This window comes from Nocardioides potassii (assembly GCF_021648885.1).
GTDB classification, from domain to species: domain Bacteria; phylum Actinomycetota; class Actinomycetes; order Propionibacteriales; family Nocardioidaceae; genus Nocardioides; species Nocardioides potassii.
The window spans coordinates 111874-165918 of the sequence record NZ_JAKJHZ010000012.1; the positions used below are offsets into that span (position 1 = coordinate 111874).

Here is a 54045-nt window from a genome sequence, read left to right on the forward strand (position 1 = left end):
CCGATCCTGCAGGCCTGGTCGGACGTCTTCCCCGGCACGGTCAAGCCCAAGTCGGACATCCCGGACTCGCTGCTCGACCACCTGCGCTACCCCGAGGACCTCTTCAAGGCGCAGCGCTACCAGTACCAGCGCTACCACGTCACCGACGCCCAGTCGTGGCTCGAGGGCTCCGAGCGGTGGGAGGCCCCGAAGGACCCGCAGGCGACCAACACGCTGCAGCCGCCCTACCGGCTCTTCACCGACGACGGCGGCTCACAGACCTGGTCGCTCACGTCGGTCTACGTGTGGCCCAAGCGCGACAAGCTCGCGGCCTTCATGGAGGTCGACAGCGACGCCACGTCCGACACCTACGGGCAGATCTCGGTCAAGGAGCTGCCCGACGAGGGCACCGACGGCCCGCGCCTGATCGCCAACCAGCTCAGCACCAACGACGAGGTCCGCGACCGGCTGCTGCCCTACACCAACGGCGACGCGGACATCATCAACGGCAACCTGTTGACGCTGCCGGTGGGCGACGACTTCATGTACGTCCAGCCGCTCTACACGCGACGCAAGAACGAGTCGGCGTTCCCGGTCCTCACCTTCGTGCTCGTCTCCTACAAGGGCAACGTCGGGATCGGTACGACGCTCAGCGTGGCGATCGAGGACTCGCTCGACGGCTCCTCGTCGCCGAGCGACCCGACGGAGACGCCCACGGAGTCCCCGACCGAGTCGCCCACGACCTCGCCGACGGAGACCCCGAGCGAGTCGCCGTCGACCAACGTCCCGGGCGGCACGCAGGCGCAGATCCGCGACCTGCTGCAGCAGGCCGAGGACAAGTTCACCCAGGCCGACGCGGCGCAGCGCGAGGGCAACAGCGTGAAGTGGGCCCGCCTGATGGAGGAGGGGCGCGCCCTGATCGAGGAGGCCGTCAAGCTCGCCGGCTGAGGCGCCCCGAGGCCCCCGATTTGAGTGCGGCCGAACCACCCCTGTAATGTTCTGTTCACCGACGCGGGGTGGAGCAGCTCGGTAGCTCGCTGGGCTCATAACCCAGAGGTCGCAGGTTCAAATCCTGCCCCCGCTACAAAGAACAGGGCCTGACCTGCGGAAACGCCGGTCAGGCCCTGTTGCTGTGTGCCCGGACCCCCAACGTCGTTTCGTCTTTCCGCCATCGGTCGTCGTTTCCGCCGAGAACGCCTCCCAAGCGGTGACGCCGGTCACAAGCTTCCGAACGATGCTCCCGGAACGCGTGCTCGGACCGCGTGGTCGTTCCGGAGGTCGCGGCTGGCGCGACCCTGCACCAGGGAGGCACCACCATGAAGCTCAGCCCATCCGTCATCAGCGGTGTCGCGACACTCACCCTCGCGGCCACCCTGGCCGGTTGCTCGGGAGGCATCGGCGGGGAGGAGTCCAGCGGCGACGAGGCCACGCTCAAGATCGGCTTCGTATCGACGACCACCGGTTCGCTGGCTCCGTTCGGCCAGGCGAACTCGTTCGTCGTGGACCAGATGAAGGCATACTTCGCCGACAACCCGCTCGAGGTCGATGGCACCGACTACCAGGTGGAGATCGTCGTCAAGGACGCGCAGAGCGACTCGACCCGGGCGGCCGAGGTCGCCACCGAGCTCATCAACAGCGACGGCGTCGACGTGCTGATCTCCTCCGGCACACCGGACATCGTGGACCCGGTGTCCGAGCAGTGCGAGGCGAACTCCATCCCGTGCATCACCACGGTCGCCCCCTGGCAGCCGTTCGCGATCCGCGACGGCGACAAGCCCGCCGACCTCTCGTACAGCTACCACTTCTTCTGGGGACTCGAGGACGTCGCGGCCGTCTACTCCGACATCTGGACCCAGGTCTCGACGAACAAGAAGGCGGGAGGCCTGTTCCCCAACGACCCCGACGGGCAGGCGTGGAGCGCGAACTTCCCCGGTCTGACCGAGTCCAGCGGTGTCACGATCGACAACCCCGGCCTCTACACCAACGGGACCAAGGACTTCTCCGCCCAGATCTCCCAGTTCAAGGGCTCGGACATCCTGCTCGGCGTCCCGATCCCGCCCGACTTCACCACCTTCTGGAAGCAGGCCAAGCAGCAGGGCTACTCCCCGAAGGTCGCCACGATCGGCAAGGCGCTGCTGTTCCCGTCCTCGGTCGAGGCGCTCGGTGACATCGCCGACGGCCTGGCCACCGAGGTGTGGTGGACCCCCACGGCGCCGTACGAGAGCTCGCTGACCGGCCAGAGCGCGCAGGAGCTCGCCGACTCGTTCGAGTCCGAGACGGGGGAGCAGTGGACCCAGCCCCTGGGCTTCGCCCACGCCCTGTTCGAGGTCACCGCCGCGGCAGTGCAGAAGGCCGGGTCCACCGACGCCGACGACATCGTCGCCGCGCTGTCGGACCTGGACGTCAGCACGGTGGTCGGCGACGTCGCGTGGGGCGCGGACCCCGACGTGCCGCCGTACGTCGCCAAGACGCCGGTGACCGGCGGCCAGTGGCGGGCCACGGACGGCGGTGACCACCCGTTCGACCTCGTCGTCGTGTCCAACCAGCTCGCCCCGGAGGTGCCCCTCGCCGGCAAGGTCGAGCCGCTCTCGTGACAGCGCTGCTGGAGGTGAGCGGCATCGCCAAGCGGTTCGGCCGCGTGGTGACAGCCACCGACGTGTCCTTCCACGTGGGAGCCGGCGAGGTGCTCGGGGTCGTCGGGCCCAACGGCGCCGGGAAGTCCACGATGCTGGACATCGTCAACGGCACCCAGCGTCCCGACGCGGGACGCGTGCTCCTCGACGGCGACGACGTCACCTCCCTGGGAGCCGCCGGACGCGGCCGCCGCGGGATCGGTCGGACGTACCAGGTCCCGCGGCCGTTCGGCGGGCTGACGGTGTTCGAGAACGTGCTCGTCGGCGCGACCTTCGCCGGAGGAGCGCGGGGGCGGCAGGCGCACCGTGCCGCGCTCGACGCGATCGAGACCGCCGGCCTCACCCACGTGGTCAACACCGACGCAGCCTCCCTGCGCCTCCTGGACCGCAAGCGCCTGGAGCTGGCGCGGGCGCTGGCGACGGAGCCGCGACTGATCCTGCTCGACGAGATCGCCGGAGGCCTGACCGAGGCCGAGCTGCCCGAGCTGGTCGCGCTGATCGCCCGCCTGCGCGACGCCGGCCTCGGGGTGGTCTGGATCGAGCACATCGTCCACGCCCTCCTGCAGGTCGTCGACCGGCTGATGTGCCTGGCCATGGGTGAGGTGGTGGCGACGGGTGACCCGCACGCGGTCATGGCCAGTCCCGCCGTCATGGAGGTCTATCTCGGGTCGGTCGCCGAGGGCGGTGCGTGATGCCGCTCCTCGAGCTGGACGGCGTGGACGCCGCCTACGGCGAGCTCCGGGCCCTCTGGGGACTGGACCTGCGCGTCGAGGAGGGCGAGACGCTCGCCGTCGTCGGGGCCAACGGTGCAGGGAAGTCGACCCTGTTGAAGACCATCGCCGGCGTGATGCACCCCACCGCAGGTCGGGTCAGGTTCGACGGCCGCGACGTGGCGGACGTGGCGGACCACCGCCGCGTCGCCCTCGGCATCTCGCTGGTCCCCGAAGGACGACGCATCTTCAGGTCCCTCACCGTCCAGGAGAACCTGCAGGTGGGCGCGTACAGCAGACGGCCCGGGCCCTGGGACCTCGCAGCCGTCTTCGACGCCTTCCCCCTGCTCGCCGACCGGCGCAACCGCATCGGCGCACACCTCTCCGGCGGTGAGCAGCAGGCCACGGCCATCGGCCGCGCCCTCATGGCCAACCCGCGGCTGCTGCTGCTCGACGAGGTCTCCCTCGGCCTCGCGCCCGTCGTGGTGGGCGACATCTACCGCGCGCTGCCCACGATCGCCGCCAAGGGCACCACGGTGCTCGTCGTCGAGCAGGACCTGGGCCAGGCGCTGTCCGTCGCTGACCGGTTGCAGTGCCTCCTCGAAGGCCGCACGGTCCTCGAGGCGCCCGCGGTCGAGCTCACCCGCGAGCAGGTCGCCGCTGCCTACTTCGGACTGGAGGAAGCACCATGACGTGGGTCAACGCCGTCGTCCAGGGACTGCTCCTGGGCGGGCAGTACGCGCTGCTGGCCTGCGGGCTGTCGCTCGTGTTCGGGGTGATGCGCATCGTGAACCTCGCCCACGGCGCGCTCGCGGTCACCGCCGCCTACCTGACGCTCTGGCTCTCGCAGCGGACCTCGCTTCCGCTGGTGGTGTGCCTCGTCGCCTCGGTGCTGGTGTTCGCCGGCGTCGGATATCTGCTCCAGCGGGGCCTGCTCAACCGGGCGCTCCGCGGTGGCGAGCTCGCTCCGCTCCTGGTCACCTTCGGGCTCGCCGTCATCGTGGTGAACCTCCTGCAGGAGATCGCGACCGCGAACTCGCGCAGCATCTCGATCGGCGGCCTCGCCACCTCCAGCACCCGGATCGTCGACGGCCTCTCGATCGGTGTGTTCTCCCTCCTCACGCTGGTCGTCGCGGTGGCGCTCATCGGCCTCATCCAGCTGTTCCTGTCCCGCACCGCCGTCGGTCGGGCCATGCGCGCCACCAGCGACGACCCAGGGGCCGCGCGACTCATGGGGATCGACGACCGGCACATGTACGGCCTCGCCACCGCGATCGCAGTAGGCTCCGTCGCCGCGGCCGGTGCCTTCCTCGGCATGAGCACGCAGTTCACGCCCGGGTACGGCGACCTCGTCCTCATCTTCGCCTTCGAGGCCGTCATCATCGGCGGTCTCGGGTCGCTGTGGGGCACCCTGCTGGGCGGCCTCGTGCTGGGTGTCGCCCAGACCGTCGGCGCCCAGGTCGAACCGGCCTACGGGATCCTCTTCGGTCACGTCGTCTTCCTCGCGGTCCTCGCGCTCAAGCCCAGCGGCCTGATGCCCCGGACGGTGACCGCGTGAGCGCCGCGAAGGAAGCTCCTCACGCCGTCGTACGGCGCGGCGGCCGCAGCTCCGTCGCCGGCGCTGCCGTGATGGTCGCAGCCGTGGTCGTGCTGGCCGTGTGGGTGCCCTACAACGTCTCCCTCGGCGGGCTGACCCAGCTCGTCGGCCTGTTCTCGCTGATCATCCTGGCGACCACCTGGAACCTGCTGGCGGGATACGGCGGCCTGGTCTCGATCGGGCAGCAGGCGTTCATCGGCGCCGGCGGCTACGGCGTCATCTACCTGGCTGACGCCGTCGGCCTTCCGCTGGTGATCGCCCTCCTCCTCGCTGCCGTCGTGGCCGGGCTCCTCGCGTTCGTCACCTCGTTCCTGGTGTTCCGGCTGGTGGGGGGCTACTTCGCCATCGGTACCTGGGTGCTGGCCGAGGGCTTCAAGCTCCTCACCACCCAGGTGGACGCGCTCGGCGGCGGGTCGGGGTTGTCCCTCCAGGCCTTCAGCGGGACCGACAGGGTCACGCGCATCGCGACCGTGTACTGGCTCGGCCTCGCGCTCGCGGTCATCGTCGTGGTGGCCACCTACGTCCTCATGCGCTCGCCGGTCGGCCTCGGTCTCACCGCCATCCGCGACGACGTGAAGGCCGCGTCCAGCCTCGGCGTCCACGTGCGCCGCTGGCAGCGGTTCGTGTACGTCGCCGCGTCCGCTGGCGCAGGCCTGGCGGGGGCACTCATCGCCGTCAACGCGCTCCGGGTCAGCCCCGACTCCATCTACTCGGTCAACTACAGCGCGTTCATGATCTTCATCGTCGTGATCGGGGGGCTCGGCACCATCGAGGGGCCGATCATCGGAGCCGTCGTCTTCTTCGTCCTGCAGCAGCAGCTCTCGAGCTACGGCACCTGGTACCTCGTCGCCCTCGGCGCACTCGCCGTCGTCGTGGTGCTCTTCGCGCCCACAGGCGTGTGGGGGCTGCTGACCCGCGGCCGCCTCGAGATGTTCCCGCTCGGCCACCGTGTCGAGGTCGACCGGCCTGCGGCGGCGGGGGGCGGGCGGGCCGGCCGCAGGAGCGCGACCCGGGCATGAGCTCCGTGGGAAACCTGTGTCCGACGTCACAGGCGAGGTATCGTCCCCCCATGACGGAGGGATCAGCGCCTCCCGCGCAGGCTCCGGGCGTGGTGGCCTTCTCCACCCAGGACCTCCCCCTGGAGCAGCGGATCGAGCTCTGGGAGAGCCACAACGAGGACGCGCTGATCGGCCTGCGCTGCCGGACGCTGACGTCCGCGGTCCTCGACGCCACCGAGATCAACCTCCAGGTGAGCCGGGTGCACCTGGCCCGGGTGCGTGGGAACTCCCACGTCGTCGAGCGCGACACCCGGATGATCCAGCGCCGCCCGTCGGAGTCGGTCGCCCTGTTCTTCAGCCTGGTGGGTGAGGCGTTCTTCTACCACGACGACGGTGTCCGGACGCTGCAGCCGGGCCAGATGCTGATGTGTGACGCCGACCGGCCCTTCATGCGGGGGTTCTCGCACGGTCTCGAGGAGCTCGTCCTCAAGATCCCCCGCTCGCTCTTCACCGAGGCGACCGGCATCGACCGGGTCGACCAGCCCCGCGTCGTGAGCTTCGCGGCCGGCACCCACGCCGTCGCTCACACCCTCGCCACCACCGTCGGTCGCGCCGCCCGCGACGCCGACCCGGAACCGGTCGAGGAGGACACGCTGCTCGACCTGCTCGCGGCGCTGACCGGGAACCGCGAACGGGACACCTCGGCGGCGCACCGCGCGGCTGCACATACCTACATCGAGCAGCACCTCACCGACCCCAACCTGTCGGCCGAGAACGTCGCCGCCGCGGTGGGCCTCAGCACCCGTCACCTCTCGCGGGTCTTCGCCACCGCGGGCACCGGTTTCCCCCGCTACGTGCTGGGGCGACGCCTGGACTACGCGCGCCGGCTGCTGGAGAAGCCCGAGGCGACCACGCTCACCGTCGCCGAGGTCGCCCACCACTGCGGGTTCGCCTCGTCCGCGCACTTCTCGAGCGCGTTCCGGACCCGCTTCGGTGAGACGGCGAGCGACGTACGACGCCGGGCCGCTTCGGCGCGCTCGATCCGCCTGGACGTCTGACCCGCACTGTCGCGGCTGCCCGGCGTGGAGCGCGGCGTGCCCAGATCGGCCATCGGTGCGCAAACGCGCCGAGATGGTCGTCACACCATCGACAGGCCACCGGCCGGTGCCGAGACTTGCGGGACCGCCGGCGCACGGCCGGCCAGAAGGAGGATGACACGTGCCTGCGTTCGATGATGGCCAGAAGGACACCGAGCTGCCGACGTCCTCCGTGGTCGAGACCGACGTCCTCGTCGTCGGCTCGGGTCCGGCCGGCGCCGCCTCCGCGCTGCTGCTCTCCAGCCTGGGCGTGCCCAACATCATGATCACCAAGTACCGGTGGACCGCCAACACGCCGCGGGCGCACATCACCAACCAGCGGGCGATGGAGATCTTCCGCGACGTGGGCATCGAGGACCAGGTCCTCGCCGACGCCACCCCGCACCACCTGGTGGGGGACACCGTGTTCTGCACCTCCATCGCCGGCGAGGAGATCGGGCGCATCCACACCTGGGGCACCAGCGCTGCCCGCGAGGCGGACTACCAGCTCGCCTCCCCGAGCCTCATCGTCGACATCCCGCAGACCTACCTGGAGCCGATCCTGGTCCGCAACGCCACGTCCCGCGGGACCCAGTCCCGGTTCTCCACCGAGTACCTCTCGCACACGCAGGACGAGGACGGGGTCGACGTGCAGGTCCTCGACCGGATGACCGGCACCGAGTACACGATCCGTGCCAAGTACCTCATCGGCGCCGACGGTGCGCGGTCGAAGGTCGCCGCCGACATCGACCTGCCCTTCGAGGGTGCGATGGACATCGCCGGCTCCATGAACATCACGTTCAAGGCCGACATCAGCGCCTACTGCGACCACCGCCCGTCGGTGCTCTACTGGGTCATCCAGCCCGGCTCCAACGTCGGCGGCATCGGGGCCGGCCTGGTCCGGATGATCCGACCGTGGAACGAGTGGCTGATCGTCTGGGGCTACGACATCAACGAGGAGCCGCCCGTCGTCGACGATGCCGCGGCCACCGAGATCGTGCGGAACCTGCTCGGCATGCCCGACCTCGAGGTCGAGATCACCGGGACCTCGCTGTGGGGCAACAACGAGATGTACGCGACGCACCTGCAGTCGGGCCGCGTCTTCTGCGCGGGCGACGCCGTCCACCGCCACCCGCCGAGCAACGGACTGGGGTCGAACACCTCCGTCCAGGACGCCTACAACCTCGCGTGGAAGCTCGCGGCGGTCCTGCGTGGCCAGGCCAATGCATCCCTGCTGGAGACCTACTCCACCGAACGGGCCCCGGTGGCCGAGCGGATCGTGAAGCGCGCCAACAGGTCGAGCCGCGAGTTCGTGGACCTGTTCGTGGCACTCGGCGTCACCGACGCCGAGACCGAGGAGGAGATGGTTGCGGCGATCGAGGAGCGCAAGGCCAACACCCCCGAGGGCGCCGCGAAGCGCGCCGCGCTCGTGAAGGCCATGGAGCTGAAGAACTACGAGTTCAACGCCCACGGCGTGGAGCTGGGCCAGTTCTACACCTCGGCGGCGATCGTCCCCGACGGCACCGCCCGGCCGGAGCCCACCCGCGACCCCGATCTCTACTACGAGGCCTCGACGGTCCCCGGGTCCCACCTGCCGCACGCCTGGGTCGGGGACAACAAGGCCAAGCACGCGATGATGGACCTCGCGCCCTACGACCGGTTCACCCTCATCTCCGGCATCGCCGGCGAGGCGTGGGAGGACGCGGCCAGGCAGGTGTCGGACGAGCTCGGCGTGCCCATGGAAGCGGTGATCATCGGCCCTGGTCGGCCGGTGACCGACCTGTACTACGACTGGTCGAAGCTCCGTGAGGTGGAGGAGAGCGGCGCCCTGCTCGTGCGCCCCGACAAGCACATCGCGTGGCGCGCGCACAGCCTTCCCGCCGATCCCCGGTCCGAGCTGCGTACGGCACTGAGCCAGGTGCTTGGCCGCGGGAGCGTCCGGTGACGCTCGCCTTCACGCACGACACCCTCGCCCAGCGCATCCGCTTCGGCTCCGGTGAGGCGGCGGCATCCCTGTCCGCCGAGGTGGCGGAGCAGGGTTGGACGCGCGCCATGGTCATCGCAGCCCCAGCAGAGTCGGAGCTCGCGGGAGCGGTCACCGACGGCCTGCCGGTGGCGCACGTCCACGACGACGTCGTCATGCACGTCCCCGTCGCTGTCGCCGAGCGGGCGCGGCGGGCCGCGGCCGAGCACCGGGCCGACGTCCTCATCAGCATCGGGGGAGGCTCGACGACCGGACTGGCGAAGGCCGTGGCGCTGACCACCGGCCTGCCGATCGTGGCGGTCCCGACGACCTACGCCGGCTCGGAGGCCACGAACGTGTGGGGGCTGACGGAGGAGTCCACGAAGACCACCGGCGTCGACGCGAAGGTCCTGCCGCGAACGGTCGTCTACGACGCCTCGCTCATGTTGTCCCTGCCCGTCGACCTCAGCGTCGCGTCCGGACTCAACGCCCTGGCGCACTGTGTCGACTCCATGTGGTCGCCCCGGACCGACCCGATCGACCAGGCGCTCGCCGCGGAGGGCATCCGCGCGCTCGACGCCGGCCTGCCCCGGATCGTGGCCGACCCGTCGGACCTCAAGGGCCGGGAGCAGGCCCTGTACGGCGCCTACCTCGCGGCCGTCGCCTTCGCGTCCGCCGGCTCCGGCCTGCACCACAAGATCTGCCACGTGCTCGGCGGCCGCTACGACCTCCCGCACGCCCCGACGCACGCCGTGGTGCTGCCTCACGTCCTCGCGCTCAACGGGCCTGCCGCGCCCGAGGCTGACGATCGCATCGCTCGCGCGTTCGGTTCCGTCGACGGCCTCACCGGTCTCCAGGACCTGCGAAGGCGGCTCGACGCCCCGCGAGCGCTGCGCGACTACGGCTTCGAGGAGTCCCAGGTCCCGGATGCCGCCCGCGCCGTCCTCCCCGCAGTGCCCCCCGACAACCCGGCCACCGTCACCCCGGACGTGCTCGAAGACCTCCTGCACCGCGCCTGGGAAGGAGCAGAACCCCGATGAGCGACGCCACCTCCACGACCCACCACGACCTCTCACCCGAGCAGCAGGCTCGCGAGGCCGAGCTGGTCCACACCGTCCTCGACTCGTTCGGGAGCACCACCAGCCCCCGGCTCAGGGAGCTGGTGCAGGGCGTCGTCACCCACCTGCACGCGTTCCTGCGGGACGTGCGGCTCACCGAGGAGGAGTGGAAGCAGGGCATCGACTTCCTCACCGCCGTCGGCCACATCACCGACGAGCGCCGCCAGGAGTTCATCCTGCTCTCCGACACCCTCGGAGCGTCGATGCAGACCATCGCCATCAACAACGAGGCCTACGCCGACGCCACCGAGGCCACCGTCTTCGGGCCCTTCTTCGTCGAGGACGCGCCCCGCATCGACCTCGGCGGCGACATCGCCGGAGCCGCCAGCGGGCAGCCGTGCTGGGTCGAGGGGACCGTCACCGACACCGACGGCAACGCCGTTCCCGGCGCGCGCATCGAGGTGTGGGAAGCCGACGAGGACGGCTTCTACGACGTGCAGTACGACGACGACCGCATCGCCGGTCGCGCCCACCTCTTCAGCGACGACGAAGGCCGCTACCACTTCTGGGCCATCACCCCGACGCCGTACCCCATCCCGCACGACGGCCCGGTCGGCCGCATGCTCGCCGCCACTGGTCGGTCCCCTATGCGCGCGTCCCACCTGCACTTCATGGTCACAGCCGAGGGCAGGCGCACGCTGGTCACGCACATCTTCGTGCGCGGCGACGAGCTGCTCGACAAGGACAGCGTGTTCGGGGTCAAGGAGTCCCTCGTCATGGACTTCGTGGAGCAGCCCGCCGGCACGCCGACCCCGGACGGTCGCGACCTCGCCGACACCGCGTGGTCCCGCGTCCGGTTCGACATCGTGCTCGCCCCTGACGGCGTCTGATCGCCGGCCGTCACAATGGGTGAGATGAACGACTGCTACCTGCACGCGGCCGTCAGGACCCCGTTCGGACGCCTCGGCGGCGCGCTGTCCGGCGTTCGACCCGACGACCTGTCCGCGCACGTGCTCACCGCCCTGCTCGCGACGACTCCTGCTCTCGAGCCGGGGCAGGTCGACGAGGTCGTGTGGGGGTGCGCCAACCAGGCGGGCGAGGACAACCGCAACGTGGGACGGATGGGCGTCCTGCTCGCCGGGTGGCCCACCTCGGTCCCCGCCACCACGGTGAACCGGCTGTGCGGCTCGTCCCTCGACGCCGCGATGATCGCCTCTCGTGCCGTCGAGACCGGCGACGCGGCCGTGGTGGTCGTCGGCGGGGTGGAGTCGATGACGCGCGCCCCGTGGGTGCTGCCAAAACCGGCCCGGGCCTTTCCCGCCGGCAACGCCGAGCTGGCCTCCACCACGTTGGGGTGGCGACTGGTGAACCCGGCCATGCCGGCGGAGTGGACCATCTCGCTGGGCGAGTGCAACGAGCTCCTCGCCGAGAAGTTCGCGGTGGGCCGCGACCGCCAGGACGACTTCGCGACCCGCTCGCACCAGGCCGCGGCCGCGGCGTGGGACGCCGGGTTCTACGACCCGCTCGTCACCCCCGTCGAGACCCCGGACGGCACGGTCACGCGCGACGAGGGCATCCGGCCCGACTCGACACCGGCGACACTGGCGAGGCTGACGCCGTCGTTCCGGACCGCCGAGGACGGAGGGACGATCACCGCCGGCAACGCCTCACCGCTCAACGACGGCGCGTCCGCCGTACTGCTCGCCGCCGACGGTGCGGACGTCGGTACAGACCCCCTGGCGCGCGTCGCCGGCCGCGGCGCCCATGCGCTGGACCCCCGTGACTTCGGCTACGCCCCCGTCGAGGCTGCCCACCGTGCGCTCGCCCGAGCCGGCATCGCGTGGGACCAGGTGGGTGCGGTCGAGCTCAACGAGGCCTTCGCCGTGCAGTCGATCGTGTGCGTGGACGAGTGGCTGGCGGCCGGGCTGCGGGACCGTGACCTGGTGAACGCCAGGGGTGGTGCGATCGCGATCGGCCACCCGCTCGGCGCATCGGGTGGGCGCGTGCTCGGCACCCTGGCGGCGCGCCTGCGGGAGAGCGGCGAGCGCTACGGCGTGGCCGCGATCTGCATCGGCGTCGGGCAGGGGCTGGCCGTGGTGCTGGAGAACACCGTCACGGAGCCGCGATGAGCGCCGTCCTGTGTGACGACGTCGACGAGGCCGTCGCCGGCATCCAGGACGGCTCGACCGTCCTGGTGAGCGGCTTCGGGATGGCCGGGATGCCGGTCGACCTGATCGACGCCCTCATCCGCCAGGGCGCGCGCGACCTGACCGTGGTGTCCAACAACGCCGGCAATGGTGACACCGGCCTGGCCGCACTCCTCGCCGAGGGCCGGGTGCGGAAGGTGATCTGCTCCTTCCCCCGCCAGTCCGACTCGTGGGTGTTCGACCGGCTGTACCGCGAGGGTCGTGTCGAGCTGGAGGTCGTCCCGCAGGGCACCCTCGCGGAACGCATGCGTGCCGCCGGCGCCGGCATCGGCGCCTTCTACTGCCCGACCGGCGTCGGCACCCCGCTGGCCGAGGGCAAGGAGACGCGCGAGATCGACGGTCGGACCTACGTCCTGGAGCTCCCGCTGGCCGGCGACGTCGCCCTCATCGGTGCCCACCGCGCGGACCGCATCGGCAATCTCGTCTACCGCAGGACCGCGCGCAACTTCGGCCCGGTGATGGCCACCGCCGCCACCACGGTGGTCGTCCAGGTCCGCGAGGTCGTCGAGGTCGGGGCCCTGGACCCCGAAGCGGTCGTGACGCCGTCCATCTACGTCGACCGGGTGGTGGTGGCATGAGCCTGAGCAAGGACGAGCTCGCCGCCCGCGTCGCCGCCGACATCGCACCCGGCTCCTACGTCAATCTCGGCATCGGCCAGCCCACCGCGGTCGCCGACCACCTCACCCGCGAGCAGGGCGTGGTGCTGCACACCGAGAACGGCATGCTGGGCATGGGACCGCTCGCTCACGGAGCCGAGATCGACCCCGACCTCACCAACGCCGGCAAGCAGCCTGTCACCGAGCTGCCCGGGGCCGCCTACTTCCACCACGCGGACTCCTTCGCCATGATGCGCGGCGGCCACCTCGACGTGTGCGTGCTGGGCGCCTTCCAGGTCTCCGTCCGCGGCGACCTGGCGAACTGGCACACCGGCGCGCCCGACGCCATCCCCGCCGTCGGGGGCGCCATGGACCTGGCCATCGGAGCCAAGCAGGTGTTCGTGATGATGACGCTCCTCGCGAAGGACGGCACGCCCAAGCTCGTCCGCGAGTGCACCTACCCCCTCACCGGCCTCGGGTGCGTCACCCGCGTCTACTCCGACCTCGCCGTCATCGACGTGGGTCCCGGCGGAGCGTCGGTGGTCGAGGCGTTCGGTGTGGACAGCGAGGAGCTCGGAGCCCTGCTCCACCTCGATTTGTGAAAGTTTTCACAAAGCGTGGTGAACTGAACCCGGTCGGGGCACCGTGGAGGTGTGCTGAGTCCGGAGCTCGTCCACACCGTCCAGACCGTCATCGCCGCTGCAGCAGAACCGGCGGGCCTGATGCCGGCCCGCAACCAGATGGCGCTCTCGCTCGGGTGGCACATCATCCTGGCCTGCTTCGGGGTCGCCTTCCCGGCGATCATCTTCGTGATGCACCTGCGGGGGATCCGCCGTGACGACCCGGTGGCCCTCGAGCTCGCCCGCCGGTGGGCGAAGGTGTCGGCGGTGCTGTTCGCGATCGGCGCGGTGTCCGGCACGGTGCTCAGCTTCGAGATGGGCCTGCTCTGGCCGGGGCTGATGGGCACGTACGGCGACGTGCTCGGCCTCCCGTTCGCCTTCGAGGGGCTCGCGTTCTTCGTCGAGGCGATCTTCCTCGGCATCTACCTCTACGGCTGGGGCCGGATGCCGGCCCGTCAGCACGTGCTGATGGTCCTGCCGATGGCGGTCACCGGGATCATCGGCGCCTACTGCGTCGTCGCCGTCAACGCGTGGATGAACGTCCCGACCGGCTTCCGCCTCGTCGACGGCGAGGTCACCGACGTACAGCCGTGGTCGGTGCTGTTCAACCAGCACGCGTTCCTCCAGTTCGCCCACATGTGGGTCGGCGCCTACATGGTCGTCGGGTTCAGCATCGCCGGGGTGTACGCCGTCGGCATGCTGCGTGGGCGCCGCGACCGCCACCACCGGCTGGGGTTCATCGTGCCGTTCGTCTTCGCGTCCGTCGCTGCGCTCACGCAGCCGTTCGTCGGGCACGTGCTCGGCTTCGGCCTCGACGACCGCCAGCCGGCCAAGCTCGCCGCCTTCGAGCTGGCCGAGACGACCGAGAGCCCGTCGCCGCTGCGCCTCGGCGGCGTGCTCGTCGACGGTGAGGTGCGGGGCTCGATCGACATCCCGGTGCTCGGGTCGCTGATCGCGATGAACTCGCCGACCGCTCCCGTCCCAGGGCTCGACACGATCCCCGAGGACGAGCACCCGCCCGTCAACATCACCCACCTCGCCTTCCAGACCATGGTCGGGATCGGCACGCTGCTCGCCGCCGGCGCCGCGTGGTTCTGGGTCCAGCGACGTCGCGGGCGCGACCTCCTCGAGCGGCGGTGGTTCCTGCGCGCGGCCACCGTCGCCGGGCCGCTCGCCGCGATCGCCCTCGAGTCCGGATGGGTGGCGACGGAGGTCGGCAGGCAGCCGTGGATCGTCCATGGCGTGATGCGCACCCCGGAGGCGGTCGGCGACTACACCTCCGCGCTGTGGTGGCTGCTGGCGATCTCGACCGTGATCTACGCGGGGATGACGGTCGGGGCCGTGGTCGTGCTGCGGTCGATGGCCCGGCGCTGGCGTGCGGGGGAGACCGACCTGCCGAGCCCGTACGCGCCGGAGGTCCCCGAGTCCCCTGAGATCGAGGAGGCGCGGCGATGAGCCTCGAGCTCGCGGTCGCCGCCGCGATGTTCCTCGGCGTCGTGGTGTACGCCGTCCTCGGCGGGGCGGACTTCGGCTCCGGGTTCTTCGACCTGACGGCCGGCGGCAGCCGCCGTGGTGCGGAGCTGCGGACCCTGGTCGACCACAGCATCGGGCCGGTCTGGGAGGCCAACCACGTCTGGCTGATCTACGTGCTCGTGATCTGGTGGACCGGCTTCCCCGAGTCGTTCGCCGCCGCGATGTCCACGCTCGTGCTGCCGCTGCTGCTGGCCCTGCTCGGCATCGTCCTGCGCGGTGCCAGCTTCGCCTTCCGCAAGTACTCCGAGACCCTCGGCCAGGCCCGTCTGCTCGGCGTGACCTTCGCGGTGTCCTCGATCCTGACCCCCTTCTTCCTCGGCACGGTCGCCGGCGCCATCGCGTCGGGCCGGGTGCCGGTGGAGGGGGTGGGGGACCGGTGGTCCTCGTGGGTCAACCCGACCTCGCTGTTCGGCGGCGTGATCGCCGTCGGCACCTGCGCGTTCCTCGCCGGCGTGTTCCTGACCGCCGACGCCGAGCGCAGCGGGCGTGGGAGGCTGGCCGGGGAGCTCCGCACGAGGACGCTCGTGGTCGGGCTGGCGACCGGTGCCGTCGTGTTCGCCGCGCTCGTCCCCATCCTGCACGACGCCCCCGTCCTCGGTGACGGGCTCCTCGGCCGGGCAGCGCCGCTCGTCGTGCTGTCCGCGGTCGCCGGGACGACCACCCTCCTGCTGCTCGTACGTCGCCGCTACCGGCCCGCGCGCTGGGCGGCGGCGCTCGCCGTGGCGTCGGTCGTCTCCGGCTGGGGCGTCGCGCAGTACCCGTGGCTGCTGGTCGACCAGGTCACGATCGTCGACGCAGCGGGTGCCTCGGCGACCCTCTGGGGGCTGCTGGTCGCCGTCGGGCTCGCCGCCGTGGTCGTGGTCCCGCCCCTCGCCTACCTGCTCCGCCTGACCCAGACCGAGGCGTGGACCCGGCACTGACCTGCGGATAATTCGAGGGTCGGGTTGATAGAAGTAGTACCCAGCAGTGACAGTCCCCGCCTACCAGCGCCGATCGTGCGTCGTCTGGGCGCAGCTCGAAAGGTGTGCCCGTGTCCCGGTTCCCGATCCTGGCGCTCGTCTCCTCCCTGGCGCTCGGCGCCGCGCTGGCCGGCGGTCCGACCGCGTCGGCGGTGCAGGGGGCGCCGAGCGCGGCGACGCAGCAGGTGTCACTGACGACGGTGGCGGAGAAGCCGGCCGCGAAGAAGCAGGCGCCGAAGCCGCCGAAGGGGTGGCGGAAGTGGGAAGCCCCTCGCGGCCCGTTCTTCAACGACCCCCACCTGCCCAAGGGGCACTTCAACATCGAGAAGAAGGTCGTCCAGACGATCAACCACACGCCGAAGGGCTCCTACATCCGGATCGCGGTCTACTCCTTCGACCGCGTCAACGTCGCCCGGGCGATCATCGCCGCCCACCGGCGCGGGGTGAAGGTGCAGATGCTGCTCAACGACCACTGGGACACCCCGGCGATGAAGATGATCCGCAACGAGATCGGCACCAACCGCAAGGCGAAGAGCTTCATCTACAAGTGCAAGGCGAGCTGCCGCAGCGCCGCCAACGAGTTCAACAACCTGCACTCCAAGCTCTACCTCTTCAGCCAGGCCGGCACGTCCACGGACGTCGTCGCCACCGGCTCGGCCAACATGACGCGCAACGCCGACATCCACCAGTGGAACGACCTCTACTTCATGTCGGGTGACCACGAGCTCTTCCGGCAGTTCGTCGCACTCTTCAACGACATGAAGGTCGACTACAACACCCGGCAGGACCCGCTGTTCTTCTGCGGGGTCCCGCGAGGCGCGGTGTGCGACGACTCGGTCGACAAGCACACGGTCTGGGCGTTCCCCCGGGTCAGCGGGCCCAAGAACGACCTCGTGCTCGACACGCTCGCCAAGGTCCAGTGCCTCACCCCCGACGCGGAGGGCAACGTCGTACGCACCAAGCTGGCGCTGTCGATGCACACCATGCGCGGCAACCGGGGCAACTACCTCGCCGAGGCGATCCGCAAGAAGTGGGCCCAGGGCTGCGACGTACGGGTGATGTTCGGCCTCATCGGCTACCACACCAAGGGCGTCATCGCCGCGCCCACCGCCCGCGGCCGCATCCCGCTGCGGTCGACGGGGATGGACTACAACACCGAGGACAACTTCGACCTCAACAACGACGGCGAGGACGACCTCATCCTCGACTACTACAGCCACCAGAAGTACCTGGTCGTCCAGGGCACCTACAACGGGGTCCAGGGCACCAACATGGTGATCACCGGCTCGTCCAACTGGGCCAGCCTGAGCACGGCCAACGACGAGATCTGGTTCACCATCCAGGGCGCGAAGGTGGCGAAGAAGTACGTCAACAACTTCGACTACCAGTGGAACAACAAGCGCAACTCGCGCGACGCCTACACGACGACCTACGCCAACTTCCGCGTCAAGCGCGACGGCCGCTGGGTGACGGAGCGCCGCGAGGTCACCACGCTCACGCCGGAGAACTACGCGACCGGTCCCTACTGGGAGGCCGACTGATCCCGGGCTGATCCACCCGCTCGGGGGTTGACCCGGTCAGTGGACGGTTGTTCACTGTGACGATGTCGACCAGCGTCGTCCCCTGGGAGCGCGTGCGGCGCGCGGGCTCGAAGCTCACCACGCCGTTGCACCCCGACGACTACCTGCGCCTGCTCAACCCGCTCTGGACCGCGCGCGAGCTCCGGGGGCGGGTCGAGGAGGTCGTCCCGGAGACAGAGGACGCCGCCACGCTGGTGATCAGGCCCGGGTGGGGCTGGCGGTGGGACCACCGTCCCGGCCAGTACATCGGGATCGGGATCCCGGTCGACGGCAAGTTCCAGTGGCGGTCCTACTCGGTCAGCTCGCCGGTCAGGCAGCGTGGCCGGACGATCGCCATCACCGTCCGGGCGATGCCCGAGGGCCTGCTGTCCTCGCACCTGGTCAACGGGCTCGAGCCCGGGACGATCGTGCGGCTCGCTGCGCCCGAGGGTGACTTCACCCTCCCGGACCCGCCGCCGGACCGGGTGCTGTTCCTGGTGGGCGGCAGCGGGATCACGCCCGTGATGTCGATGCTGCGCACCCTCGACCGGCGCGGCACGGTGCCGGACGTGGTGCTCCACTACTCCTCACCGACACCCGAGCGGATGATCTTCCGCGACGAGCTGCTCGCGCTGGAGGAGAGGCACGACGGGATGCGGCTGCACCAGCTGCACACCGACACCGACGGGATGCTCGACCTGGGTGACCTCGACACGGTCTGCCCCGACTGGCGCGAGCGCGAGACCTGGGCCTGCGGCCCGGGACCGATGCTCGACGCGATCACCGAGCACTACGAGCAGGCGGGTCTCGAGGAGTTGCTCCACGTCGAGCGGTTCTCGCTGGAGCTCGGGGGAGAGGGCGGCGAGGGCGGGACCCTGACCTTCCGCAACTCCGGGAGGACCATCGAGGTCGACGGTGCCACCACGGTCCTCGAGGCCGGCGAGGAGGCCGGCGTCGGGATGCCGTACGGCTGCCGCATGGGCATCTGCCACACCTGCACGGTCACCCTGGTCTCGGGCACGGTCCGCGACCTCCGCAACGGCGACGAGTACGGCCAGCCCAACGAGCAGGTGCAGACCTGCGTCACCGCCGCCGTCGGTGGCTGCACCCTGGACATCTAGCTGATGGACGGAGGTTTCGAGGCTCGCTGCGCTCGCACCTCAACCACCGAAAGGAGCACGGCATGGCGATCGCGGACGTGAAGGAGTACATCCACCTCAGCGAGGAGGACGTCGAGCAGCTCGGCCGCGAGCTCGACGCGATCCGCGCCGAGATCGAGGAGTCGCGCAACGCCGACGACGCGGCCTACATCAACCGGCTGATCCGCCTGCAGCGCGGCCTCGCCGCCGGCGGGCGCCTGGCGATGCTGGCCAGCGCGTACTCCAGGCGGGCGGGCCGGCCGGCGCTCGTCGCGGGTGCCGCCATGCTCGGGATCGCGAAGATCCTCGAGAACATGGAGATCGGCCACAACGTCATGCACGGCCAGTGGGACTGGATGAACGACCCGGAGATCCACTCGAGCAACTGGGAGTGGGACACCGCACAGCCGGCCGAGCAGTGGAAGCACTCGCACAACTACGTGCACCACCAGTTCACCAACGTCCTCGGGCACGACAACGACATCGGTTACGGCATCCTGCGGATGGCGCGCGAGCAGAAGTGGCACCCGGCCAACCTCGGCCAGCCGGTCTACAACGCGCTGCTCGCCGCCCTCTTCCAGTGGGGCGTCGCCCTCCACGACCTCGACATCGAGCGCATCCGCAAGGGCGAGAAGGACCCGAAGGAGATGAAGCGCCAGCTGCGCCAGATCCTGCGCAAGGGCCGCAACCAGGTCATCAAGGACTACGTCGTCTACCCCGCGCTCTCGGGTCCGGCGTGGCGCTCGACGCTCCAGGCCAACATGGCGGCCAACGTCACCCGCAACCTCTGGGCCTACGTGATCATCTTCTGCGGTCACTTCCCCGACGGTGCGCTGCACTTCACCGAGGAGGAGCTCGAGGACGAGACGCGCGCCGAGTGGTACCTGCGCCAGATGCTCGGCTCGGCCAACTTCGAGGGGAGCCGCGCCCTTCACGTACTGAGCGGCAGCCTGGGCTACCAGATCGAGCACCACCTCTTCCCCGACCTGCCGAGCAACCGCTACCCGGAGATCGCGGTCAGGGTGCGTGCGCTCTGCGACAAGTACGACATCCCCTACACGATCGGCCCGCTCCACCGGCAGTACGGCCAGGCGCTGCGCACGATCATGAAGCTCTCGGTCCCGAACAGCTGGACCAGCAGCGACCAGCCCGAGCCGCCGACCCCGGCGCGGGACCGCAGGCGGAAGTCGGACGCGGAGCGGCCCGACCGGCGTCCCGAGCTGGGTGCCTGGTCGCGCAGCCCGCGGGAGCGGAGCGCCTGATGGACGCCGCGCCCCGCTCGTTCGCCGAGCTCCCCGCCGATCCGTCGTACGGCGTCCCGGTGCCGTTCGCCGCCGGCACCGAGGCCGGTGCCACGATCGGTGAGCTCGACAGGCGGCGGGTCACCCAGTGCGCGCTCAGCCGGGTGTGCGCGGTGTGCGGCGCGACGCTGGGTCGCCCGCTGGCGTTCGTCGGGTCACGCAGTGAGCTGGACCGGATGGCGTTCCACGTCCCCCCGACCCACGTCGCGTGCGCCGAGTCACTGCTCGACGCGTACGCCGACGTGGCCGACCCGGTCCTCGGCCTCGACGTCGCGCCCCGGGACTGGGTGCTCGTGACGACCGCGAGCTTCGAGTTCGTCCGTCCCGGCCGGGACGACGCCGACCGGCGCCCCGCCTTCACGCCCAACGGGATCCAGGTCCGCCTGGGCGAGCACGTCGCTCCGTGAGCCGCTGCGCTCGGCGCCCATGCCGGCGGTGACCACGAGCACGATGCCGGCCACGGCCAGCCCGTCCGGCGCCTGCCCGAGGGCGAGGAACCCAATCACCAGCGCGAACGCCGGCTCGAGCGCCATCAGCGTGCCGAACGCACCGGTGGTGAGGCGCCGCAGCGCCATCAGCTCCAGGGCGAACGGGACGACGGGCAGCAGGACCGCCAGCCCGAGGCCGTAGGCCAGCAGCTGCGGCGTGAGGTGGTCGACGACTCCCGGGCCGGCGACGACGGTCGAGACCAGGGCGGCGACCGGCATCGAGATCGCGAGCCCACCCAGGCCGCTGACGGCGTCGCCCACCCGCTGGGTGAGCAGGATGTAGGCCGCCCAGCAGGCGGCGGCGCCGAGGGCGTGGGCGACGCCGACCGGGTCGGCCTCCCCGGTCCACGGCTGGGTGAGGCAGAGGACGCCGAGTGCTGCGAGCACGGCCCATGCGCGCCCGGTGCCCCGGCTGCGCACGACGGCGACCGTGAGGGGACCGAGGAACTCCAGCGCGCTGGCGGTGCCGAGCGGCAGCCGCGCCACGGCGCCCATGAACAGGATCGTCACACCCGCGGTGACGACGCCGAGCGCCGTGCCGGCGAGGAGGGTCTCGCGGCTGTGGCCGCGCAGCCGCGGGCGGACGAGGAGCAGCAGGAGGATGCCCGCCCAGAACAGGCGCAGCCAGGCGGCACCGGCCGTCCCCACGTCGTCGATCAGGCCGACGGAGGCGGCCAGACCGAGCTGGACGCAGAGCATGGAGGCCACGGCCATCGAGGTGCCGGCGCGGGCGGGGGAGGGGGTCATGTGTCCAGTAGAGGGCGCGACCACCGTTCGCGTCCACGTGAGTTTCATGGACAGTTCGTTCAGCAGATCTGCACAATGGGTCGATGGACGTCCGTCGCCTCCGCATGCTGCTCGAGCTCGCCCACCTCGGCTCCATGCACGAGGTGGCGGACGCACTCGGGACGACGACCTCCAACGTCTCCCAGGGCATCGCAGCGCTGGCCCGGGACGTGCGGACGCCGCTGGTGGAGCCTGACGGGCGCCGGGTCCGGCTGACGCCTGCTGGTCGCCGGCTCGCCGACCACGCGGTCACGATCCTCGCCGCGGTGGAGGCCGCACGGCTGGACCTCGACCCGACGGCGGAGCCTGCGGGCGTGCTCCGCGTGGCCGGTTTCGCCTCGGCCGTCCGCACCTCGCTGCTCGCGGCGATCGACGACCTCCGGACCACCCACCCCGGCATCGTCGTACGCATCCTCGAGCTCGAGCCGCTGGAGTCCTTCGAGCTGCTCGCCCGCGACGAGGTCGACCTGGCGCTGGTCTACGACTACGACCTCGCACCGGCCGAGTGGCGCGACGACCACGAGGTGACGCCGCTCTGGACGCGCGAGTGGGGCGTGGGTGTGCCGACGCGCGACCGCGGTCTGGAGATGGCCGACCTCGCCGACCGCGACTGGATCGTGAACTCACGCCACGTCGCCGACGAGCGCGCGCTGCGGGCCTTGGCCGCGAGGGCCGGGTTCGCGCCTCGGGTCGTGCACCGCATCGACTCCCTCGAGCTGGTCGACGACCTCATCGTGGCCGGCCGGGGCGTCGGCCTGCTGCCCCGCGGCCGGACGTCGCGGCGCGGGGTCAGCGTGCTCCGGCTCCGCGACGGTGGCGCGCACCTGCGGGCGTACGCCGTCACGCGCCGCGGCCGGGACGGCTGGCCGCCGCTGCGGGCCGTGGTGGAACGGTTGGCGCACGGCCACCGAGAGGGTCGACGTCAGAACGCGTAGCGCACCCGGCACTCGGGCAGCGTCGTCGCGACGAGGTCGGTGAGCTGCTGCACCCACCGACCCTTCCAGCCGGTGCGGTAGCGGACGTTGACCTGCCCGCTCTGGCTCCGCTTGACCTGCTGCAGGTCGGGGCGCCAGAGCAGCTCCTCGCCCTTGGGGTGCCAGCCCAGGTTGACCTGGTGGAGGTCCTCGTTGTGGGTGAGGAAGATGATCTCGGCGGCCAGCTGAGCGCGGGTGCGGGGGCTGGTCCCGTCAGCGACCTGCTGCAGCAGCTCCGCCCACTCCTCCAGCCAGTTCTCGTGGACGATCACGGGGCTGAGGTTCACGTGCACCTCGTAGCCCGCCTCGACGAAGTCGTCCATCGCGGCGATGCGCTCGGAGATCCTCGACGTGCGGATGTCGACCAGCCGCGAGGGAGCCTCGGGCATGAGGCTGAACCGCACCCGCGTGCCGCCCCTCGGGTCCCACGTGAGGAGGTCCCGGTTGACCAGCTTGGTGGCGAAGCTGGCCTTGGCGTGGGGGAGCCGGCCGAACAGGTCCACCAGGTCGCGCACGTTGTCGGACACCAGCGCGTCGGCCGAGCAGTCGCTGTTCTCGCCGATGTCGTAGACCCAGTCGACGGGGTCGCACTGGTTGGGCGCGGGCTTGACGCCCTGCCGCCCGGCGTGGCGCTCGAGGTAGCCGAGGATCGCCTCGATGTTGGCGAACACCGTGATCGGGTTCGCGAAGCCCTTGCGCCGCGGGACGTAGCAGTACGAGCAGGCCATCGCGCACCCGTTGGCCGTCGACGGCGCGATCCAGTCGCTCGATCGCTCGTTGCGCCGCGCGGACAGCGACTTCTTCTCGCCCAGCACGAGCACCTCGCGCTTGTTGCGGACCCAGTCCTCGACGGCGCCGGCGTTGCCGTGCAGCCCGGGGATCGCCTGGTGCGAGAGCACCTCGATCCGCTCCGCGTCCGGGAACCGCTCGAGGACCTCGCGCGCCCGGGCGAACCGCTCGATGTCGTGCTCGTGGTAGATCCGTCGGACGTCGAGCAGCCTGCTGGAGAGCTCGGTGGGGACGCGCGTCACGCCTGGTCGGTGTCGCTCTCGACGACCTCGGCCACCTCGTCCTCGCTCAGGCCCAGTGCGGGGGCGAGCACCGCGGCCTGCTTCGAGGGAGCCTTCCTGGCCGGGGCCTTCTTGGCGGCAGCCTTCTTCGCCGGGGTCTTCTTCGCGGCAGCCTTCTTCGCCGGGGCCTTCTTCGCCGGGGCCTTCTTCGCCGGGGCCTTCCTCGCGGGCACGGGCTCCGGGTCGTCCAGGCCGCCGTCGACCTCGTCGATGCCGGCGGGCAGCGACGGCGTGGGCGCCGACTTCAGCGGCACCTGGCTGGCGGGCACCTTCCTGGCCGGAGCCTTCTTCGCTGCGGCCTTCTTCAACGGAGCCACCACCTCGACGGGCGCCTCGCGGGTCGGCTCCATGGGGTCGGCGGCCTCGGCGACCTCGGTGTCGCTGTCGACGTCGAGGTCGGACCGCGGCTCGGCAGGTCGCGGCTCGGGCACGACCACCGCGGGGGCGGTACGCACCCCGGCCTGACCGGCAGCCTGCTCGGCGGCCCACCCCACCAGGCGGACCGTCGTACGCACTCCGGCGCTCGCGACGGCGAACGCGGTCCGGGCCGGGAAGGTGATGACGGCGGTGGCCTTGCTGATGTGGTGCACGGGTGTCCTCTCGTCGGCGTGCGGGTCCCGTACCCCACCGTAGGTGGTACAGACACATCGCCCACGTGGCGTGCGCCACGTAGGGGGGTGCACGCCCCTCGGGGTGGGGACGTCCTGTTGGGACGCACGAGGCGTGGGTACCGACCGCGCATGACTGATCACACACACCTCAGCTCGCCGACCCGCCAGGGTTCGCCCGTCCAGGTGGCCGCCACGCTCGTCGGCGCCACCTTCCTCCTGGTCGGCGTGCTCGGGTTCATCCCGGGCATCACCACCGGCTACGACGGTCTGGAAGCGGCCGGGCACGAGTCCCACGCCGAGCTGCTCGGCATCTTCCAGGTGTCCGTCCTGCACAACATCGTCCACCTGCTGTTCGGTGCCGCGGGCCTGGCCATGGCGCGTACGGCGTCGAGCGCTCGCGCGTACCTCATCGGTGGCGGCGCGATCTACCTCGTGCTGTGGCTCTACGGCCTGGTCGTCGACAAGGCGTCGCAGGCGAACTTCGTGCCGCTCAACACCGCCGACGACTGGCTGCACTTCGTCCTCGGCCTCGGCATGATCGCCCTCGGTGTCGTGCTGGGCAAGCGCGCCCGGGGCGGCATCACCCACTGAGCACCTCGATGACCACGGGCGACAGGCTCCACTTCATCGGCACCGCGACCACGGTGATGAGGCTGGGCTCCTTCACGTTGCTGACGGACCCCAACTTCCTCCACCGCGGGCAGCGGGCCTACCTGGGGTGGGGCCTGTCGTCGCGCCGTCTCACCGACCCGGCTATCGAGCCGGACGAGCTGCCGGACCTCGACGCGATCCTGCTCTCGCACCTGCACGGTGACCACTTCGACCGCGTCAGCAAGGCGCAGCTCGACCGGTCACCGCCGCTGCTCTCGACGCCGCATGCCGTACGCCGGCTGGGCCGGTGGGGCTTCGACGCCCGTGCCCTCGACACGTGGGACCAGCACGTCCTCACGAAGGGCGAGGAGCTGTTGCGCGTCACCGCCGTGCCGGCGATCCACGCCCGCGGCCTGCTAGGGAAGATGCTGCCGCCCGTGATGGGCAGCGTGCTGGAGCACGTCGTCGACGACACGGTGCGACGCCGGGTCTACGTCAGCGGCGACACGCTGACCGGCGCGCACGTCGACGAGGTGCGCGAGCGCTTCCCGCACCTCGATGCGGCGGTGGTGCACCTCGGCGGGACCCGCGTGCTGCTGCGCACCGTGACGATGGACGGCCCGATGGGCGTCGACTTCGTCGGGCGCTGCCGCCCGTCGGTCGTCGTACCGGTCCACCACGACGACTACACGGTCTTCCGCTCGCCGCTGTCCGACTTCGTCGAGCGCGCGCGTGCAGCCGACCTCTCCGCTGAGCTGCGCTGCCCCGCCCGCGGCGAAGTCGTCAGCCTGGAGCCGACAGGGCACTGAACACCGACGAGGCCCGCTCCCCGGAGGGAGCGGGCCTCGTGCGTGCCTGTGCGGATCAGGACTGGGTCGTCGACCGGACCTCGTCCGCCCCGGACTGGCCCTCGGCCTTGACCTTCTCGGCGCTGTCGGTCGCGGTGTCCTTGACCTCCTGCGCCGCCTGGGCGGCGGTCTCCTTGACGTCCTGGGCGACGTCCTGTGCCACCGACTTCGCCCGGTCGACGACCGGCTGGCCGTGCTCCTTGGCGGCGTCGACCACGTGGCCGGCGGCGACGGCCTCCTTCTCGGAGGCGGGGATCAGCGCCGAGACGATCATCCCGGCACCGAAGGCCACGAGGCCGGCCGCGAGGGGAGCGCCCTGGACCTTGTCCTGGGCGCCGCTCACGGTGCCCGAGGCAGCGCCCTTGACCGAGTCGACGGCGCCGGACGCGCTGTCCCTGGCCGAGCCGGCCGTGCCTGACGTCGACGAGCTGATCCCGTGGGCGGTGCCCATCACCTTGTCGCGCACGCCGAGCATGCGGCCGCGGGCCGCCTGCTTGCGCCGCTCCACGATGGCCGCCGGGCTCACCTTGTCCTGCAGTGCGTCGACGTCGGACGTCATCGACTGCCGGGTCTGCTCGATCTCTGCCCTCAGTTCTTCTGTGCTCTGGCCCATGCTGCGTCCTCCTTGAGTGTCTGCTGCGTCTCCGGCAGCTGCGGATTCGAGTTCTTGAGCTCCTTGCGGCCACGGGCCGCCAGGACGGCGCCGACGATCGCCCACAGGATCGTGACGATCAGGAAGGCCAGCTCGACCGGCATCCAGTTGTCGAGCAGGTAGGCCAGCGCGAAGGATCCGAGGATCAGCGCGAGCAGGCCGGCGATGCCGGCACCGCCGAGCATCCCGGCACCCTTCCCGGCCTTCGAGGCCTCCTCCTTGAGCTCGGTGCGCGCCAGCGTGAGCTCCTGCTTCACCAGGGTGGTGAGGTCGGTGCTCAGGTCACCGACGATCTCGCCGAGGCTGCGGCCGTCGCTCGCCCCGGTCTCGACGTGTGCGCCGGACGTGGTCGTCCCGACCGTCGTACCGATCGGGTCCACGCCCGTCGGCCCGGTCACGGCAGGTCCTGGGTCCGCTGACCGGGGACCTCAGGGGTGGTCGGGTCGAGGCTCGACGGCTCCGCGAGGGTGGGCGCCGTCGTGGCCGGGGTGTCGTAGCCCGTGTCGTAGCCCGAGGCCGCAGGAGCGTCGTAGCCGCCCGCCCCGTAGTAGCCGCCGGTGCCGGTCGTGCCGCTGCCGGTCGTGCCGCTGCCGGTCGTGCCGCTGCCGGTCGTGCCGGTGTCGGCGAGGGACGCGGCCGCAGCCCCGTCGGCAGTGGCGCGGAACAGGCGTCCGGCGACGACGCCGGCAGCGAGCGCGCCGAGCAGGAAGGTGCCGGGGCGACGCCGGGCGAAGTCCCGGGCGTCGTCCAGCAGCTGGCCCGGCTCGCGGTTCTCCAGGTGGCTGCCGAGCGCGCGCACGCGGTCGGACACCTCCTGCGCGAGGTCGGTGGCCATGCCTTGGGCGGGCCCCTGGCCCTGCGCCATCTGCTGCAGGTCGTCGCCGAGCGTGCGGAGGGTCTCCGACAGCTTGTCCCGGCCGGTGGTGGCCTGGTCGCTCACCTGGCTGGTCACCTGCCGCTTGGCGTCGCCGATGACGTTGCGAGCCTGCTCGGCCGCAGTGCCAGCGACGTTGGCCGCCTCGTCCTTCGCCGTGCCGGCGACGTTCTTGGTCTGGTCGGCCGCGGTCGAGGCGGCCTCCTTCGCCTTGTCCTTCGCGCTGGTGTCCGTCGTACCGGTCGTGCCGGTCGTGCCGGTCGTGCCGGTCGTGCCGAACGCGGCCGTGTCGGTCGTCCCGAGCGGGTCCGTGCCCAACGGGTCGGTGTCCGTCGTGCCGAGCGGATCGCTTCCGTAGGTGGTCATGCGTCCTCCTCTGTAGAGGGATGGGGGTGATGTGGGAGTGGGTCAGTCGGTGCGGCTGGTGCCAGGATCCGGATCCGGGTCGCTCGCCGGCTCGGAGCCCGGACGCAGCTGCTCGGTGTCCGGTTCCTCGCCGTCCGGTGTGGGCGGTTCCGCGTCCTGGTCGGGGTTCTGCGACGTGTCGGTCATGGCGCTCCGTACCCGCCGATCCGCGTCCGACTCCACCCGTTCAGAGGGTTTTTCCCGGCGTCCCGGAGGCGCATGGGACGGCCGTGCGTGGGGAACGGACGCGGGATGGCCGCCTTCCTCCAGCACGTCCCGAGCGCGCTGCGCGAGAGGTCGTACGACGACCTCACCGAGGCCGAGGTCGAGGAGATCGGCCGCACGCTGGACGCCCTCCGCGAGGAGGTCCTCGCCAGCCGCGGCGCCGCTGACGCGGCGTACATCCGCCGCGTGATCGCGGTGCAGCGCTGCCTCGAGGTGGGCGGCCGCCTCGTGCTGCTCGCCAGCCGTCGTCGCACGGCCTGGTGGCTGGGCACGTCGGCGCTCGCGCTGTCCAAAGTCCTCGACAACATGGAGATCGGGCACAACGTCCTGCACGGCCAGTGGGACTGGATGCGCGACCCGCGGATCCACTCCTCGACGTGGGACTGGGACCACGCCTCGGCCCCGGCGCAGTGGAAGCGGGCGCACAACGACCGGCACCACGTGAACACCAACGTCGTGGGCAAGGACAACGACCTCGGCTACGGCATCATGCGCGTCGACGAGGCGCAGGAGTGGCAGCCTCGACACCTCGTCCAGCCCCTGCTCAACCTCGTCAACGCGCTGATCTTCGAGTACGGCATCGCGATGTACGACCTCGACCTCGGCGACACGCTGCGCAACCGTCGGGGGTTCTCCCCGCAGCTCAAGCAGGAGATCCGGACCACCGCGCGACGAGTCGGCCGCAACGCCCTGCGCGACTACGTGCTGCACCCACTGCTGTCCGCGCCGACCCGATCGGCGCGCACGACCCTGACGGCCAACCTCGTCGCCAACGTGGTCCGCAACGTGTGGAGCCACTCGGTCATCATGTGCGGTCACTTCCCCGAGGGCGTGTCGACCTTCGAGGTCGAGGAGCTCGACGAGACCGAGACGCGCGGCCGGTGGTACGTCCGCCAGATGCTCGGCTCGGCCGACGTCTCCGGCCCGTGGATCATGCACGTGCTCTGCGGCAACCTCTCGCACCAGGTCGAGCACCACGTGTTCCCCGACCTGCCGAGCAACCGCTACCGCGAGGTCGCCGGCCCGGTCCGCGCGCTCTTCGAGCGGCACGGCCTGCCCTACAACAACCGGCCGCTCCTGCGACAGGTCGCGAGCGCGTGGCACAAGGTGCTGCGGCTCTCGCTGCCGCCGCGTATGTCGCGCTGAGCCGCGGGGCACCTCTGCCGCATGGGCGACGGGGCGGTCACGGGCACGGTCCCGGACTTCCGTCCCGGGGGCGACTTCACGCTCGGGGTCGAGGACGAGCTGATGCTCGTCGACGACGCGGGCGAGCTGCTGAGCGAGCGGGCCGTGCCGCTGGTGTCCGCGCTCGTGGGGTCCCACGTGGGTCCCGGCCACGTCGTCGGAGAGGTGTATGCCGACCAGGTCGAGGTGACCACCGCGGTGTGCCGCGACGGCGACGAGGTGCTGGCCGCCTTGACGGCCCTGCGCAGCCACGTCACGGCGTCGGCGCGGGTGATGTCCAGCGGCGTCCACCCGACCGCAGCGCTCGGCGCTGCGGTGACGTCGCCGTCCTCGCGCTACGACCGCATCGTCGGTGAGTTCGCCGGCCTGCTGCGCACGCCGACCGCAGCCTTCCAGGTCCACGTCGGGCTCCCCGACGAGCAGTCACTGATGCTGGCGTACCGCGGCCTGCGCCGGCGCCTGCCGCTGCTGCGCGCGATCGCGGCCGCGACGCCGTACTGGCACGGCGTCGACTCCGGGCTCGCCTCCGCCCGGTCGGCCGTCATCCGGTCCTACCCGCGTCATTCGGTTCCGCCACTGCTGCACACCTGGGAGGAGTACGTCGCCCGCGCGGAGGCGCTGCTGGTCGCGGCGGGGGCGCCGGACGACACCTACGTCTGGTGGGACCTGCGACCGCGTCCGCTCATCGGGACGCTGGAGGTGCGGGTGATGGACGCCGTCCCGTCCGTCGAGCTGGCGGCCGGCCTCGCCTCCCTGGTGCAGGGCATCGCGCGTCGCGCCGTCGAGCGGCCCGATGACCGTGACCCCAGCGACGACGTGCTCGGGGTGAACGACGACGCCGCGATCCGCCACGGTCTCGACGCGCGTGTGGTCGACGACGACCAGGTCCGACGGCCCCTCCGTGAGGTGGCTGTCCGCGTGCTGGCCGAGGCACGCGAGACCCTCGACGCGGATGGGCGTGCTGCGCCGCTGCACGCCGTCGAGCGGCGGCTCGCGGCGGACCCCGAGCCGGATCGGCAGCGCCAGCTGGTCGCGAGCGAGGGCATGCCCGCACTCCTGCTCGACCTCGTTGCCCGCACCACCCACCCGGAGGCCTGAACCGTGTACGCCGACCACCTCGTGCAGCCGTGGTACGACCGCCTGCTCGCCGACCTTCCCGCTGGTCCCGTGCTGGACGTGCACACCCACCTGGGCGACAGCGACGCGGTGACTGCGTCCTACGAGGAGCTGGTCTCCGCCCTCGACGCCGCACGCGCACGTTCGTTGGTCTTCCCGCTGTCCGAGCCGGACGGTTCCTACCGCCACGCGAATGCCGCCTGCCTCCAGGCAGCGGAGCGCAGCGAGAGCCGGCTGACCGCGCTCGTGCGGGTCGTGCCCGACGAGGTCGACGACGTCGAGGAGCTGCTGGACCGCGGTGCGCGCGGGCTCAAGCTGCACCTGTCAAGCGACCAGATCGAGCTGTCCGACCCTCGCCTCGAGCCGGCCCTCGCCGTCGCGGACGAGAGACGACTCCCGGTGATCCTGCACGCCGGACCCGAGGTCGGGAGCACCGGCGCGGACGCGCTCGCGACGTGTGAGCGCTGGCCCGGACTCAGCCTGGTCATGGCCCACTGCGGTCTCTCCGACCTCGGCCGCCTGCACCGCCACGTCGGCGAGGTGCCCAACCTCTACTTCGACACCTCGTGGTGGACCCCCGCCCACCTGATGGCCCTCTTCCGGCTCGTCCCGCCGGGTCGGGTCCTGGCGGCCAGCGACCTGCCCTACAGCACCCCGGTGAACCACCTGATGTCCACCGGCCGGTGCGCGCTGCAGGCCGGCCTCAGCCCCGACCAGGTCGCGTCGGTGCTCGGCGGGCAGGCGACCCGGTTGCTCGACGGCGACGAGCCCCTCGACCTCGGACCGCCGCCCGCGGAGGAGGCGCGCGAGGTCTGGCCCTTCCTCGAGGCCGCCTCGACCAACCTCCTCGCCGCACTCGAGGCGATGCAGCGCGGGCTCGAGCCGGAGGTCCCGCTCCAGGTCGCCCGGCACGCCTGCGACGTACCCGGTGACGACCCCGACGCACCGGTGCTCGCCTCGGTGCTGCGCCTGCTCGACCTCTACGAGGAGCACCGCGAGCACCTGCCGCGTCGCAACGGCTTCACGCCCGGGTGGGATCTGCTCTCCGCAGCCGCTGTCGTTGCGCGCACCCCGGCAGCACCACTGCCCTGAGCACATGCGCCACTCGGGGAGGGGTACGGCCTCGGGATGGACGACATGCCCGATCGTGCCCTGACCATGGCGAGCCGGATCGCCGACTCGGTGTCGGGCAAGGACCTCGACGAGACGCTCGCCGGACTGACGCGTGCCGCTGTCGAGATGCTGCCCGGCGTCGACCAGGCGACGATCACGATCCGTCACGAGGACGGAAGGCCCCGGTCGTACGGGCTGACCGCGGACTTCCTCGGGGACCTCGACGACTGGCAGTTCGAGAACGCGGAAGGCCCGTGCTACGACGGCGTGACGGAGAATGCGTTCATCGTGTGCGCCGACCTCCGCCACGACCCGCGCTACCCGACGTACGGCCCCCGTGCGGTGGCAGCCGGCATCCGGTCGCAGGCCGGCGTGCGGTTGTTCGAGTCGCCCCGCACGGTCGGCGGGCTGAACATCTACTCGCGGTCGGTCGGCGCGCTTGCCGACGTCACGTTCCTGGCCGAGCTCTTCGCCGAGCACGCGCGCAGCGCCGTGTCGTACGCCTCCCAGATCGACGGTCTGCGCGACGCGATGAGGCGGCGCCAGCTGATCGGCCAGGCGGTCGGCATCACGATGGAGCGGTTCGGGCTCCCCGACGAGCACGCCTTCGCCTTCCTCACCCGACTGTCGAACCATCGCAACGTCAAGCTGCACGTGATCGCGCAGGAGATCATCGACGACGCCGCGGATCGCCGCGACTGACCCGCCTCGACTCACATCCGGTGGATCGCCCGCGCGACCTGGCGTCGCAGCGTCCGGGGGAACGAGAGTGGCGGGTCGGACGGGTGGCGGGGCCGCGGCACGAGAGGGCCGTCCCGCAGCGCCTGGAGCTCGTCCGGTGTGGGGCGTCGTCCCTGCGTCCGGATGAAGTGATGGGTCAGGCACGTGTCGTCCAGCGGGTCGGATCCGGACTGGTCGTCGATCGGCATCAGTGCGTCCTCGCGGTGTGGAGCACTCCGCGTCCCCTGCTCGAACGACGTGCCTGACGTACCCAGCCGGGCGGTGGTCCATGCTGCCCTCAACGTTTCGGTCGCGTCGCCCGTCAAGTGGGCGTCAGTGTGAAGTGGGAACGGGGGAGACGGGTGGACGACCGGACCAGGACCGAGTTCGCGGACTTCGTGGCGGCGCAGGTGCGCCCGCTGCTGGGCTTCGCGCACGCGCTCACGGCAGATCCGCACGACGCCTGGGACCTCACCCAGGAGACGTTGGCGCGGATGGGCGAACGGTGGGGACGGACGTCGTACGACGCACCGGCCGCGTATGCCCGCACGGTGATGGTCCGGCTCAACATCGACCGTGTACGACGCCTGCGTCGCGAGCTGCTGCGCTCGACGCCCGACCCCGAGGTCGCAGCTCCGGCGGCCGACCTCGACGGGGTGGAGGCGTGGCTGGTGGAGGCACTCGCCACCCTCTCGCCCCGCCAGCGCACTGCACTCGCCCTGCGACACGTCGAGGACCTCGACGTCCGGGGCATCGCCGAGCGGATGGGCTGCTCGGAGGGGACCGTCAAGAGCCAGCTGTCCCGGGGCACCGAGCGCCTGCGCGAGCACGCGCGCGAGCTCGGGATGCTGGCCGCGCGAGAAGGATGACGTGATGACCGAGGAACAGATCAGGGACGGCTACGAGCGGCTCGACTCGAGCGTCCACCCGCCGATGGACGCGGTCCACCGCGTGGAGGAGCGGATGGCCGTACGACGTCGCCGGCGCCGCGCCGGCACCGTGGTGGCCGCGGCGGCCGTGGTGGCCGCGGTCGGGGGCTACGTCGCCGTGTCGTCCGGTGACTCGGACGACGCCCGCGACGGCAGCGTGGTCGCGGTCGAGCCACCGCCGTCCGCGCTCGTGATGACCCGGCCCGACGGGTCGACGTACGAGTTCGAGGACCTGACGATCAGCTGCGACCCGCCGACCGCCTTCGGCAGCCCGCCGGGCGCCGGCGACGGCACGCGCGTCTACCTCTACAGCCCGATCCTCCCGGAGGGGAAGCGGTTGGCGCAGCCGTTCGTCATGGTGGAGGCCGTCCTGGACGGCCTGGACGAAGGGCGCACCCTCGAGCTCCCGCTGTCCGACGGCGGCGGCTCCGAGGAGGGTCCGCCGCTGACGGTGTTCGTCGCCGACACCGAGGGCGCGCCCGACGGGAACGAGGTCGTCAGCTCCGGCTCGAGCACGGGCACGCTGACGATCGCCGAGGCGTCCTGCGACCCGACGCCGGTCCTCGAGCTCGAGGTCGACGCGACCCTCGCGAGCGAGGAGCAGACCGAGGCCGGACAGCCCAAGCAGTCGCTGGTCCTGCAAGGCGCCGTGCGCTGACCCCGCGCCACCGGACAGTCCGGGGGTGGCTGGAGGCGGAACACCCCCGGACTGTTCGGCAACGCGGGCCGCGAGCTAGGCCGAGGACTCCCGCAGGAGCCACCAGGCGGCGAGCCAGGCGGCGGCGCCCGCGACGAGCTCCACGTGCAGCTCGACCATCGCGAGGGCGAACATCGTGGTCACCGCGACGGTGGTGAGGGCGTCCTCGGGCATCGGGTGGTCACAGGTCCGCGGGGACGGGGGCCAGCACGGCAGCGCGGCGGCGGGCGTCGAGTGCCGAGGAGCGGCGGGAGAGCCGCTCGTCGAGCACGGCGGCCGCCTCGGCACCCCGTCCCGCCATCGCGAGCGCGTGGACGAGGGTGTCCTCGACGACCTCGCGCTGTGCCTTGCTGCCGCCGAGCGGTGCCATCCTGGCGACCACCGACGTGAGGGTGGCCGACGCCTCGTCCCACCGCTCCTCGACCACGTCGACGAGCCCGCTGCACAGCGGCGAGACGACGTCACGGAACACGCGGTCCTCGTGGCGAGCCGACTCCGCGGCCAGCCGGACGAGGCCAGCGGCGTCACCGTCGGCCGCGAGCAGGACGGCGCCGTGCATCGCGGCGAACGGGGTCGGGGGAGAGGTGAGCCACTCGACGGGCGCCTGCGCGCGGACCTCGCCGACCGGGAGGTCGTCGGTCCACGCCCCGGTGACGCGTCCGCGCCACAGCAGCGCTCCGCTGTCGACCACGACGCGGCTGCCGCTGACCACGGACGGTGCGAGCTCCCGGGCGTAGCGCCGACGCACGGCCTCCACGTCGTCCTGCATCAGCTCGTGGAGCGCGGCGTGCCAGGAGAAGTGCGAGCGGTGGTTGGCCTCGGGACCCCGCGAGCGGATCCACTCGTCGAGCCAGGCGAGGCCGGCGACGTGGTCGCCGGTCTCGTAGAAGACGTGGGCCCGGGCGTGCACGGCGTGGCCGGAGGCCGGCTCGACCGAGAGGGCGTAGGACGACAGCTCCTCGGCCTCGGCCCAGCGCTCCTGGTCCTGGCGGACGAACGCGAGCTGGCCGGCGTACCACCAGTCGTCGCCGTAGGACCGGCCGAGCGACTCCACGAGCTCCGCGGTCTGGGTGCCGCTGGTGAGCCCTCCGAACGCGACGGTCGGTACGGCGACGCTGACGGCGAGCGCGTCGCGCGGGAAGAGCCGCACGTGGCGCAGCAGGGCCGCGGCTCCGGTGGCCTCGTCGGTGCGGAGCCGGGTGGTGACCGCGTCGAGGAACGAGCTCTCGCGGTCGTCCAGGTGGCGCCCCGCGGCGGCTCGGTGGGCGGCGCGCAGCGAGGCCTGCCAGTGGTTGTTCGTGCCCCACTCGTGCCCCAGCAGGGCGAGCGCGGCGTGCGCCTGCACGAAGCCCTCGTCCTCGGCGACGGCGGCCGCGAGACCGTCCTCGACGCCGTCCTGCAGCCGCAGCAGCCGGCCGAGCGCGGCGTTGTAGCGCTCGGCGGCGCCGGCGCTGGTGGACAACGTGAGGCCGTAGGGGTCGACCGGCCGGCCACGGGACTCACCGTGCATCGACCGGCTGACGACGCGGGCGACGTCGTAGGCCTGCTCGCGGATCTCGGGCATCGCGGTGGACTCCCACAGGTTGCCGCGGCGCAGCGAGCCGACGGCGAGGAAGGGGAGGTGGTCGGGCAGCGTGCCGAGGATGCGGCCGTCGTCGGCGGTGTCGATGCCCAGGCCGGCCGGGCCGGGCCGCACGAGCCCGGTCTGGGCGAGACGGGTCAGCAGGGGGTCGGCGGCGATGGAGCCGACCGGGCCGGTGCAGTTGACGACGGCGGCGACGCGCAGCTCGGTGCCGTCGTCGAGGGTGACGTGCAGCGCCTGGGCGCCCGCGCGGACGGCGGCGATGGTGCCGCGGTGACGCTCGAGCCGTCCGGCGTTCGCGATGGCGTCGAAGCGGCGGGCGGTCGCGGGCGCCATGCGGTGGCGGTGGACGTCCCAGGAGCGGGCGTCGTCGGCGATGAAGCGGCGCTTGTCGGCGTCGGAGAGCCCTCGCCACAGCTGGGCCGTCACGGGCCGGAGGCCGTCGATGGCGGCGCGCCAGTCACCGGTCGCCTCGACCGTTGTGTCGACGTGGGCGGCGATCGTCGAGCGCAGCGCGTCGAGCCCCTGGGTGCGCGTGATCCCGGGCGGCGGCGGCACCGGGGGAGTCGTGGGCAGGACGTGCGGGTGCGGTACGGCGTCGGTGCGTGAGACGACGTGGACGGTCCGGTCGGGCCGGTCGGCGCTGATCGCGAGGTCGACCATCGTCAGGCCGGAGCCGAGCATCAGCACGTCGCCCACCTCGGGGATCGGCTGCGTCCACGGGTCGGCGACGAGCCGCGGGTCGTCGGCCAGCTCGGGCGGCGCCCAGCCGGTGCCGGGTCGGCTGCTGGTCGCCAGGACGACGGCGCGCGCCTCGATGCGATCGCCGTCGGAGAGCTCGACGACGAACCCGTCGCCCGATCCGGCGACGTCGACGACCTCGGCGCGACGCCGTACGAGCCGCGCGTTGCCGGGGAACTCGGTCGCCGCGGTCAGCAGGCTCTCGACGTAGCGGCCGAAGACGGCGCGCGGCGCGAAGTCGTGCGGCTGGAAGGTCGGGTCGTGGTGGTTGCGCAGCCAGCGCAGGAAGTGCTCGGGGTCGCGCGGGAAGGCGCTCATGCCCGACGCAGGGACGTTGAGGAGGTGGCGGTCGTCGGTCGTGGAGTAGGCCTGGCCGCGCCCGGTGGTGGGCGCGGGGTCGACCAGCTCGACGCGGAAGCGCGAGGAGAGCGCGGTCACCAGGTGCGTCGCGACCAGCGTGCCGCCGGCGCCGGCGCCGACCACGACCACCCGACAGTCGCCCTCGTTCGTCCCCATCGCGATCGCTCCCCTCATAGTCCACTGAATTACTTGACTAAAGGTAGCAACCGTACGACCAGGGAGCGAACCGGACCGCGGCGTGGCGCGGCGCCGATGTGACGGCGCCGCACCGTCGCTCACTCGCCGAGCATGTCCTCCATGGCGGCGATCTCCTCTGCCTGGCCGGACTCGATGGACTCCGCCAGCTCGACGGCGTCCTCGAAGGTGCCGTCCCGCTGCTCGACCTGCGCCATCTCGATCGCGCCCTCGTGGTGCGCGATCATCATCCGCAGCCACGTCTGCTCGAAGGCCGCACCATCGGCGTCCTCGAGCGCGGCCATGTCGTCGGGATCCATCCCCGTCCCGTCGTCCATGCCCCCCATGTCGTGGCTGTTCACGTGGTCCCGCGAGGTCTCCGGGACCTCCTCTCCCCACGCGCTGAGCCAGTCGGCCATGGTCTCGATCTCGGGCGCCTGCGTGGCGAGGACCTCCTCGGCCAGCGCCGCGAAGTCGGGGGAGAGGTCGCGCCCCTGCGTCATGTCGACCATGACCAGGGCGTCGGCGTGGTGCGGGATCATCTCGGTCGCGAACTCGACGTCCGCGTCGTTGTGGACGTCGCCGTTGGCCGCGGTCCGCTCGGCGGCGGGGGCGCCCTCCGAGCTGCGGTCGTCAGTGCCGCAGGCGGAGAGGCCGGTGGCGACGGCGAGCGCGAACGTCAGCGCGAGCGCGCGCGAGTATCGGGTGGTGCGTGCGGACATGGGTGTCTCCTGTTGGTGTCCGTGGTGGTGGGTGGTCGCGAGCCTGCGCGGAGGCAGGCCGGACCCTCCTCAGCAGCGCAGGACGGACAGGGCGTGCAGGTCGGGCGGTGCGTGCAGGCGTACGACGACCGGTGCCGCGGGCACGGCCACTGCCGGTGGCAGGACCGCGAGCAGGCCCGAGCGCGGGCGGACCGCGCGCAGCAGCAGCACGGCAGCCGTGGCCAGGACGACCAGGCACAGCGAGAGGACAGCGCCGTCGTCGCCCGACTGGCTGTGCGTCGCGGAGCCGGTCAGCGACGTCGCGCTGCTCATGGCGTGGTCCGCCTGGTCAGCGAGGGTGGCGGTGTGCGCAGGACCGGCGTCGGTCACCGCGACGACCGCCGGGGCCGACCCGTGCGACGAGGTGTGCGTGGCGAGACCGTGCATGGCGAGGATCGCCAGGGCTGCAGCCATCGCCCACCACGTGCGGTTCACGTCGCCAGCCTAGGTCGCCCGCCTCATCACCACACGGGGGAACCCGGCGGACGTCGCCCCGGTGGGCGAAGCCAGCGCGAAGCCCGCCTTCTCGAAGAGCGCGCGGGTTCCGACGTAGGCCATGGTGAGGTCGACCTTCTCGCCCCGGTTGTCGACCGGGTAGCCCTCGACCACCGGAGCCCCGCGCTGGGCGGCGTACGCCACCGCACCCGCGAGCAGCACGTGCGAGATGCCGCGGCCGCGGTGGCCGGGCCGGACCCGGATGCACCAGACCGACCACGCGTCCTGGTCGTCGACGTGCGGGATCTTCGTGGAGCGCGCGAACGGCAGCTCTGCGCGGCGGGCGACCGCCGCCCAGCCCACGACCTCGTCGCCGTCGTAGGCCAGCACGCCGGGCTTGGTGCGCCTGCGGGTGAGCGCCTCGACGAAGTCCGCGCGCTCCTGGCCTGCGAGCGTTCGGTTGTCCGTGGCCGGGATCCGGTGGCTGAGGCACCAGCACACGCTCGAGGTGGGGTTCTTGGGTCCGACCATCGTCCGGACGTCGGCGAAGCGGGCGTGTGTCGCCGGGTGGACGACCAGCCCGTCGGCGCGGGCGAGGGGAGTCGCGGCCATGGCCTCAACCTAGTTGTGTTCAATGACAGCCATGGGTGAGCTGCGTCGGATCGGTCTGCTGGGCGGGATGAGCTGGGAGAGCAGTGCGCTCTACTACCGCCTCGTCAACGAGCAGGTCCGCGACCGGCTCGGCGGCTTCCACTCGGCGCGTCTGGTCATGGCGTCGGTCGACTTCGCCGAGGTCGAGGCGATGCAGGCCGCCGGCGACTGGGAGCGGGCCGGCGCGCTGCTCGCAGCGGAGGCGCGCGGGCTCGAGGCCGCGGGCGCCGAGTGCGTCGTGCTGTGCACGAACACGATGCACAAGGTCGCGGACGCGATCGAGGCCGCCGTCGACATCCCGCTGCTCCACCTCGCCGACGTGACCGCCGACGCGGTCCGGGCCGCCGGGCTCGACCGGGTCGCGCTGCTCGGCACCCGCTTCACGATGGAGCAGCCCTTCTACGCCGACCGCCTGCGGTCCCACGGCATCGACGTCCTCGTGCCGGAGGGTGACGACCTCGCCCTCGTGCACGACGTCATCTACGGCGAGCTCGTGCTCGGCGTCGTCCGCGACGAGTCACGTGCGGCGTACGGCGACGTGGTGCGGCGACTCGTCGAGCGGGGTGCCCAGGGGGTGGTGCTCGGCTGCACCGAGATCGAGCTGCTGATCGGTCCCGGCGACGTCGAGGTCCCGGTCTTCGCGACCACCGCGCTGCACGCCACGGCCGCTGTCGACTTCGCGCTCAGCTGAGCCGCACGACCCGGTCCAGCCAGGCGTCGAGCCCGGCGAGCTGCTCGGGCTGCCGGAACAGCGGTGGCCTGCCGGGCGGCGGCAGGTGGCCGACCGCGTCCATCACCAGCCAGTACGGGTGCATCGGCTCCGGCGCGTGGCCGGCGTACGCGTCGAGGAAGGCCGCTGCCGGTGACGTTAGCGCCACACCTGTCCGAGAGGTGGCCCTCGATCCGGCCGCGCCGGGGCCACGTCGCGGACACGTGTGGAGTCGGACGACCTCAGCCCTGCGCGGGCCAGAGCGAGTGGTACGCGTTGATCGCCGGCTGCCCGCCGAGGTGGGCGTAGAGCACGTGGGAGTCGCGGGGGATCTCGCCGTCCTTCACCAGGTCGATGAGCCCGGCGAGCGACTTCCCCTCGTAGACGGGGTCGGTGATCATCGCCTCGAGGTGCGCGCCCAGGGCCATCGCCTCCATCGTCGAGTCGACCGGCAGCCCGTAGAGCTCGCCGGCCCAGCCCTCCAGGACCGTGATCTCGTCGTCGCGCAGGTCGCGGCCGAGCTCGATCAGCTCGGCGGTGTGCCGGGCGATCCGGGCGACCTGGTCGGTCGTCTTCTCGAGGGTGGCGCTGGCGTCGATGCCGAGGACGCGACGTCGTACGCCGGTGAGGTCCTCCAGCGCCGCGAAGCCGACGATCATGCCGGCGTGCGTCGAGCCGGTCACCGTGCACACGACGATCGTGTCGAAGGTGATGCCGAGCGCCTTCTCCTGCTCGGCGACCTCGAAGGCCCAGTTGGCGAAGCCGAGGCCGCCGAGGCGGTGCTCGCTCGCGCCCGCCGGGATGGCGTACGGCGTCCCGCCGGCCTCCTCGACCTCGCGGAGCGCGTCCTTCCACGAGTCGCGGATGCCGATGTCGAAGCCGGCCGGGTCCAGGCGCGAGTCGGCGCCCATCATCCGGCTGAGGAGGATGTTGCCGACCTGGGTGTTGGTCGGGTCGTCCCACGGCACCCACCTCTCCTGCACGAGGCGGCACCTCAGGCCGAGGTGCGCGGCGACGGCGGCCACCTGCCGGGTGTGGTTGGACTGGTAGCCGCCGATGGAGACGAGCGTGTCGGCACCGCTGGCCAGGACGTCGGGGACGATTTACTCGAGCTTGCGGACCTTGTTGCCGCCGTAGGCCAGCCCGCTGCTCACGTCCTCTCGCTTGGCCCAGACCTGAGCCCCGCCGAGGTGCTGGGTCAGCCGCTTCAGGTGCTGGACGGGGGAGGGGCCGAAGGTGAGCGGGTAGCGCTCGAACTGCTCGAGGATCACGGGGTCTCCTGGTGCTCGGTCTGGTCGGGGATCAGGGCGGCGAGGTTCTGCCAGGTGGTGAAGGCGACCTCGGCCGCCGCGTCCACGTCGCCGGACTCGCACGCGGCGACGAGCCGGTGGTGCAGGTGGACGGAGTCGGTCGCGGCGAGCGAGGCGAAGCGCAGCCGCTCGAGGCGACGCACCACGGGGCCGAACTGGTCCAGGACCGTCGCGACCGCGCGGTTGCCGCTGACCTCGACGGCCACGGCGTGGAAGTCGTCGTCCGCCGCGAGCGCGGCGTCCGTGTCGTGGGCGTCGACCGCTGCCGCGAAGCGCGCGTTGGCCGTACGCATCCGCTCGACATCGGCGGTGGTGAGGCGGGCGACCGCCTCGGTCACCGCGAGGCGGTGCATGCTCGCCACGACCGCCTGCGCCTCGCGGACCTCGGCGACGTCGATGTCGGCGACCACGGTGGACCGGCCGGGAGCGGCACGGACCAGCCCCGTCGCACCGAGCCGGAGCAGCGCCTCACGCACGGGCGTACGGCTGACGCCCAGCCAGCTCGCGAGCTCGGTGTCGCGCACGACCTCCCCGGGCGCGAGGGTGCCGTCGACGATCGCGTCGCGGAGCCGGTCGTGGACCGAGTCGCGGAGGAGCTCCGTGCGCAATGGGGCGGGGGAGGACGGGACCGGCACGCAATATATTGGATATCAGGACCCGGGGATCCGTCAACCGCTGAGGGGTACTGCGGCCCGTGCCCGCTCCCTACCGTCGTGCCTTCGAGCTGCTCGCCCGCACCCGCTCCGCGCCCGCCTTCCACCCTGACGGCGCGCTCTACGAGGGGCTCGCCGTTGTCCGGGGACCGGGTCCGTTGCCGGAGGGCGACGTGGCGTGCCTGGTCCGGTTGTCCAAGGGCATCGGCACGCCGCGTGGCGCGCCCGACCTGCTGGGTGTCGCGATCCGCCTGCTGCACGACCCGCCGATCGACGTGCTGTGCACGTCGGCGCCCGGCGACGGATCCGGGTGGCGCCGGTTCGTGCTGCGCCCAGCCCGACGGTGGGGCGGGATCACCGCGACCTCGCTGATGCAGTGGTCCCGGGCGGGGAGGCGGATGAGCGTCCTCGTCGAGATGCCGCGCGGGCTCGGGTCGCCCGAGCCCGACGTCCTGGTGGACCGGCTGCCGACCACGCTGGCCCTGCGGGTCGTCGACCGCGACGGGCACGTGCAGGCCGGCACGATCGAGGTGCTGCGTCGCTCCCAGCTCGAGCGACCGGCCTTCGACCCGGTGCTGTACCCGCCGCCGTCGTGGCGGCTGGCGCCCCGGTGGCTGTCGGCGCTCCGAGAGCGCGCCTACGTCGGCAGCCGGGACGGGCAGCGCGGTCGTCCGTCGGATCGGGCAGTCTGAGCACATGCTCACCGTCGTCATCGCGCTGTCCGCCAACACCGCACTGGCTGTCCTCAAGACCATCGTCGCGATGCTGACCGGATCGGCCTCGATGGTCGCGGAGGCCGCGCACTCGTGGGCCGACGCCGGCAACGAGGTCTTCCTCCTCGTCGCCGAGCGCCGTGCGGAGAAGCCGGCCGACGCCACGCACCCGCTCGGCTTCGGCCGCGAGGCCTACGTCTGGTCGATGATCGCCGCCTTCGGGCTGTTCGGCGTGGGGGCGGCCGTCTCGGTGTGGCACGGCATCTCCTCGCTGACCGCCGAGGAGGCGGAGGCCGACTACCTCTGGGCCTACCTCGTCCTCGGCGCGGCCTTCGTGCTCGAGGGCATCTCCTTCTTCCAGGCCCGCCGCGAGGTGCGCAAGGGCGCCCGCAAGGCCGACGTGAGCCGGGCGAAGTTCCTCGACCGGACGTCCAACCCGACGCTGCGAGCCGTGTTCTTCGAGGACGCCGCCGCGCTGCTCGGCATCATCATCGCGGTGACCGGACTGGCGCTGCACCAGGTCACGCACCAGCCGGTGTGGGACGCGATCGGCTCGATCCTCGTCGGCCTGCTGCTCGGCTTCGTCGCGCTCTACCTGCTGCGGCGCAACATGGAGTTCCTCGTCGGCCAGGTCGCGGACCCGGCCGCCTACGAGACCGTGCTCGGCTGGCTGCGCGAGCGCCCCGAGGTCGAGTCGGTCAACACCCTGCACCTGGAGTACGTCGGCCCCGGCAAGGTGTTCCTCGTCGGGTCGGTCGACCTCGTGGGCGACGACCCGGAGAGCGAGGCGGCCGAGGAGCTGCAGCGCCTTGAGGACCACCTCGAGCAGCGCCACGACATCGCCCGCGCGGTCCTGTCGCTGGCGGCCCCCGGCCGGCCGCCGTACATCACCGGGGGAGCGGGGAACAATCCCGGTAGTTGAGCGTTGAACCAGTCATGAAGAAGATCGGGTTCCTGAACTTCGGCCACTGGACCGACTCCCCGCAGTCCGCGGTCCGGTCCGCGTCCGACACCCTGCTGCAGTCGATCGACCTCGCGGTCGCCGCCGAGGAGCTCGGCGCCGACGGCGCCTACTTCCGCGTGCACCACTTCGCGCGCCAGCTCGCCTCGCCGTTCCCGTTGCTTGCCGCGGTCGGCGCGCGCACCAGCCGCATCGAGATCGGCACCGGCGTGATCGACATGCGCTACGAGAACCCGCTCTACATGGCCGAGGACGCCGGCTCCGCCGACCTCATCTCCGGCGGCAGGCTCCAGCTCGGCATCAGCCGGGGATCACCGGAGCAGGTCATCGACGGCTGGCGCTACTTCGGCTACGCACCCGCCGAGGGTGAGGACCAGGCCGACATGGCGCGCCGCCACACGGAGGTGTTCCTGCAGGTCCTCGAGGGCCAGGGCTTCGCCGAGCCCAACCCGCGTCCGATGTTCCCCAACCCGCCGGGGCTGCTGCGCGTCGAGCCGCACTCGCCGGACCTGCGCAACCGCATCTGGTGGGGCGCCGCCTCGGACGCGACCGCACGCTGGACCGCCGAGAAGGGCATGAACCTGATGTCGTCGACCCTCAAGGCCGACGAGACGGGCGAGCCCTTCCACGTCCAGCAGCGCAAGCAGATCGAGGTGTTCCGCGACGCCTGGCGCGAGGCCGGTCACGACGGTGAGCCTCGCGTCTCGGTCAGCCGCTCGATCATGCCGATCACGACCGACCTCGACCGGATGTACTTCGGCCGCGAGGGCGCCAGCACCGACCAGTTCGGCCAGATCGAGGCCAACCTGCGCGCGGTCTTCGGCAGGACGTACGCCGCCGAGCCTGACGTGCTCGTCAAGGAGCTCGCCGACGACGAGGCCGTCGCGGCCGCCGACACCCTGCTCCTCACGGTGCCCAACCAGCTCGGCGTGGACTACAACGCCCACCTGCTCGAGACGGTGCTCACCCAGGTCGCCCCCGACCTCGGCTGGCGCTGAACCCCACCCCTCCACACCGACAGAAGGACCCATCCATGGCACGGATCGCAGTACTCGGCGGAAGCGGCTACGCAGGAGCGGCGGTGGTCGCGGAAGCGGCTCGTCGCGGCCACGACGTGACGGCAGTGAGCCGTACGTCCCCCGGCTCACCGGTCGACGGCGTGACCTACGTCGAGGGCTCGGTCCTCGACGCCGACGTGCTCGACCGGGTCGTCGGGGACGCGGACGTCGTCGTCAGCGCACTCTCCCCGCGCGAGGACATGGCCGGCAAGGTCGAGGGCGTCGTCGAGGACCTCATCGGCCGCCTCGCCGGTACGTCGACCCGGCTGGGCTACGTCGGCGGCGCCTCGTCGCTGCTCACCGAGGAGGGTGGGCCGACCCTCTGGGACGTGAGCAAGGAGCACGTGCCGGACGAGGTGCGGCCCGAGATCGAGACCGGCCTCGCCACCTACGCGATGCTCCAGGACAGCCCGGAGTCGCTGGACTGGTTCTACGTCAGCCCGCCGCAGGACTTCGGCTCGTGGCTCGGCACCCCCTCGAAGGGCACCTACACGCTGGGGGGCGACGTCCTGCTGCGTGACGCCGACGGCGCGTCGACCATCTCGGCCGACGACCTGGCGATCGCGATCGTCGACGAGGTCGAGTCGGGCGCGCACCGGCGGGGCCGGTTCACCGCGATCGCCTGACCCGGGTCCGTAGGTCAGTCGCTCAGGGGGCGGCCGAGCGCAGCTTCTCCAGCAGCGGCTCGGCCGCCTCGCTGATGAAGCGGTCCTGGCCCTCGTCGCCGACCTGCACCAGCGCGACGTCGGTGAAGCCGGCCTCCCAGTAGGCCGAGACCGCCTCGACGATCTTGTCGAGGTCTGGTCCGCACGGGATGGACTCGGCCACGTCCTCCGGGCGGACGAACTGCGTCGCGCCGGAGAAGCCGGCCGGGGTGGGCAGGTCGGCGTTCACCTTCCAGCCGCCGGCGAACCAGCGGAACTGCTCGTGCGCCCGCTGGACGGCGGTGTCCTCGTCGGGGTCCCAGCAGATCGGGATCTGGCCGATCGCCCTCGCGTCGTCACCGATCCGCGGAGCGTCGGCGACGGCGTTCCAGCTCTCGATGAGCTCGGCCTTGGGCTCGACGCCGATGAGGTGGTCGCCGAGCGGGGCGAACGTCTCGATGCCACGATCGCCGGCGACGGCGAGCCCGATCTGGACGCGCTCGTCGGGCAGGTCCCAGATGCGGGCCGAGTCGACCTGGAAGAAGTCGCCGCGGTAGTCCACGAGGTCGCCGGTGAAGAGCTCGCGGATGATCTCGACCGCCTCGAACAGCATGTCCTGGCGCTCGGCGACGGCCGGCCAGCCCTCTCCGACGACGTGCTCGTTGAGGTTCTCGCCGCTGCCGAGGCCGAGGGTGAACCGGCCCTCGGCCAGGATCTGCAGGGTCGCGGCCTTCTGGGCCACGACGGCCGGGTGGTAGCGCAGGGTCGGACAGGTCACGTAGGTCATCAGGCCCACGCTCTCGGTCGCCTGCGCGACCGCGCCGAGGACGGTCCACGCGTAGGGGGCGTGCCCCTGCTCGGTGAGCCAGGGGGAGAAGTGGTCGCTCGACACCTCGAAGTCGAAGCCGGCCCGCTCCGCGGCGACGGCGTAGCGCACCAGCTCCCGCGGGCCGCTCTGCTCGGTCATCAACGTGTACCCGAATCGCGTCATGGCTCGACGGTAGCCAGCACCCGGGCGGGGCAGCCCACCCCTTCGGACCAGTGCTTGGCTGGTGGCATGGACGACACACAGGCCAGCGACCCCAACACCGAGAAGACCGACCGGGACGGCAAGGAGGGCCAGGTCTCCGAGACCGCCTCGGAGTTCGGCGAGGAGATCAGCTCGGGCGACTCGGTCGCCGGGCAGCCCGACCCGCACCCCGGTGAGGTGGACGAGGGTGCCCAGGGCCCCAACGCGATCCCCGACGACCCGACCGGTGAGCACCCGCACAAGCCCTGACGCGGCCCTGATGCGGCCCTGATGCGGTAGGACTGGTGCCATGAGCAGACCGGTCATCGTCGTCGTGGGTGCAGGACCCGGCGTGAGCGGGTCGGTGGCCCGCCGCTTCGCCGACGAGGGGTACGACGTCGCGCTGCTGGGCGCTGACCAGCAGGTCCTCGACGACCTCGTGCCCGACCTGGAGGCGCGGGGCGCCACGGTCGGCCACACGGTCGCCGACGTGACGGACGAGCAGGCCGCGCGGGACGCCGTACGGCGTTTCGGCGAGCACACCGGCCACATCGACGTCCTGCACTTCAACCCCAGCGCCTACCGCGAGAAGGACCCGCTCACCCTCAGCGTCCCCGAGCTGCTGGAGGACGTCGCGCTCGGTGTCGGTGCGCTGCTGACGGTCGCGCAGGCGGCTCGGCCCCACATGTCGGCCGGCGGCCGCATCAGCGTCACCGGCAGCATGGCGGCGGACGAGCCCTGGGAGGGCGCGGCCTCGCTCGGCGTGCAGAAGGCGGGTGTCCGCAACCTCGTGCACAGCCTCGACAAGGCACTGAGGGGAGACGGCATCCGCGCGGTGTCGGTCACCGTTCGCGGCACGCTGTCGCGCGAGGGCGCGTTCACCCCCGATCGCGTCGCGGACGCGCTCTGGGACGCGGTCACCACCGACGAGTCGCAGTGGCGCACCGAGGTGCCGTACCCCGGCTGAGCCTCAGCGCTTGCGGCCCCACACCAGGTAGGCGATCGGGCCGAGCGGCTGGACCGACAGGACGGGTCCCCAGAGGAGCTTCGGTCCGCGGACCAGCTCCTTCGGCCGGTCCTTGAGGTCGCGGGCGCACCACGTGGTCAGCGCCATCTCCGCGACGCCGACGGCGACGACGATCCTCTTCTGCGTGGGGCTCATGTCCGACCAGCTCTTCTTCGCCATGGCCGCACCGTAGCGGGCCGGTCCCCGTCAGGCGCCGTCGAGGCCGTTGAGCAGGAACCAGAAGACCACCAGCCCGACGAACAGGCCGAGCAGTCCCCACCAGATCCCGGTGACGGCCCGCCGCCCGGTGCTCGCCCCCTCCCGCGCCAGCCCCGGAAGGGCGGTGGCCAGCGCCGCGCCGACCGCGGCCATCGCGAGCAGTGCGACCGGGATGATCCAGTTCTCGGCGTTCCCGCCGTCGCCGGTGTCGGCGAAGTACGCCACGACCGGCAGCACCACCATGCCGAGGACGATCAGGACGGCGATGCCGACGACGCGCTGGGCTGACCTGGTCATGGCGAGAAGGTAGTGGTCAGGACTCCCCTCTGTCCTCCTTCGCCACCAGCGTCAGGACGTCGTAGGTCGCCACGGGCTCGCCGTCGCCGTTGACGACCAGGGCGTCCCAGCGGACCTCGCCGTAGTCGGCGGTGGCGCGGGGCGTCATCTGCTTGACGGTCAGCGTGACCTGGATCGAGTCGCCGGCCTTGACGGGGGTGAGGAAGCGCAGGTTGTCGACGCCGAAGTTGGCGAGGACCGGCCCCGGGGCGGGGTCGACGAAGAGCCCGGCCGCCATCGAGACGATGAGGTAGCCGTGGGCGACGATCCCGCCGAAGAGCGGGTTCTGCGCCGCTGCGTCGGGGTCGGTGTGCGCGTAGAAGGTGTCGCCGGTGAACTCCGAGAAGTGGTCGATGTCGTCGCGCGAGATCACCCGCGGCTCGGACACGATCGTGTCGCCGACCTCGAGCGTCGCGAGCGAGTGGCGGAACGGGTGCTCCGGCGTCACGGTCCGCCAGGAACCGCGGGTCCAGCGGCCGGTGATGGCGGTGAGCATGTCGGGGGAGGCCTGGATCGCGGTGCGCTGCATGTGGTGCAGCACGCCGCGCACGCCGCCGAGCTCCTCGCCGCCGCCGGCGCGCCCGGGGCCGCCGTGGACCAGCATCGGCAGGGGAGAGCCGTGGCCGGTGGACTCCGGGGCGTCGTCGCGGTCGAGGACCAGGATCCGGCCGTGCCACGGCGCGAGGCCGAGGACCACGGTCCGTGCGACGGCCGGGTCGTGGGTCACGACCGAGCCGACGAGGGAGCCCCTGCCGCGCGCGGCCAGGGTGACGGCCTCGTCGAGGGAGTCGTACGACATCACGGTCGACACCGGGCCGAAGGGCTCGACGTCGTGCGGCTCCACCGCGCCGGTGCGGGCCCTGAGCAGGACCGGCGACATGAAGGCGCCGCGCTCGCCGTCGCCGGCGAACCCGGTCGTCGCGATCGGGTCGCCGTGGACCACGTCGGCGGACGAGCGGAGCGCCTCGACGGCCTTGCGCACCTCCTCGCGCTGGCCGAGGGAGGCGAGCGGGCCCATCCGGACGGACTCGTCGCCGGGGTGGCCGACCGTGATCGTCGCAAGCCTGGCGCTGATCGCCTCGGTCATCTCGTCGGCCACCGCGGAGGGCACGATCACACGGCGGATCGCCGTGCACTTCTGGCCCGCCTTGGCGGTCATCTCGGTGACGACGCCCTTCACGAAGAGGTCCCACTCGGGGTCGCTCGACGTCACGTCAGGGCCGAGGACCGAGCAGTTGAGGGAGTCGGCCTCGACCTGCAGCGTCACGCCGCCGTGCAGGACGGACGGGTGCTGGCGGAGGATCCCGGCGGTGTGCGCCGAGCCGGTGAAGGCGACCGAGTCCTGGACGCCGAGGTGGTCGAGCAGGTCGCCGGCCGAGCCGGACAGCAGCTGGAGCGAGCCCTCGGGCAGGATCCCCGACTCGATGATCCGGCGCACGACGAGCTCGGTGAGGTACGCCGTCTGGCTGGCGGGCTTGACGATCGACGGCAGGCCGGCGACGAAGGCCGGCGCGAGCTTCTCGAGCATGCCCCAGACGGGGAAGTTGAAGGCGTTGATCTGCACGGCGACCCCGGGTCGCGACGTGTAGACGTGCTGCCCCAGGAAGACACCGGTGCGACCGAGCTGCTCGAGGTCGCCGTCGCAGACGACGATGTCGTTGGGCAGCTCGCGCCGCGCCTTGGACGAGTAGCTGAAGACCGTGCCGAAGCCGCCGTCGATGTCGATCCACGAGTCGCGCCGCGTGGCCCCCGTCGAGAGCGAGACCTCGTAGAGCTCGTCCTTGAGCCCGGTGAGGTGCGTGGCCACCTCCTTGAGCAGCAGCGCCCGTTCGTGGAACGTCCGCTCCCGGATCGCGGGACCGCCGACCGTGCGGGCGTGGTGGGTCATCTCGCCGAGGTCGAGGCCCGCGCTGGAGATGCGCGCGACCTCCTCACCCGTCGCGGCGTCGAGCAGCGGGTCGCCCTCCGCCGAGGCGGCGTACCAGCGGCCGGCGGCGTAGCTCTCGAGCAGTCGGCTCACGGGGTTCCTCCAGGTCGGGGCAGTGCCGGACCGGTGTCGCGGTCGCGGATTGCGTGGCAGGGTGACTGGTGACACACTAATACCAGACCGATCGGTCAGTAAATCCCATGGTGGAGGTGGCATGACGCTCGCTGAGGCCCCGTCCGAGACCCCGTCCGAGCAGGCGCTCGAGGCGCACTTCGAGGCGACGATCGCGCGCAACGACCGGATCGAGCCGCGCGACTGGATGCCGGAGGGCTACCGCAGGACGCTCGTGCGCCAGATCGCGCAGCACGCGCACAGCGAGATCATCGGCATGCAGCCCGAGGGCAACTGGATCACCCGTGCCCCGAGCCTGCGCCGCAAGGCGATCCTGCTCGCCAAGGTCCAGGACGAGGCCGGCCACGGGCTCTACCTCTACTCCGCGGCCGAGACCCTCGGCGTCTCCCGGACGGAGCTCATCGAGCTGCTGATCTCGGGACGGCAGAAGTACTCCTCGATCTTCAACTACCCGACCCTCTCGTACGCCGACGTCGGCACGATCGGCTGGCTCGTCGACGGCGCCGCGATCTGCAACCAGGTGCCGCTGTGCCGCACCTCCTACGGCCCCTACGGCCGCGCGATGATCCGCGTCTGCAAGGAGGAGTCCTTCCACCAGCGGCAGGGCTACGAGCTGCTGATGACGATGATGCGCGGCACCGACGAGCAGCGCGCGATGGTGCAGGAGTCGGTCGACCGCTTCTGGTGGCCGGCGCTGATGATGTTCGGCCCGCCCGACGCGGACTCGCCCAACACCGCCCAGTCGATGGCATGGGGGATCAAGCGCAACACCAATGACGAGCTGCGCCAGAAGTTCGTCGACATGTCGGTCCCGCAGGCCGAGGCGCTCGGCGTGACGCTGCCCGACCCCGAGCTCCGGTGGAACGAGGAGCGCGGCCAGCACGACTTCGGCCAGCCCGACTGGGAGGAGTTCATGCAGGGCGTGAAGGGCAACGGCCCCTGCAACGCCCAGCGCATGGCCCACCGTCGTCGCGCCCACGAGGACGGCGCCTGGGTGCGCGAGGCTGCGACGGCCTACGCCGCGAAGCAGCGAGGGGCGAGCGCATGAGCAACCTCTCCGCCGAGGGCGGGCACGGCGCCGTACCGCTGGAGGGCGTGCCGACAGGTGAGGGCGTCCCGGCGCCCGAGCCCGAGTGGCCGCTCTACGAGGTGTTCGTCCGCGGCAAGCGCGGGCTCAACCACGTCCACGTCGGCTCGCTGCACGCCGCCGACGACCGGATGGCGCTGCTGCACGCCCGCGACGTCTACACCCGCCGCAACGAGGGCGTCAGCATCTGGGTCGTCCGTGCCGACGCGATCACCGCGTCGAGCCCCGACGAGAAGGACCCGATGTTCGCGCCGAGCGGCGACAAGGTCTACCGCCACCCGACCTTCTACGACATCCCCGACAACGTCCCCCACATGTAATGACTGAGCACATCCACACCTCGCCCGAGGACGAGCACGAGAGCGCCTACAGCGGCCTGCTCGTCAACGACGCCCACTGGGCGTTCGGCACCGACTTCGAGGACCCGCTGGCGGGCGTCGACACGACGATCCCGGACGGCGTCGACGCGGCGACGCTGGCGACGTACGCCCTGATGCTGGGCGACGACTCGCTCGTGATGTCGCACCGGATCTCGGAGTGGACGAGCAACGCGCCCGACCTCGAGGACGACATCGCGCTGTCCAACATCGCGCTGGACCTGCTCGGCCAGGCGCGGCTGCTGCTGGCGCGCGCGGCCAAGGCCGACGAGTCGATCGTCCCGCGGCTGCCGGAGGGCTCGCCCGCCCCGCCCGAGGACGCGCTCGCGTTCTTCCGCGAGGCCCACCAGCTCCGCAACGTCCGCCTCGCCGAGCTGGTCAACGGCGACTTCGCCGAGGCGACCGTGCGGGTGCTGCTGTTCTCGGTCTGGCGTCTCGCGTTGTTCGAGCGGCTGCGCGAGAGCCGCGACCACGTGCTCGCCGCGGTCGCCGCGAAGGGCGTCAAGGAGCTGGCCTACCACCGCGACTACGCCGCACGCTGGTTCGTCACCCTTGCCCACGGGACCGACGAGTCCCGCCGCCGCCTGCTGACGGCGTACGACGCCCTCTGGCCGCTGTGGCCCGAGCTGTTCGACACCCACCCGGTCGAGGCGGCCGCCGCCGAGGCGGGCGTCGGGGTCGACCCGGCGACCGTCCGCGAGGCGGCCGAGGGCGTGCTCGACCAGGTCCTCGCCGCGGCCGACATCGAGCGGTCCGAGGCGCCCCGGCGCTCGGGCGTGCTCGGGAGGACCGGCCGTGACGGGATGCACGGCGAGCCGTTGAGCAGGATGCTCGCAGAGATGCAGTCCGTCGCGCGGGCGCACCCGATGGGCCAGTGGTGATGGGGATGAGGCTGATGAGTCGGAAGGCCGAGCGGGCGCGCCGGGTGGCCGAGCGGGTCACCGACCCCGAGCTGCCGATGCTCTCGCTCGCCGACCTGGGCGTGCTGCGCGACGTCGACGTGGTGGGTGACTCGCACGTCGTCGTCGACATCACCCCGACCTACTCCGGCTGTCCCGCGATGGCGGCCATGCGCGACGACCTCGTGCGCGAGCTCACCGGAGCCGGGTTCGACACGGTCGAGGTGCGGGTGAGCCTGCACCCCGCGTGGACCACCGACTGGATCACCCCGGCCGGCCGCGCCGCGCTCGCCGCAGCGGGCATCTCGCCGCCCGGGCCGGCGCCGTCCACCAGCGGCCCGATCCCGCTGTCGCTCCTGCCGACCGCCCGCCAGGTGCGTTGCCCGCAGTGCGGCTCGCCCGCCACCGAGCTCGTCTCGGAGTTCGGCTCGACCGCGTGCAAGGCGCAGTACCGCTGCACCGCCTGCCTCGAGCCGTTCGACCACGTCAAGGAGATCTGAGCGTGGCACCCCGTCAAGGTCAGGCCTTCCACCAGCTGACGGTCCGCGACGTCGAGCCGCTGACGGACGACTCGGCGGCGGTCACCTTCGACGTGCCCGACGACCTGCGCGAGCTCTTCGCCTTCGAGCCGGGGGAGGCGCTCACGCTCCGCCGCGTCGTCGACGGTGTCGAGCACCGCCGCACCTACTCCATCTGCGCGCCCGCCGGCGCCGCCCCGCGCATCGGCGTGCGCGAGATCCCCGACGGGATGTTCTCGTCGTGGCTCATCCACCAGGTCCGGCCGGGGGAGACCGTCGAGGTGGCCGAGCCGTCGGGCAGCTTCCGCGCCGACCCGGCGAGCCCCGGGCGTCACCTCTGCATCGCGGCGGGCTCGGGCATCACCCCGATGCTGTCCATCGCCGCATCCGTCCTGGCCAACCCGGCGAGCTCGGTGACGATGCTCTACGGCAACCGCGAGACGACGTCGGTGATGTTCGCCGAGGAGCTCAGCGACCTCAAGAACCTCCACGGCTCGCGCTTCGACCTCGTCCACGTGCTCTCGCGCGAGCCCCGCGACGTCGAGCTCTTCTCGGGTCGCCTCGACGCCGACCGGCTGCGCCGGCTGCTGCCGGTCAAGGTGGCCCTCGGCTCGATCGACCACGTCTGGTTGTGCGGCCCGCTCGGCCTCGTCCAGGACGCGCGTACGGTGCTGGAGGAGCTGGGCGTGCCGAAGGAGAAGGTCCACTTCGAGCTGTTCTTCGTCGACGAGCCGCCGCCGACGCTGCGCCACGCCGACCGCGTGGTCGAGGGCGTGACCAGCGAGGTGACCGTCGTCCTCGACGGCCGTACGACGACCACGCCGATGGCGCGCGACGCGACGGTGCTCGACTCCGCCCAGGCCGTGCGCAGCGACCTGCCGTTCGCCTGCAAGGGCGGCGTGTGCGGCACCTGCCGGGCGAAGGTCGTCGACGGCGACGTCGAGATGGTGCGCAACTACGCCCTCGAGCCCGCCGAGGTAGAGCAGCAGTTCGTGCTGACCTGCCAGACCTACCCGGTCAGCGACGCGGTGACCGTCGACTTCGATGCCTGACGCCGCGCGTGAGATGTGGGCCGCCGACACGGCCAGCGCGGCCCTGGGCATCGAGCTGGTCGACATCGGCCCGGGCGCCGCACGGGTGTCGATGCTCGTGCGCCCCGACATGGTCAACGGCCACGACCTCTGCCACGGCGGGCTGATCGCGACCCTCGCCGACTCGGCGTTCGCGCTCGCGTGCAACTCCCACGGTCCCGTCACCGTGGCCGCCGGCTTCAGCATCGACTTCCTGGCTCCCGGTCGGCTCGGCCAGGTGCTCCATGCCGACGCGCGGAAGGTGTCGCTGCGTGGCCGCTCCGGCGTGTACGACGTCACGGTGCGCGCCGACGACCCCGACACCGGTGAGGTGATCGCGGAGTTCCGCGGCCGGAGCCGGGTGCTGCCGTCGCGCTAGCGACGGGCGAGACCGTCGAACGCAAGGGTGGTCACGGCGTCGGCGACCGCTTGGACGTCGGGGTCGCTGCGCAGCCACTCGGTCATCGAGTTGACCATCCCGAAGAGGAGGCGGCTGGTGAGCAGCGGCTCGAGGTCGCCGCGGATCGCGCCGTCCTCGGCCGCCTCGCGCACCATCTCCGCCAGTCGGTGGTCGATCTCGCGGCGCCGCTGCAGGGCGGCCTGCTCGGTGGGCGTGTTGCCGCGCACCCGCAGGAGCAGGGTGACCGCCGGGAGGTGGTCGACCAGGACGACGACGCTGCCGCGTACAGCCGCACGCAGGCGCTCGCCCGCGTCCAGCCCGGTCGTCGCCCCCACCTCGTCCAAGGAGGCGGTGAGGGCGTCGAGGGCCTCGTCCACCGCGCTCTCGAGCAGGTGCTCCTTGCTCGGCACGTGGTGGTAGATCGCCGACTTGGTGAGCCCGAGCTCGCGGGCCAGGTCACCCATGCTCGTGGCGTCGTAGCCTTGCCGGTTGAAGAGCTCGACGGCGACCCGGAGGACCGACTGCTGGTCGTGGCCCGGCCGGCCGCGCCGCGCGCGCTCTGACATGGATGAACGTTCTCACGACAGCCGCTCGCCCCGGAGGAGCACACCGTGCACGACCTGAGTCCGCAGCCCGGCGACCTCGACCCGATCGAGACCGCGCCCGTCGAGGAGCTGCGGGCCCTGCAGCTCGAGCGGCTCCAGTGGTCGGTGCGCCACGCCTACGACCACGTCCCGCACTACCGCTCGGCCTTCGACGAGGCGGGTGTCGGACCCGACGACATCCGCGAGCTTCCCGACCTCGCGCGGCTGCCGTTCACGACCAAGGCGACGCTGCGCGACAACTACCCGTTCGGGATGTTCGCGGTGCCCCGCGAGGACGTCGTACGGCTCCACGCGTCGAGCGGCACGACCGGCAAGCCGACGGTGGTCGGCTACACCCGCGACGACCTCGGCATGTGGGCCGACGTCGTCGCCCGCTCGATCCGCGCGGCGGGCGGGCGACGCGGGATGATCCTGCACAACGCCTACGGCTACGGGCTGTTCACCGGCGGCCTGGGCGCGCACGCCGGCGCCGAGCGGATGGGCTGCACCGTCGTAC

63 protein-coding genes and 1 tRNA gene (2 of these 64 cut by a window edge) are annotated in these 54045 nt (G+C 71.8%); 42 read left to right on the forward strand and 22 right to left on the reverse strand.

The genetic code is table 11. The features are described 5' to 3' along the window. The 19 genes from L2K70_RS19940 to L2K70_RS20030 form a co-directional block, all read left to right on the forward strand. Positions 1-927 carry the final stretch of a UPF0182 family membrane protein gene (locus tag L2K70_RS19940; RefSeq protein ID WP_236405111.1) on the forward strand. 2055 nt of this gene lie to the left of the window's left edge, so only the last 927 of its 2982 coding nucleotides appear in the window; the start codon falls outside the window, past its left edge; its stop codon occupies positions 925-927. Between the two features lie 62 nt (positions 928-989). Further along, positions 990-1063, forward strand: a tRNA-Met gene (locus tag L2K70_RS19945). 232 nt (positions 1064-1295) lie between these two features. After that, entirely contained in the window at positions 1296-2573 is a 1278-nt protein-coding gene (locus L2K70_RS19950; RefSeq protein ID WP_236405112.1) for an ABC transporter substrate-binding protein, read from the forward strand. Next, the gene (locus L2K70_RS19955) at positions 2570-3304 is read left to right on the forward strand and encodes an ABC transporter ATP-binding protein (RefSeq protein WP_236405113.1); all 735 of its coding nucleotides are present in this window, start codon (positions 2570-2572) and stop codon (positions 3302-3304) included. Before L2K70_RS19950 ends, L2K70_RS19955 begins: the two co-directional genes overlap by 4 nt. Then, complete coding sequence (locus L2K70_RS19960) at positions 3304-4014, forward strand: ABC transporter ATP-binding protein (RefSeq protein ID WP_236405114.1); 711 nt, start codon at positions 3304-3306, stop codon at positions 4012-4014. Before L2K70_RS19955 ends, L2K70_RS19960 begins: the two co-directional genes overlap by 1 nt. Then, a complete protein-coding gene (locus L2K70_RS19965) occupies positions 4011-4880 on the forward strand; it encodes a branched-chain amino acid ABC transporter permease (RefSeq protein ID WP_236405115.1) in 870 nt (289 codons plus the stop codon). Before L2K70_RS19960 ends, L2K70_RS19965 begins: the two co-directional genes overlap by 4 nt. Next, positions 4877-5938 carry a branched-chain amino acid ABC transporter permease gene (locus tag L2K70_RS19970; RefSeq protein WP_236405116.1) on the forward strand — a complete coding sequence of 354 codons (1062 nt, stop codon included), beginning with the start codon at positions 4877-4879 and terminating at the stop codon, positions 5936-5938. The genes L2K70_RS19965 and L2K70_RS19970 overlap by 4 nt, the downstream gene beginning before the upstream one ends. Before the next feature lie 50 nt (positions 5939-5988). After that, on the forward strand, positions 5989-6975 hold the full coding sequence (locus L2K70_RS19975) for an AraC family transcriptional regulator (RefSeq protein ID WP_236405117.1): 987 nt from the start codon (positions 5989-5991) through the stop codon (positions 6973-6975). Between the two features lie 160 nt (positions 6976-7135). Then, positions 7136-8938: an FAD-dependent oxidoreductase gene (locus L2K70_RS19980; protein ID WP_236405118.1), complete on the forward strand. Its 1803-nt coding sequence runs from the start codon at positions 7136-7138 to the stop codon at positions 8936-8938. Continuing rightward, complete coding sequence (locus tag L2K70_RS19985; protein ID WP_236405119.1) at positions 8935-9996, forward strand: maleylacetate reductase; 1062 nt, start codon at positions 8935-8937, stop codon at positions 9994-9996. The genes L2K70_RS19980 and L2K70_RS19985 overlap by 4 nt, the downstream gene beginning before the upstream one ends. Beyond that, positions 9993-10904 (forward strand): hydroxyquinol 1,2-dioxygenase, encoded by a 912-nt coding sequence (locus tag L2K70_RS19990; protein ID WP_236405120.1) that lies wholly within the window; start codon positions 9993-9995, stop codon positions 10902-10904. Before L2K70_RS19985 ends, L2K70_RS19990 begins: the two co-directional genes overlap by 4 nt. A 24-nt stretch (positions 10905-10928) precedes the next feature. Continuing rightward, positions 10929-12143 (forward strand): thiolase family protein, encoded by a 1215-nt coding sequence (locus tag L2K70_RS19995; protein ID WP_236405121.1) that lies wholly within the window; start codon positions 10929-10931, stop codon positions 12141-12143. Beyond that, the gene (locus tag L2K70_RS20000; RefSeq protein ID WP_236405123.1) at positions 12140-12799 is read left to right on the forward strand and encodes a 3-oxoacid CoA-transferase subunit A; all 660 of its coding nucleotides are present in this window, start codon (positions 12140-12142) and stop codon (positions 12797-12799) included. Before L2K70_RS19995 ends, L2K70_RS20000 begins: the two co-directional genes overlap by 4 nt. After that, on the forward strand, positions 12796-13419 hold the full coding sequence (locus tag L2K70_RS20005) for a 3-oxoacid CoA-transferase subunit B (RefSeq protein WP_236405125.1): 624 nt from the start codon (positions 12796-12798) through the stop codon (positions 13417-13419). The genes L2K70_RS20000 and L2K70_RS20005 overlap by 4 nt, the downstream gene beginning before the upstream one ends. 51 nt (positions 13420-13470) lie before the next feature. After that, on the forward strand, positions 13471-14892 hold the full coding sequence (locus L2K70_RS20010; protein WP_236405133.1) for a cytochrome ubiquinol oxidase subunit I: 1422 nt from the start codon (positions 13471-13473) through the stop codon (positions 14890-14892). Beyond that, complete coding sequence (locus L2K70_RS20015) at positions 14889-15890, forward strand: cytochrome d ubiquinol oxidase subunit II (RefSeq protein ID WP_236405134.1); 1002 nt, start codon at positions 14889-14891, stop codon at positions 15888-15890. Before L2K70_RS20010 ends, L2K70_RS20015 begins: the two co-directional genes overlap by 4 nt. Before the next feature lie 110 nt (positions 15891-16000). After that, positions 16001-17470, forward strand: a complete 1470-nt coding sequence (locus L2K70_RS20020; RefSeq protein ID WP_236405135.1) for a phospholipase D-like domain-containing protein — start codon at positions 16001-16003, stop codon at positions 17468-17470. A gap of 62 nt (positions 17471-17532) precedes the next feature. Continuing rightward, entirely contained in the window at positions 17533-18609 is a 1077-nt protein-coding gene (locus L2K70_RS20025) for a ferredoxin reductase (protein ID WP_236405136.1), read from the forward strand. Positions 18610-18671: 62 nt separating this feature from the next. Further along, positions 18672-19889, forward strand: coding sequence for a fatty acid desaturase family protein (locus L2K70_RS20030; protein ID WP_236405137.1), 1218 nt, complete (start codon positions 18672-18674; stop codon positions 19887-19889). 257 nt (positions 19890-20146) lie between these two features. Here the strand turns inward: L2K70_RS20030 and L2K70_RS20035 are convergent, their stop codons facing one another. Beyond that, positions 20147-21163: an EamA family transporter gene (locus L2K70_RS20035; protein WP_236405138.1), complete on the reverse strand. Its 1017-nt coding sequence runs from the start codon at positions 21161-21163 to the stop codon at positions 20147-20149. Positions 21164-21246: 83 nt separating this feature from the next. Between L2K70_RS20035 and L2K70_RS20040 the strand changes: the two genes are divergently transcribed. Then, positions 21247-22137 (forward strand): LysR family transcriptional regulator, encoded by an 891-nt coding sequence (locus L2K70_RS20040; RefSeq protein ID WP_236405140.1) that lies wholly within the window; start codon positions 21247-21249, stop codon positions 22135-22137. Here L2K70_RS20040 and L2K70_RS20045 read toward each other — a convergent pair. Both L2K70_RS20045 and L2K70_RS20050 read right to left on the reverse strand, forming a co-directional pair. Further along, entirely contained in the window at positions 22125-23207 is a 1083-nt protein-coding gene (locus L2K70_RS20045) for a spore photoproduct lyase family protein (RefSeq protein WP_236405142.1), read from the reverse strand. The two genes, L2K70_RS20040 and L2K70_RS20045, sit on opposite strands and share 13 nt — an antisense overlap. Next, entirely contained in the window at positions 23204-23836 is a 633-nt protein-coding gene (locus tag L2K70_RS20050) for a hypothetical protein (RefSeq protein WP_236405223.1), read from the reverse strand. Before L2K70_RS20050 ends, L2K70_RS20045 begins: the two co-directional genes overlap by 4 nt. Before the next feature lie 150 nt (positions 23837-23986). On the opposite strand from L2K70_RS20050, the gene L2K70_RS20055 reads away from it, so the two are divergent. Both L2K70_RS20055 and L2K70_RS20060 read left to right on the forward strand, forming a co-directional pair. Next, a complete protein-coding gene (locus L2K70_RS20055; protein WP_236405144.1) occupies positions 23987-24448 on the forward strand; it encodes a DUF4383 domain-containing protein in 462 nt (153 codons plus the stop codon). Positions 24449-24456: 8 nt separating this feature from the next. Further along, complete coding sequence (locus L2K70_RS20060; protein WP_236405145.1) at positions 24457-25257, forward strand: MBL fold metallo-hydrolase; 801 nt, start codon at positions 24457-24459, stop codon at positions 25255-25257. 55 nt (positions 25258-25312) lie between these two features. Here L2K70_RS20060 and L2K70_RS20065 read toward each other — a convergent pair whose 3' ends face one another. The 4 genes from L2K70_RS20065 to L2K70_RS20080 are packed head-to-tail and all read right to left on the reverse strand — an operon-like array spanning position 25313 to position 27374. Continuing rightward, positions 25313-25909: a DUF3618 domain-containing protein gene (locus L2K70_RS20065; protein WP_236405146.1), complete on the reverse strand. Its 597-nt coding sequence runs from the start codon at positions 25907-25909 to the stop codon at positions 25313-25315. Beyond that, positions 25885-26346, reverse strand: a complete 462-nt coding sequence (locus L2K70_RS20070) for a phage holin family protein (protein WP_236405147.1) — start codon at positions 26344-26346, stop codon at positions 25885-25887. Before L2K70_RS20070 ends, L2K70_RS20065 begins: the two co-directional genes overlap by 25 nt. Then, on the reverse strand, positions 26343-27188 hold the full coding sequence (locus L2K70_RS20075) for a hypothetical protein (RefSeq protein WP_236405148.1): 846 nt from the start codon (positions 27186-27188) through the stop codon (positions 26343-26345). Before L2K70_RS20075 ends, L2K70_RS20070 begins: the two co-directional genes overlap by 4 nt. 42 nt (positions 27189-27230) lie before the next feature. Continuing rightward, a complete protein-coding gene (locus tag L2K70_RS20080; protein WP_236405149.1) occupies positions 27231-27374 on the reverse strand; it encodes a hypothetical protein in 144 nt (47 codons plus the stop codon). Between the two features lie 105 nt (positions 27375-27479). Between L2K70_RS20080 and L2K70_RS20085 the strand changes: the two genes are divergently transcribed. From L2K70_RS20085 to L2K70_RS20100, 4 genes are read left to right on the forward strand one after another with little or no spacing between them, the layout of a single operon-like run. Beyond that, entirely contained in the window at positions 27480-28598 is a 1119-nt protein-coding gene (locus tag L2K70_RS20085; protein ID WP_236405150.1) for a fatty acid desaturase family protein, read from the forward strand. A gap of 21 nt (positions 28599-28619) precedes the next feature. Beyond that, on the forward strand, positions 28620-29735 hold the full coding sequence (locus L2K70_RS20090; protein WP_236405151.1) for a carboxylate-amine ligase: 1116 nt from the start codon (positions 28620-28622) through the stop codon (positions 29733-29735). 3 nt (positions 29736-29738) lie between these two features. Then, the gene (locus L2K70_RS20095) at positions 29739-30845 is read left to right on the forward strand and encodes an amidohydrolase family protein (protein WP_236405152.1); all 1107 of its coding nucleotides are present in this window, start codon (positions 29739-29741) and stop codon (positions 30843-30845) included. Positions 30846-30890: 45 nt separating this feature from the next. Further along, positions 30891-31568: a GAF and ANTAR domain-containing protein gene (locus tag L2K70_RS20100; RefSeq protein ID WP_236405153.1), complete on the forward strand. Its 678-nt coding sequence runs from the start codon at positions 30891-30893 to the stop codon at positions 31566-31568. Positions 31569-31579: 11 nt separating this feature from the next. On the opposite strand, the gene L2K70_RS20105 is transcribed toward L2K70_RS20100, so the two are convergent. Then, positions 31580-31795 (reverse strand): hypothetical protein, encoded by a 216-nt coding sequence (locus tag L2K70_RS20105; RefSeq protein WP_236405154.1) that lies wholly within the window; start codon positions 31793-31795, stop codon positions 31580-31582. Between the two features lie 153 nt (positions 31796-31948). Between L2K70_RS20105 and L2K70_RS20110 the strand changes: the two genes are divergently transcribed. Further along, positions 31949-32455: a sigma-70 family RNA polymerase sigma factor gene (locus L2K70_RS20110; protein ID WP_236405155.1), complete on the forward strand. Its 507-nt coding sequence runs from the start codon at positions 31949-31951 to the stop codon at positions 32453-32455. Positions 32456-32459: 4 nt separating this feature from the next. Beyond that, positions 32460-33173: a hypothetical protein gene (locus tag L2K70_RS20115; RefSeq protein ID WP_236405156.1), complete on the forward strand. Its 714-nt coding sequence runs from the start codon at positions 32460-32462 to the stop codon at positions 33171-33173. A gap of 75 nt (positions 33174-33248) precedes the next feature. Here L2K70_RS20115 and L2K70_RS20120 read toward each other — a convergent pair whose 3' ends face one another. From L2K70_RS20120 to L2K70_RS20140, 5 genes are all read right to left on the reverse strand, one after another. Beyond that, positions 33249-33386 (reverse strand): hypothetical protein, encoded by a 138-nt coding sequence (locus L2K70_RS20120; protein WP_236405157.1) that lies wholly within the window; start codon positions 33384-33386, stop codon positions 33249-33251. Positions 33387-33393: 7 nt separating this feature from the next. After that, entirely contained in the window at positions 33394-36051 is a 2658-nt protein-coding gene (locus tag L2K70_RS20125; protein ID WP_236405159.1) for an FAD/NAD(P)-binding protein, read from the reverse strand. A gap of 119 nt (positions 36052-36170) precedes the next feature. Continuing rightward, complete coding sequence (locus L2K70_RS20130) at positions 36171-36791, reverse strand: DUF305 domain-containing protein (RefSeq protein WP_236405161.1); 621 nt, start codon at positions 36789-36791, stop codon at positions 36171-36173. A 69-nt stretch (positions 36792-36860) separates the two neighbouring features. Continuing rightward, complete coding sequence (locus L2K70_RS20135; protein ID WP_236405162.1) at positions 36861-37265, reverse strand: DUF6153 family protein; 405 nt, start codon at positions 37263-37265, stop codon at positions 36861-36863. A 9-nt stretch (positions 37266-37274) separates the two neighbouring features. After that, on the reverse strand, positions 37275-37877 hold the full coding sequence (locus L2K70_RS20140) for a GNAT family N-acetyltransferase (protein ID WP_236405163.1): 603 nt from the start codon (positions 37875-37877) through the stop codon (positions 37275-37277). A 31-nt stretch (positions 37878-37908) separates the two neighbouring features. On the opposite strand from L2K70_RS20140, the gene L2K70_RS20145 reads away from it, so the two are divergent. Further along, positions 37909-38607 (forward strand): aspartate/glutamate racemase family protein, encoded by a 699-nt coding sequence (locus L2K70_RS20145; RefSeq protein ID WP_303645874.1) that lies wholly within the window; start codon positions 37909-37911, stop codon positions 38605-38607. Here the strand turns inward: L2K70_RS20145 and L2K70_RS20150 are convergent. The 4 genes from L2K70_RS20150 to L2K70_RS20165 form a co-directional block, all read right to left on the reverse strand. Beyond that, complete coding sequence (locus tag L2K70_RS20150; protein WP_236405164.1) at positions 38600-38794, reverse strand: hypothetical protein; 195 nt, start codon at positions 38792-38794, stop codon at positions 38600-38602. The genes L2K70_RS20145 and L2K70_RS20150 overlap by 8 nt on opposite strands. A gap of 73 nt (positions 38795-38867) precedes the next feature. Then, positions 38868-39728: a 1-aminocyclopropane-1-carboxylate deaminase gene (locus L2K70_RS20155; RefSeq protein ID WP_308195859.1), complete on the reverse strand. Its 861-nt coding sequence runs from the start codon at positions 39726-39728 to the stop codon at positions 38868-38870. Beyond that, the gene (locus tag L2K70_RS20160) at positions 39729-39896 is read right to left on the reverse strand and encodes a hypothetical protein (RefSeq protein WP_236405165.1); all 168 of its coding nucleotides are present in this window, start codon (positions 39894-39896) and stop codon (positions 39729-39731) included. Next, entirely contained in the window at positions 39893-40570 is a 678-nt protein-coding gene (locus tag L2K70_RS20165; RefSeq protein ID WP_236405166.1) for a GntR family transcriptional regulator, read from the reverse strand. The genes L2K70_RS20160 and L2K70_RS20165 overlap by 4 nt, the downstream gene beginning before the upstream one ends. Positions 40571-40629: 59 nt before the next feature. Here L2K70_RS20165 and L2K70_RS20170 point away from each other — a divergent pair, with 59 nt between their 5' ends. Genes L2K70_RS20170 through L2K70_RS20185 form a run of 4 tightly spaced genes read left to right on the forward strand, consistent with a single transcriptional unit; the run spans position 40630 to position 43946 of the window. Next, the gene (locus L2K70_RS20170) at positions 40630-41280 is read left to right on the forward strand and encodes a hypothetical protein (protein ID WP_236405167.1); all 651 of its coding nucleotides are present in this window, start codon (positions 40630-40632) and stop codon (positions 41278-41280) included. A 4-nt stretch (positions 41281-41284) separates the two neighbouring features. After that, a complete protein-coding gene (locus tag L2K70_RS20175; RefSeq protein WP_236405168.1) occupies positions 41285-42223 on the forward strand; it encodes a cation diffusion facilitator family transporter in 939 nt (312 codons plus the stop codon). Between the two features lie 14 nt (positions 42224-42237). Beyond that, entirely contained in the window at positions 42238-43260 is a 1023-nt protein-coding gene (locus L2K70_RS20180) for an LLM class flavin-dependent oxidoreductase (RefSeq protein WP_236405169.1), read from the forward strand. Between the two features lie 35 nt (positions 43261-43295). Continuing rightward, the gene (locus L2K70_RS20185; protein ID WP_236405170.1) at positions 43296-43946 is read left to right on the forward strand and encodes an NAD(P)-dependent oxidoreductase; all 651 of its coding nucleotides are present in this window, start codon (positions 43296-43298) and stop codon (positions 43944-43946) included. Between the two features lie 22 nt (positions 43947-43968). On the opposite strand, the gene L2K70_RS20190 is transcribed toward L2K70_RS20185, so the two are convergent. Beyond that, positions 43969-44955: an LLM class F420-dependent oxidoreductase gene (locus tag L2K70_RS20190; protein ID WP_236405171.1), complete on the reverse strand. Its 987-nt coding sequence runs from the start codon at positions 44953-44955 to the stop codon at positions 43969-43971. A 66-nt stretch (positions 44956-45021) separates the two neighbouring features. Here L2K70_RS20190 and L2K70_RS20195 point away from each other — a divergent pair, with 66 nt between their 5' ends. Beyond that, a complete protein-coding gene (locus tag L2K70_RS20195) occupies positions 45022-45243 on the forward strand; it encodes a hypothetical protein (protein ID WP_236405172.1) in 222 nt (73 codons plus the stop codon). 40 nt (positions 45244-45283) lie between these two features. Beyond that, entirely contained in the window at positions 45284-45940 is a 657-nt protein-coding gene (locus tag L2K70_RS20200; RefSeq protein WP_236405173.1) for an SDR family oxidoreductase, read from the forward strand. A 3-nt stretch (positions 45941-45943) separates the two neighbouring features. On the opposite strand, the gene L2K70_RS20205 is transcribed toward L2K70_RS20200, so the two are convergent. Genes L2K70_RS20205 through paaZ form a run of 3 tightly spaced genes read right to left on the reverse strand, consistent with a single transcriptional unit; the run spans position 45944 to position 48554 of the window. Further along, positions 45944-46159, reverse strand: a complete 216-nt coding sequence (locus L2K70_RS20205; protein WP_236405174.1) for a PLD nuclease N-terminal domain-containing protein — start codon at positions 46157-46159, stop codon at positions 45944-45946. A gap of 27 nt (positions 46160-46186) precedes the next feature. Next, on the reverse strand, positions 46187-46495 hold the full coding sequence (locus tag L2K70_RS20210) for a hypothetical protein (protein WP_236405175.1): 309 nt from the start codon (positions 46493-46495) through the stop codon (positions 46187-46189). A 16-nt stretch (positions 46496-46511) separates the two neighbouring features. Further along, on the reverse strand, positions 46512-48554 hold the full coding sequence (paaZ, locus tag L2K70_RS20215; RefSeq protein WP_236405176.1) for a phenylacetic acid degradation bifunctional protein PaaZ: 2043 nt from the start codon (positions 48552-48554) through the stop codon (positions 46512-46514). A gap of 121 nt (positions 48555-48675) precedes the next feature. Here paaZ and paaA point away from each other — a divergent pair, with 121 nt between their 5' ends. The 6 genes from paaA to paaI are packed head-to-tail and all read left to right on the forward strand — an operon-like array spanning position 48676 to position 52923. Continuing rightward, complete coding sequence (paaA, locus tag L2K70_RS20220) at positions 48676-49641, forward strand: 1,2-phenylacetyl-CoA epoxidase subunit PaaA (protein WP_236405177.1); 966 nt, start codon at positions 48676-48678, stop codon at positions 49639-49641. Then, positions 49638-50000: a 1,2-phenylacetyl-CoA epoxidase subunit PaaB gene (gene paaB / locus L2K70_RS20225; protein ID WP_443689451.1), complete on the forward strand. Its 363-nt coding sequence runs from the start codon at positions 49638-49640 to the stop codon at positions 49998-50000. The genes paaA and paaB overlap by 4 nt, the downstream gene beginning before the upstream one ends. After that, positions 50000-50938 carry a 1,2-phenylacetyl-CoA epoxidase subunit PaaC gene (gene paaC, locus L2K70_RS20230; RefSeq protein ID WP_236405179.1) on the forward strand — a complete coding sequence of 313 codons (939 nt, stop codon included), beginning with the start codon at positions 50000-50002 and terminating at the stop codon, positions 50936-50938. Before paaB ends, paaC begins: the two co-directional genes overlap by 1 nt. A 14-nt stretch (positions 50939-50952) precedes the next feature. Further along, complete coding sequence (paaD, locus tag L2K70_RS20235; protein WP_236405180.1) at positions 50953-51456, forward strand: 1,2-phenylacetyl-CoA epoxidase subunit PaaD; 504 nt, start codon at positions 50953-50955, stop codon at positions 51454-51456. A gap of 2 nt (positions 51457-51458) precedes the next feature. Then, positions 51459-52526: a 1,2-phenylacetyl-CoA epoxidase subunit PaaE gene (gene paaE, locus L2K70_RS20240; protein WP_236405181.1), complete on the forward strand. Its 1068-nt coding sequence runs from the start codon at positions 51459-51461 to the stop codon at positions 52524-52526. After that, positions 52519-52923, forward strand: a complete 405-nt coding sequence (paaI, locus tag L2K70_RS20245; RefSeq protein ID WP_236405182.1) for a hydroxyphenylacetyl-CoA thioesterase PaaI — start codon at positions 52519-52521, stop codon at positions 52921-52923. The genes paaE and paaI overlap by 8 nt, the downstream gene beginning before the upstream one ends. On the opposite strand, the gene L2K70_RS20250 is transcribed toward paaI, so the two are convergent. Beyond that, complete coding sequence (locus L2K70_RS20250) at positions 52920-53510, reverse strand: TetR/AcrR family transcriptional regulator (RefSeq protein ID WP_236405183.1); 591 nt, start codon at positions 53508-53510, stop codon at positions 52920-52922. The genes paaI and L2K70_RS20250 overlap by 4 nt on opposite strands. 45 nt (positions 53511-53555) lie before the next feature. Between L2K70_RS20250 and paaK the strand changes: the two genes are divergently transcribed. Further along, a protein-coding gene (gene paaK, locus L2K70_RS20255) for a phenylacetate--CoA ligase PaaK (RefSeq protein ID WP_236405184.1) crosses the window boundary here: on the forward strand, positions 53556-54045 show its 5' portion. 818 nt of this gene lie beyond the right edge of the window; the window shows 490 of its 1308 coding nt (coding positions 1-490); its start codon is at positions 53556-53558; its stop codon lies off the right edge, out of view.

Coding starts and splice junctions, on each gene's coding strand:
- L2K70_RS20025 (WP_236405136.1), top strand. CDS start 17,533: ATGTCGACCAGCGTCGTCCCCTGGGAGCGCGTGCGGCGCGCGGGCTCG.
- L2K70_RS20145 (WP_303645874.1), top strand. CDS start 37,909: ATGGGTGAGCTGCGTCGGATCGGTCTGCTGGGCGGGATGAGCTGGGAG.
- paaC (WP_236405179.1), top strand. CDS start 50,000: ATGACTGAGCACATCCACACCTCGCCCGAGGACGAGCACGAGAGCGCC.
- L2K70_RS20105 (WP_236405154.1), bottom strand. CDS start 31,795: ATGCCGATCGACGACCAGTCCGGATCCGACCCGCTGGACGACACGTGC.
- L2K70_RS20080 (WP_236405149.1), bottom strand. CDS start 27,374: ATGACCGACACGTCGCAGAACCCCGACCAGGACGCGGAACCGCCCACA.
- L2K70_RS19960 (WP_236405114.1), top strand. CDS start 3,304: ATGCCGCTCCTCGAGCTGGACGGCGTGGACGCCGCCTACGGCGAGCTC.
- L2K70_RS19950 (WP_236405112.1), top strand. CDS start 1,296: ATGAAGCTCAGCCCATCCGTCATCAGCGGTGTCGCGACACTCACCCTC.
- L2K70_RS20175 (WP_236405168.1), top strand. CDS start 41,285: ATGCTCACCGTCGTCATCGCGCTGTCCGCCAACACCGCACTGGCTGTC.
- L2K70_RS20250 (WP_236405183.1), bottom strand. CDS start 53,510: ATGTCAGAGCGCGCGCGGCGCGGCCGGCCGGGCCACGACCAGCAGTCG.
- L2K70_RS20140 (WP_236405163.1), bottom strand. CDS start 37,877: ATGGCCGCGACTCCCCTCGCCCGCGCCGACGGGCTGGTCGTCCACCCG.
- L2K70_RS20040 (WP_236405140.1), top strand. CDS start 21,247: ATGGACGTCCGTCGCCTCCGCATGCTGCTCGAGCTCGCCCACCTCGGC.
- L2K70_RS20005 (WP_236405125.1), top strand. CDS start 12,796: ATGAGCCTGAGCAAGGACGAGCTCGCCGCCCGCGTCGCCGCCGACATC.
- L2K70_RS20115 (WP_236405156.1), top strand. CDS start 32,460: ATGACCGAGGAACAGATCAGGGACGGCTACGAGCGGCTCGACTCGAGC.
- L2K70_RS20130 (WP_236405161.1), bottom strand. CDS start 36,791: ATGTCCGCACGCACCACCCGATACTCGCGCGCGCTCGCGCTGACGTTC.
- L2K70_RS20075 (WP_236405148.1), bottom strand. CDS start 27,188: ATGACCACCTACGGAAGCGATCCGCTCGGCACGACGGACACCGACCCG.
- L2K70_RS19965 (WP_236405115.1), top strand. CDS start 4,011: ATGACGTGGGTCAACGCCGTCGTCCAGGGACTGCTCCTGGGCGGGCAG.
- L2K70_RS20120 (WP_236405157.1), bottom strand. CDS start 33,386: ATGCCCGAGGACGCCCTCACCACCGTCGCGGTGACCACGATGTTCGCC.
- L2K70_RS20205 (WP_236405174.1), bottom strand. CDS start 46,159: ATGGCGAAGAAGAGCTGGTCGGACATGAGCCCCACGCAGAAGAGGATC.
- L2K70_RS20180 (WP_236405169.1), top strand. CDS start 42,238: ATGAAGAAGATCGGGTTCCTGAACTTCGGCCACTGGACCGACTCCCCG.
- L2K70_RS20035 (WP_236405138.1), bottom strand. CDS start 21,163: ATGACCCCCTCCCCCGCCCGCGCCGGCACCTCGATGGCCGTGGCCTCC.
- L2K70_RS20185 (WP_236405170.1), top strand. CDS start 43,296: ATGGCACGGATCGCAGTACTCGGCGGAAGCGGCTACGCAGGAGCGGCG.
- paaB (WP_443689451.1), top strand. CDS start 49,638: ATGAGCAACCTCTCCGCCGAGGGCGGGCACGGCGCCGTACCGCTGGAG.
- paaI (WP_236405182.1), top strand. CDS start 52,519: ATGCCTGACGCCGCGCGTGAGATGTGGGCCGCCGACACGGCCAGCGCG.
- L2K70_RS20030 (WP_236405137.1), top strand. CDS start 18,672: ATGGCGATCGCGGACGTGAAGGAGTACATCCACCTCAGCGAGGAGGAC.
- L2K70_RS20055 (WP_236405144.1), top strand. CDS start 23,987: ATGACTGATCACACACACCTCAGCTCGCCGACCCGCCAGGGTTCGCCC.
- L2K70_RS20065 (WP_236405146.1), bottom strand. CDS start 25,909: ATGGGCCAGAGCACAGAAGAACTGAGGGCAGAGATCGAGCAGACCCGG.
- L2K70_RS20015 (WP_236405134.1), top strand. CDS start 14,889: ATGAGCCTCGAGCTCGCGGTCGCCGCCGCGATGTTCCTCGGCGTCGTG.
- L2K70_RS20100 (WP_236405153.1), top strand. CDS start 30,891: ATGCCCGATCGTGCCCTGACCATGGCGAGCCGGATCGCCGACTCGGTG.
- L2K70_RS19990 (WP_236405120.1), top strand. CDS start 9,993: ATGAGCGACGCCACCTCCACGACCCACCACGACCTCTCACCCGAGCAG.
- L2K70_RS19995 (WP_236405121.1), top strand. CDS start 10,929: ATGAACGACTGCTACCTGCACGCGGCCGTCAGGACCCCGTTCGGACGC.
- paaA (WP_236405177.1), top strand. CDS start 48,676: ATGACGCTCGCTGAGGCCCCGTCCGAGACCCCGTCCGAGCAGGCGCTC.
- L2K70_RS20210 (WP_236405175.1), bottom strand. CDS start 46,495: ATGACCAGGTCAGCCCAGCGCGTCGTCGGCATCGCCGTCCTGATCGTC.
- L2K70_RS19975 (WP_236405117.1), top strand. CDS start 5,989: ATGACGGAGGGATCAGCGCCTCCCGCGCAGGCTCCGGGCGTGGTGGCC.
- paaD (WP_236405180.1), top strand. CDS start 50,953: ATGAGTCGGAAGGCCGAGCGGGCGCGCCGGGTGGCCGAGCGGGTCACC.
- L2K70_RS20200 (WP_236405173.1), top strand. CDS start 45,284: ATGAGCAGACCGGTCATCGTCGTCGTGGGTGCAGGACCCGGCGTGAGC.
- L2K70_RS20060 (WP_236405145.1), top strand. CDS start 24,457: ATGACCACGGGCGACAGGCTCCACTTCATCGGCACCGCGACCACGGTG.
- L2K70_RS20125 (WP_236405159.1), bottom strand. CDS start 36,051: ATGGGGACGAACGAGGGCGACTGTCGGGTGGTCGTGGTCGGCGCCGGC.
- L2K70_RS20190 (WP_236405171.1), bottom strand. CDS start 44,955: ATGACGCGATTCGGGTACACGTTGATGACCGAGCAGAGCGGCCCGCGG.
- L2K70_RS20085 (WP_236405150.1), top strand. CDS start 27,480: ATGGCCGCCTTCCTCCAGCACGTCCCGAGCGCGCTGCGCGAGAGGTCG.
- L2K70_RS20195 (WP_236405172.1), top strand. CDS start 45,022: ATGGACGACACACAGGCCAGCGACCCCAACACCGAGAAGACCGACCGG.
- L2K70_RS20000 (WP_236405123.1), top strand. CDS start 12,140: ATGAGCGCCGTCCTGTGTGACGACGTCGACGAGGCCGTCGCCGGCATC.
- L2K70_RS20090 (WP_236405151.1), top strand. CDS start 28,620: ATGGGCGACGGGGCGGTCACGGGCACGGTCCCGGACTTCCGTCCCGGG.